The 57,671-nt window shown below is 41.5% G+C and carries 51 protein-coding genes and 2 tRNA genes (2 of these 53 only partly in view); 14 read left to right on the forward strand and 39 right to left on the reverse strand.

What is annotated here, in order from left to right; all coding sequences use genetic code 11:
• From ACEZ3G_RS02370 to ACEZ3G_RS02385, 4 genes are all read right to left on the reverse strand, one after another.
• A protein-coding gene (locus tag ACEZ3G_RS02370; RefSeq protein WP_432423871.1) for an isoprenyl transferase crosses the window boundary here: on the reverse strand, positions 1–94 show its 5' portion. 647 nt of this gene lie to the left of the window's left edge; only the first 94 of its 741 coding nucleotides appear in the window; the start codon lies at positions 92–94; its stop codon lies beyond the left edge, outside the window.
• 8 nt (positions 95–102) lie between these two features.
• Positions 103–798: a type IX secretion system protein PorG gene (gene porG / locus ACEZ3G_RS02375; RefSeq protein WP_432423872.1), complete on the reverse strand. Its 696-nt coding sequence runs from the start codon at positions 796–798 to the stop codon at positions 103–105.
• 113 nt (positions 799–911) lie between these two features.
• On the reverse strand, positions 912–1,793 hold the full coding sequence (locus tag ACEZ3G_RS02380; RefSeq protein ID WP_432423873.1) for an NAD kinase: 882 nt from the start codon (positions 1,791–1,793) through the stop codon (positions 912–914).
• A gap of 5 nt (positions 1,794–1,798) precedes the next feature.
• A complete protein-coding gene (locus tag ACEZ3G_RS02385) occupies positions 1,799–2,455 on the reverse strand; it encodes a CBS domain-containing protein (RefSeq protein ID WP_432423874.1) in 657 nt (218 codons plus the stop codon).
• A 91-nt stretch (positions 2,456–2,546) separates the two neighbouring features.
• On the opposite strand from ACEZ3G_RS02385, the gene ACEZ3G_RS02390 reads away from it, so the two are divergent.
• The 6 genes from ACEZ3G_RS02390 (at position 2,547) to clpX (ending at position 7,987) form a co-directional block, all read left to right on the forward strand.
• The gene (locus tag ACEZ3G_RS02390) at positions 2,547–3,263 is read left to right on the forward strand and encodes a pyridoxine 5'-phosphate synthase (RefSeq protein WP_432423875.1); all 717 of its coding nucleotides are present in this window, start codon (positions 2,547–2,549) and stop codon (positions 3,261–3,263) included.
• On the forward strand, positions 3,260–4,033 hold the full coding sequence (locus ACEZ3G_RS02395; protein WP_432423876.1) for an alpha/beta fold hydrolase: 774 nt from the start codon (positions 3,260–3,262) through the stop codon (positions 4,031–4,033). The genes ACEZ3G_RS02390 and ACEZ3G_RS02395 overlap by 4 nt, the downstream gene beginning before the upstream one ends.
• 95 nt (positions 4,034–4,128) lie before the next feature.
• A complete protein-coding gene (locus ACEZ3G_RS02400) occupies positions 4,129–4,473 on the forward strand; it encodes a phage holin family protein (RefSeq protein ID WP_432423877.1) in 345 nt (114 codons plus the stop codon).
• A gap of 98 nt (positions 4,474–4,571) precedes the next feature.
• A complete protein-coding gene (tig, locus tag ACEZ3G_RS02405; RefSeq protein ID WP_432423878.1) occupies positions 4,572–5,894 on the forward strand; it encodes a trigger factor in 1,323 nt (440 codons plus the stop codon).
• An 85-nt stretch (positions 5,895–5,979) separates the two neighbouring features.
• On the forward strand, positions 5,980–6,660 hold the full coding sequence (clpP, locus tag ACEZ3G_RS02410; protein WP_432423879.1) for an ATP-dependent Clp endopeptidase proteolytic subunit ClpP: 681 nt from the start codon (positions 5,980–5,982) through the stop codon (positions 6,658–6,660).
• Positions 6,661–6,751: 91 nt separating this feature from the next.
• On the forward strand, positions 6,752–7,987 hold the full coding sequence (clpX, locus tag ACEZ3G_RS02415; protein ID WP_432423880.1) for an ATP-dependent Clp protease ATP-binding subunit ClpX: 1,236 nt from the start codon (positions 6,752–6,754) through the stop codon (positions 7,985–7,987).
• A 39-nt stretch (positions 7,988–8,026) separates the two neighbouring features.
• Here clpX and ACEZ3G_RS02420 read toward each other — a convergent pair whose 3' ends face one another.
• The 4 genes from ACEZ3G_RS02420 to ACEZ3G_RS02435 form a co-directional block, all read right to left on the reverse strand.
• A complete protein-coding gene (locus ACEZ3G_RS02420) occupies positions 8,027–8,581 on the reverse strand; it encodes a hypothetical protein (protein WP_432423881.1) in 555 nt (184 codons plus the stop codon).
• 231 nt (positions 8,582–8,812) lie between these two features.
• Entirely contained in the window at positions 8,813–9,346 is a 534-nt protein-coding gene (locus tag ACEZ3G_RS02425) for a DUF3575 domain-containing protein (protein WP_432423882.1), read from the reverse strand.
• A 93-nt stretch (positions 9,347–9,439) separates the two neighbouring features.
• A complete protein-coding gene (locus ACEZ3G_RS02430) occupies positions 9,440–10,561 on the reverse strand; it encodes a helix-turn-helix domain-containing protein (protein ID WP_432423883.1) in 1,122 nt (373 codons plus the stop codon).
• A gap of 24 nt (positions 10,562–10,585) precedes the next feature.
• Positions 10,586–12,106 (reverse strand): GH3 auxin-responsive promoter family protein, encoded by a 1,521-nt coding sequence (locus tag ACEZ3G_RS02435; RefSeq protein WP_432423884.1) that lies wholly within the window; start codon positions 12,104–12,106, stop codon positions 10,586–10,588.
• Positions 12,107–12,171: 65 nt separating this feature from the next.
• Here ACEZ3G_RS02435 and ACEZ3G_RS02440 point away from each other — a divergent pair, with 65 nt between their 5' ends.
• Both ACEZ3G_RS02440 and ACEZ3G_RS02445 read left to right on the forward strand, forming a co-directional pair.
• Positions 12,172–12,966 carry a DUF2797 domain-containing protein gene (locus ACEZ3G_RS02440; protein ID WP_432423885.1) on the forward strand — a complete coding sequence of 265 codons (795 nt, stop codon included), beginning with the start codon at positions 12,172–12,174 and terminating at the stop codon, positions 12,964–12,966.
• Between the two features lie 136 nt (positions 12,967–13,102).
• Positions 13,103–13,468, forward strand: coding sequence for a DUF2200 domain-containing protein (locus tag ACEZ3G_RS02445; RefSeq protein ID WP_432423886.1), 366 nt, complete (start codon positions 13,103–13,105; stop codon positions 13,466–13,468).
• Positions 13,469–13,562: 94 nt separating this feature from the next.
• On the opposite strand, the gene ACEZ3G_RS02450 is transcribed toward ACEZ3G_RS02445, so the two are convergent.
• From ACEZ3G_RS02450 to sppA, 3 genes are read right to left on the reverse strand one after another with little or no spacing between them, the layout of a single operon-like run.
• A complete protein-coding gene (locus tag ACEZ3G_RS02450; RefSeq protein WP_432423887.1) occupies positions 13,563–16,286 on the reverse strand; it encodes an AsmA-like C-terminal region-containing protein in 2,724 nt (907 codons plus the stop codon).
• 42 nt (positions 16,287–16,328) lie between these two features.
• Entirely contained in the window at positions 16,329–17,039 is a 711-nt protein-coding gene (locus ACEZ3G_RS02455) for a queuosine precursor transporter (protein ID WP_432423888.1), read from the reverse strand.
• A gap of 3 nt (positions 17,040–17,042) precedes the next feature.
• Complete coding sequence (gene sppA, locus ACEZ3G_RS02460; protein WP_432423889.1) at positions 17,043–18,803, reverse strand: signal peptide peptidase SppA; 1,761 nt, start codon at positions 18,801–18,803, stop codon at positions 17,043–17,045.
• A 123-nt stretch (positions 18,804–18,926) separates the two neighbouring features.
• Between sppA and folK the strand changes: the two genes are divergently transcribed.
• Positions 18,927–20,075 carry a 2-amino-4-hydroxy-6-hydroxymethyldihydropteridine diphosphokinase gene (folK, locus tag ACEZ3G_RS02465; protein WP_432423890.1) on the forward strand — a complete coding sequence of 383 codons (1,149 nt, stop codon included), beginning with the start codon at positions 18,927–18,929 and terminating at the stop codon, positions 20,073–20,075.
• A 113-nt stretch (positions 20,076–20,188) separates the two neighbouring features.
• On the opposite strand, the gene ACEZ3G_RS02470 is transcribed toward folK, so the two are convergent.
• Positions 20,189–20,719, reverse strand: a complete 531-nt coding sequence (locus ACEZ3G_RS02470; RefSeq protein WP_432423891.1) for an RNA methyltransferase — start codon at positions 20,717–20,719, stop codon at positions 20,189–20,191.
• A 143-nt stretch (positions 20,720–20,862) separates the two neighbouring features.
• Here ACEZ3G_RS02470 and mutS point away from each other — a divergent pair, with 143 nt between their 5' ends.
• The 3 genes from mutS to ACEZ3G_RS02485 all read left to right on the forward strand — a co-directional run bounded on the left by mutS (position 20,863) and on the right by ACEZ3G_RS02485 (position 23,802).
• Entirely contained in the window at positions 20,863–23,445 is a 2,583-nt protein-coding gene (gene mutS, locus ACEZ3G_RS02475; protein WP_432423892.1) for a DNA mismatch repair protein MutS, read from the forward strand.
• A gap of 131 nt (positions 23,446–23,576) precedes the next feature.
• Positions 23,577–23,649 (forward strand) — tRNA-Gly (locus tag ACEZ3G_RS02480).
• A 69-nt stretch (positions 23,650–23,718) separates the two neighbouring features.
• Positions 23,719–23,802, forward strand: a tRNA-Leu gene (locus ACEZ3G_RS02485).
• Positions 23,803–24,225: 423 nt separating this feature from the next.
• On the opposite strand, the gene ACEZ3G_RS02490 is transcribed toward ACEZ3G_RS02485, so the two are convergent.
• The 23 genes from ACEZ3G_RS02490 to ACEZ3G_RS02600 all read right to left on the reverse strand — a co-directional run bounded on the left by ACEZ3G_RS02490 (position 24,226) and on the right by ACEZ3G_RS02600 (position 48,043).
• Positions 24,226–24,846, reverse strand: coding sequence for a hypothetical protein (locus ACEZ3G_RS02490; RefSeq protein WP_432423893.1), 621 nt, complete (start codon positions 24,844–24,846; stop codon positions 24,226–24,228).
• Between the two features lie 10 nt (positions 24,847–24,856).
• Positions 24,857–25,219: a LemA family protein gene (locus ACEZ3G_RS02495; protein ID WP_432423894.1), complete on the reverse strand. Its 363-nt coding sequence runs from the start codon at positions 25,217–25,219 to the stop codon at positions 24,857–24,859.
• A 16-nt stretch (positions 25,220–25,235) separates the two neighbouring features.
• Positions 25,236–25,457 carry a hypothetical protein gene (locus ACEZ3G_RS02500; RefSeq protein ID WP_432423895.1) on the reverse strand — a complete coding sequence of 74 codons (222 nt, stop codon included), beginning with the start codon at positions 25,455–25,457 and terminating at the stop codon, positions 25,236–25,238.
• Complete coding sequence (locus tag ACEZ3G_RS02505) at positions 25,430–26,152, reverse strand: hypothetical protein (RefSeq protein WP_432423896.1); 723 nt, start codon at positions 26,150–26,152, stop codon at positions 25,430–25,432. The genes ACEZ3G_RS02500 and ACEZ3G_RS02505 overlap by 28 nt, the downstream gene beginning before the upstream one ends.
• On the reverse strand, positions 26,149–28,050 hold the full coding sequence (locus ACEZ3G_RS02510; RefSeq protein WP_432423897.1) for a PA3715 family protein: 1,902 nt from the start codon (positions 28,048–28,050) through the stop codon (positions 26,149–26,151). Before ACEZ3G_RS02510 ends, ACEZ3G_RS02505 begins: the two co-directional genes overlap by 4 nt.
• A 4-nt stretch (positions 28,051–28,054) precedes the next feature.
• Positions 28,055–28,399, reverse strand: coding sequence for a carboxypeptidase-like regulatory domain-containing protein (locus tag ACEZ3G_RS02515; protein ID WP_432423898.1), 345 nt, complete (start codon positions 28,397–28,399; stop codon positions 28,055–28,057).
• An 11-nt stretch (positions 28,400–28,410) separates the two neighbouring features.
• Positions 28,411–29,736, reverse strand: a complete 1,326-nt coding sequence (locus ACEZ3G_RS02520; RefSeq protein ID WP_432423899.1) for a hypothetical protein — start codon at positions 29,734–29,736, stop codon at positions 28,411–28,413.
• Positions 29,737–29,744: 8 nt separating this feature from the next.
• Positions 29,745–30,092, reverse strand: a complete 348-nt coding sequence (locus ACEZ3G_RS02525; RefSeq protein WP_432423900.1) for a hypothetical protein — start codon at positions 30,090–30,092, stop codon at positions 29,745–29,747.
• Between the two features lie 10 nt (positions 30,093–30,102).
• Entirely contained in the window at positions 30,103–31,293 is a 1,191-nt protein-coding gene (locus ACEZ3G_RS02530) for a hypothetical protein (RefSeq protein ID WP_432423901.1), read from the reverse strand.
• Positions 31,290–31,907, reverse strand: a complete 618-nt coding sequence (locus ACEZ3G_RS02535; RefSeq protein WP_432423902.1) for a hypothetical protein — start codon at positions 31,905–31,907, stop codon at positions 31,290–31,292. Before ACEZ3G_RS02535 ends, ACEZ3G_RS02530 begins: the two co-directional genes overlap by 4 nt.
• A 19-nt stretch (positions 31,908–31,926) precedes the next feature.
• Positions 31,927–32,979: a hypothetical protein gene (locus ACEZ3G_RS02540; protein ID WP_432423903.1), complete on the reverse strand. Its 1,053-nt coding sequence runs from the start codon at positions 32,977–32,979 to the stop codon at positions 31,927–31,929.
• A gap of 92 nt (positions 32,980–33,071) precedes the next feature.
• On the reverse strand, positions 33,072–34,085 hold the full coding sequence (locus ACEZ3G_RS02545) for a hypothetical protein (RefSeq protein WP_432423904.1): 1,014 nt from the start codon (positions 34,083–34,085) through the stop codon (positions 33,072–33,074).
• A gap of 54 nt (positions 34,086–34,139) precedes the next feature.
• The gene (locus ACEZ3G_RS02550) at positions 34,140–35,204 is read right to left on the reverse strand and encodes a trypsin-like peptidase domain-containing protein (protein ID WP_432423905.1); all 1,065 of its coding nucleotides are present in this window, start codon (positions 35,202–35,204) and stop codon (positions 34,140–34,142) included.
• 10 nt (positions 35,205–35,214) lie between these two features.
• On the reverse strand, positions 35,215–36,420 hold the full coding sequence (locus ACEZ3G_RS02555; protein ID WP_432423906.1) for a hypothetical protein: 1,206 nt from the start codon (positions 36,418–36,420) through the stop codon (positions 35,215–35,217).
• A gap of 64 nt (positions 36,421–36,484) precedes the next feature.
• On the reverse strand, positions 36,485–36,868 hold the full coding sequence (locus ACEZ3G_RS02560) for a hypothetical protein (RefSeq protein WP_432423907.1): 384 nt from the start codon (positions 36,866–36,868) through the stop codon (positions 36,485–36,487).
• A gap of 83 nt (positions 36,869–36,951) precedes the next feature.
• Positions 36,952–38,652, reverse strand: a complete 1,701-nt coding sequence (locus ACEZ3G_RS02565; protein ID WP_432423908.1) for a cadherin repeat domain-containing protein — start codon at positions 38,650–38,652, stop codon at positions 36,952–36,954.
• A 44-nt stretch (positions 38,653–38,696) separates the two neighbouring features.
• Positions 38,697–39,644, reverse strand: coding sequence for a cadherin repeat domain-containing protein (locus ACEZ3G_RS02570; protein ID WP_432423909.1), 948 nt, complete (start codon positions 39,642–39,644; stop codon positions 38,697–38,699).
• A 50-nt stretch (positions 39,645–39,694) separates the two neighbouring features.
• Entirely contained in the window at positions 39,695–40,261 is a 567-nt protein-coding gene (locus ACEZ3G_RS02575; RefSeq protein WP_432423910.1) for a hypothetical protein, read from the reverse strand.
• A gap of 19 nt (positions 40,262–40,280) precedes the next feature.
• The gene (locus ACEZ3G_RS02580) at positions 40,281–40,493 is read right to left on the reverse strand and encodes a hypothetical protein (protein ID WP_432423911.1); all 213 of its coding nucleotides are present in this window, start codon (positions 40,491–40,493) and stop codon (positions 40,281–40,283) included.
• 243 nt (positions 40,494–40,736) lie between these two features.
• Positions 40,737–41,474, reverse strand: a complete 738-nt coding sequence (locus ACEZ3G_RS02585; protein WP_432423912.1) for a LytR/AlgR family response regulator transcription factor — start codon at positions 41,472–41,474, stop codon at positions 40,737–40,739.
• Positions 41,471–43,663: a tetratricopeptide repeat-containing sensor histidine kinase gene (locus ACEZ3G_RS02590; protein ID WP_432423913.1), complete on the reverse strand. Its 2,193-nt coding sequence runs from the start codon at positions 43,661–43,663 to the stop codon at positions 41,471–41,473. Before ACEZ3G_RS02590 ends, ACEZ3G_RS02585 begins: the two co-directional genes overlap by 4 nt.
• Positions 43,664–43,669: 6 nt before the next feature.
• Positions 43,670–45,766, reverse strand: coding sequence for a tetratricopeptide repeat protein (locus tag ACEZ3G_RS02595; protein ID WP_432423914.1), 2,097 nt, complete (start codon positions 45,764–45,766; stop codon positions 43,670–43,672).
• 828 nt (positions 45,767–46,594) lie between these two features.
• Positions 46,595–48,043, reverse strand: a complete 1,449-nt coding sequence (locus ACEZ3G_RS02600) for an amidohydrolase family protein (RefSeq protein WP_432423915.1) — start codon at positions 48,041–48,043, stop codon at positions 46,595–46,597.
• A gap of 167 nt (positions 48,044–48,210) precedes the next feature.
• Between ACEZ3G_RS02600 and ACEZ3G_RS02605 the strand changes: the two genes are divergently transcribed.
• Positions 48,211–48,846 (forward strand): SanA/YdcF family protein, encoded by a 636-nt coding sequence (locus ACEZ3G_RS02605; protein ID WP_432423916.1) that lies wholly within the window; start codon positions 48,211–48,213, stop codon positions 48,844–48,846.
• 52 nt (positions 48,847–48,898) lie between these two features.
• A complete protein-coding gene (locus ACEZ3G_RS02610) occupies positions 48,899–50,152 on the forward strand; it encodes an NRAMP family divalent metal transporter (protein WP_432423917.1) in 1,254 nt (417 codons plus the stop codon).
• A gap of 357 nt (positions 50,153–50,509) precedes the next feature.
• On the opposite strand, the gene ACEZ3G_RS02615 is transcribed toward ACEZ3G_RS02610, so the two are convergent.
• The 4 genes from ACEZ3G_RS02615 to fabD form a co-directional block, all read right to left on the reverse strand.
• Complete coding sequence (locus ACEZ3G_RS02615; RefSeq protein WP_432423918.1) at positions 50,510–52,453, reverse strand: OmpA family protein; 1,944 nt, start codon at positions 52,451–52,453, stop codon at positions 50,510–50,512.
• A gap of 11 nt (positions 52,454–52,464) precedes the next feature.
• Positions 52,465–53,457: a PorP/SprF family type IX secretion system membrane protein gene (locus ACEZ3G_RS02620; RefSeq protein WP_432423919.1), complete on the reverse strand. Its 993-nt coding sequence runs from the start codon at positions 53,455–53,457 to the stop codon at positions 52,465–52,467.
• On the reverse strand, positions 53,457–57,176 hold the full coding sequence (locus ACEZ3G_RS02625) for a T9SS type B sorting domain-containing protein (RefSeq protein ID WP_432423920.1): 3,720 nt from the start codon (positions 57,174–57,176) through the stop codon (positions 53,457–53,459). Before ACEZ3G_RS02625 ends, ACEZ3G_RS02620 begins: the two co-directional genes overlap by 1 nt.
• Positions 57,177–57,404: 228 nt before the next feature.
• A protein-coding gene (gene fabD / locus ACEZ3G_RS02630; RefSeq protein WP_432423921.1) for an ACP S-malonyltransferase crosses the window boundary here: on the reverse strand, positions 57,405–57,671 show its 3' portion. It continues 618 nt past the right edge of the window; only the last 267 of its 885 coding nucleotides appear in the window; its start codon lies off the right edge, out of view; the stop codon is at positions 57,405–57,407.

Here is a 57,671-nt window from a genome sequence, read left to right on the forward strand (position 1 = left end):
TCCCTTTCTTTTTGGCCCATCGGCCGTTACCGTCCATGATAATTGCAATATGCCTCGGAAGATTGGTTCCTTTAATGTCTTCAATGGTATACATAACTCGAATTACTCAAAACAATCACCGCAAGGTACTCTACCAAAGGTATATGTAAAAGTAATTCCTGAAAAAACATACCAATCTTTACTGTTGGTATTACCAAAATCGACATCGATTTGCTGACTTATATTGGATTTTGAAGGATTACTGGCATCAAGATTATCTGTAAAGGTATAGCGCGCGCCGACTTCGGCCCCAATGATAAATTGCTGCCCTACCCTTAATTTCATACCAATGGTCATCGGTACTGCAAATGAACCATCTTGCTGGTTGGCGTTGACCAACTGTCCGGCGTTAATATAATTGTAGTCATATCTAAAATAGGTCACACCTGTATATAGATAAGGTGTAAATGCGGGGCCCAATTTGTGAAGGTTGTATTCCACAAAATTGAACTCCAAGCCGGCCGAGGCTTCAAAAACAGTATTGTCGACCACAAAGCCTCTTTGCTTTCGTGAAGAAAGGTTCGATTTCGAGTCGTCTGCCGTGAACTTTCCGCGAATCAAGCTTGCCCGCCAGGCGTATCTTTTGCTAGCGTTCCATTTAAAAAGGCCTCCATAGGCAAGATTCGAAGGTAGAATGTAATTTGTCCTTCCTACATCTCCGATCATATTTGCTCCTCCCGCAAACAAGCCGATTTCATACATTTGGGCACTGCCCTGGACTGCAAATACCAAAAAAATCAGGACAAAACATTTTTTCATGAATAGTAAAAGTTTGTAAGGGCAATTTTTCACATCGATAATTGAACACCCGGTTTACATACCGTTCTCACTTGATAAACAGGTTTTAGGCGTATTTATTGCTTTTTGGAAGTCTAATTGCGTCGGTCTTCACCCCATAAAAGTTTCTTACGAAGCGTTTTCAAAAAACTTTCAGAGGTATATTCTATCATTTTTATCGTGAATTCGGCCTTCTTGATCGTTATTTGTTGACCGTTGGCCACCGACGCTATTCGCGAATCAAGGGAGACCAAATGATTTTCTTCACGACCGGAAACTTTGAGTCGTATCTCGGTATCGTCAGAAATAACCAGCGGCCTGGCATTCAGGTTATGCGGGGCAATCGGTGTCAAAACCAATGATTTGGCCGTAGGTACGATAACCGGCCCGCCGCAGCTCAACGAATAGCCCGTAGAGCCGGTAGGCGTCGATATTATCAAACCGTCGGCCCAATAAGAGGTCAGGTATTCATCGTTCAGATAGGTCTCGACGGTAATCATCGAGGTAGTATCTTTTCTACTTACGGTAACCTCGTTCAAGGCAAAGTTCAAATCGTTGAACTCAGGTATATCACAATCTGAGCTAACGCTCACCAAGCTTCGTTCGACAATATGGTAATCGCCCTTTACAAATTCTTGAACCACTTTTCTCACATCTTCTTTGGAAAAAGTCGATAAGAAACCCAGCCTACCCGTATTTACACCGACAATCGGAATTCCGAGATCCCTAACATAAGTGGTCGCGCGCAAAATGGTGCCGTCACCTCCAAAACTTACGAACATGTCGAACGAGCCGTCCAATCCATCGTGCTCTGTAAAGGTTCGGTAGGTCTTTGCACTGCGGTTATCTTTCAATAACCTGTAAAAATCATTTTCTAGGTGAGCTTCCGCAGCTATCTTGTCAAGTTCATCAAGAAATTCTACAACGTAGTCAAGAGCCATATCTTGATACGTTTGACCGTAAATAGCTACTTTCATACTTGCTATACGTTGAGATATTTGTCCAAATAGTCGGAACGCTGTTTCAGATCTTCAAGAAATTGATCATCGGTATTGCCGAAAAGCACATTGTAATTATACCTTCTAAAAGTTTGTAGAATCTCGTTCAGGTTGGTCGAATTGATTTTTACGGTAACCTGAATGACGTCGTTTCTCATATCGGTAATAAAACCACCTATCAGCTTGGCATTATTGCTCTCAATAATCTGGGCAATTTCACTAAAGGAATAATCTTTGATACCTTTGGCCACAACGATAATACCACCAGGTTCGGTAAAAAATGGAGTGTCTATGAAAACACTTACGACGTCGGTCAAGTCATAATGCCCCAATACCGATTCCTGATCATCCAATACGGGTACCAAGTTCGCCTCGTTTCGCGCAAAGGTTTCAAGAACATCCAACCAATTGGTGTCCTTGTCCACAAAAAAAGATTCAAGGGTATAGCGATAATCGGCTATCTTTTCTTCCTTCCTGAAATTTTGCACATCGTTACCGCTCAAAACACCAAGAAACCTATCTTTTTCTACTACGGTTGCATGCGAAAAGGTACTGTCCTTAAAAAAACGGATTATATCATTCATGGAATCCTCCATGCTAAAAACCGGGATGTTGGGTACAATAAGATCCTGAATGTGCATAGTTCTAAATATAACGCAAAATACAAATATAAAATATCAAAAGGCATGCCTAATTTGTATTTTTGCCCTGAACAAAAAGGATATTGACCCCATGGCAAAACTTAGTGTAAACGTCAATAAAATAGCTACACTTCGAAATTCAAGAGGTGGAAACGTGCCCGACTTGATCAAGGTTGCATCTGATGTTGAGAGATTTGGAGCCCAAGGTATCACAATCCACCCGCGACCCGATGAACGACATATTCGCTATCAAGACGCTAGGGACCTTAAAAAGACCGTCAAGACAGAATTCAATATTGAGGGCAACCCAATCCAAAAGTTCGTAGACCTTGTTTTAGAAGTCGGTCCGACCCAGGTCACTTTGGTGCCCGACGCAGTCGATGCCATTACCTCGAATGCCGGTTGGGATACCGTCGAGCATCGTTCATTTCTCAAAGATGTCATTACCACTTTTAAGAAAAACGGCATCCGTACATCGATTTTTGTCGATGCCGATGTCAAGATGATCGAAGGGGCGGCCGCCACGGGTACGGATCGTATCGAATTATATACCGAAAGCTATGCACAAAAGTATGCGACAGGTGCACACGGCGAAGCGGTCTCCCCATTTACAGAAGTTGCTAAAATTGCCCATTCACTGGGACTCGGCGTAAATGCCGGACATGACCTAAGCCTCGACAATATCAAATTTTTTAAAGAGAACGTACCCTATTTGCTGGAAGTATCCATTGGTCATGCCCTGATTTGCGAGTCATTGTATCTCGGACTCGACAATGTGATAAACATGTATTTGAACAAGCTGAAATGAACGATCTGTTACATTCGAATATTTTAGGGAAAGGTAAACCTTTTTTGATCCTTCACGGGTTTTTGGGAATGTCGGACAACTGGAAGACCTTGGGTACCAGATATGCCGATGATGGCTTTCAGGTACACCTCATCGATCAGCGTAATCACGGACAAAGTTTTTGGTCCGAAGATTTCGATTACGATGTTCTTGCAAAAGATTTGTTGGTCTACATGGAACATCATGGCCTGGGAAAAGTGATTTTGTTGGGCCACTCGATGGGCGGAAAAACCGCCATGCAGTTCGCCTGTAATTACCCGGATCGCACCGAAAAACTCATAGTAGCCGATATTGCGCCGAAATATTATCCGCCCCATCACCACGATATCATAGACGCCTTACATTCTTTGGATTTTGATAGCATCGATTCAAGAAGTGGGGCCGATACCGCATTGGCAGAAAAAATCAAATCCTTGGGCATGCGCCAATTTTTGTTGAAAAATCTCTATTGGGTCGAGAAAGGGAAATTAGGGTTTCGATGTAATCTTGAGGTATTGGGCAAAAAAATGGGCGAAATCGGAGAAAATATCGGCAGTACGGATGTCTATGAGGGCCCGACCCTTTTTTTACGGGGAGATCGCTCTGAATATGTATCTGAAGGCGACCGAGACACTATCAAAAGACATTTCCCACATTCGATCGTTGATACCGTTCAAAATGCCGGGCACTGGCTGCATGCCGAAAACCCAAAGGAATTCTTCGAAAAGTCGATTTCTTTCTTAAATAGTTAGCATAGATTTTTGATGCCCGTTTATTTCTGATCGATTTAAATTTTAGTTCGTACTTTCATTAATCTCTTATCTCAATTAACTTTATTCAAAAAAACATGAAAATTATTTTAAGAATTCTTCTCAGTGCACTGGCGGTAGTGGTACTTTCAAAAGTACTCCCCAATGTTTCCGTCGACACCTATACCACGGCGATCATCGTTGCCATCGTACTAAGCCTGTTGAACTTTATAGTCAAACCCATTCTCGTGATCCTGACCCTTCCGGTGACCATTTTGACGCTTGGTCTCTTTTTGTTGGTCATAAACGCATTGATAATTCTGTTGGCCGATCATTTTGTCGATGGTTTCTCGGTCAACGGTCTCGGTTGGGCCCTGCTTTTCAGCTTATTGTTATCGTTTCTCCAATCTGTATTATTTTCCTTGCTGAAGGAAGATAAATAAGGTATCGCTTGTCCGCACCCTTGGATCCAAAAACTTGGTAGGCTTTTGAAAATGTAGTATTTTTGCATCCCTTTTACGCAAGCAAAACAATTAAGTAGATGAACATTACCAAAGAACAGATCGATGATTTGAACGCTATCGTCAAGGTAGCTATCGACAAGTCGGATTATCAAGATAAGGTCGACAAAATTTTAAAGGATTACCGCAAGCAGGCGAATATTCCTGGTTTTAGAAAAGGTCAGGTTCCTTTGGGGCTTATCAAAAAACAATACGGCAGGGCCGTTTTGGTCGATGAGGTCAACAAACTGCTTCAAGACAACCTTAACAAATATCTCACCGAAGAAAAATTGGATGTTCTTGGGAACCCGCTTCCAAAACAACAGGATAATTTTGATTGGGACACCGAAGAACTTGCCTTTGAATTCGAATTGGGACTGGCTCCTGAATTCGAGGTTCCTTTGAAAACGAAAAAAGCGATCACCCAATATAAGATCGTTGCCGACAAGAAAATGGTCGATGAACAGGTCGAACGCATTTTAAAGCAATATGGCAAATTGGTCAATAAGGAAATAGTCGGAAAAAAAGACGAGGTAACTGGCACTTTTGTGAACGAGGCGGAAGAAATCGAACATAGAACAACGCTCGAGCTTGACAAAATAAAAAGCAAAAAAGCACTTGACGCACTTGTCGGAAGCAAAGTCGGCGATACCGTAAAATTGAATACAAAAGGACTTTTCAAAGAAGACTACCTGCTTTCCAGTGCCCTTGACATCACTCAAGAGAAGGCCAAGGGGCTAAAAATCGATGTTGACTTTACGATTTCCGAGATCAATGAACGTGAACCGGCCGAAATGAACCAAGACCTGTTCGATAAGTTGTTCGGAAAAGATACCGTCAAATCAGAAAAAGAATTAAAAGAACGTATCAAGAAAGATTCCGAAAAGCAGTTCGAGCAACAATCAGATCAAAAACTTTTGAACGATGTAACGGAGTATTTCATTGAAAATACAAAATTCGACCTGCCCACGGGCTTTTTGACCAAATGGATCCAAATGACGGGGGAAGAACCGTTAACGGAAGAAAAGGCAAAAGAAGAATTCGAAAAGTCTGAAAAAGGGCTGCGCTATCAATTGATCGAAGGAAAAATAATCAAAGACAACGATCTTCAGGTACAATTCGACGAATTAAAAGAATTCGCCAAAGGCTTTATCAAATCGCAAATGGCCCAGTTCGGTCAGATGAACCCCCAAGAAGAAGAATTGGAAAACATCGCCGCAAGGGTTTTGGGCAACCAAGATGAGGTCAAACGATTGTCGGAACAATTGATGAGTCAAAAATTGTTGAACCTTTATAAAGAAAAGGCGAACCTAAAGACCAAGGAAGTGACCTATGAAAACTTTGTGAAAGAGGTTTACGGGTAAGATTCAAAAAAATAATAAGTATCTTTACGGTGCCGAAAACTTGCTTTCGGCACCTTTTTTTAGCACTAAAATCTATAAAAAACCGATGGATTACGGAAAAGAATTCAAAAATTACGCTATAAACCACCAAGGTATCAGTAGCGTTTATTACGATAAAATCATGAGTAGCATGTATCCCGTGAACATGACTCCGAACATTATCGAAGAAAGACAGATGAACGTAATCGCAATGGACGTTTATTCACGACTGATGATGGACCGTATCATATTTTTGGGCACGGGCATCAATGACCAGGTCGCGAATATCGTACAGGCACAATTGTTGTTTTTAGAGAGTGTAGATGCATCGAAAGATATACAGATATATATAAACTCTCCTGGAGGAAGTGTATATGCCGGTCTTGGCATTTATGACACCATGCAGTTCATCAAACCTGATGTTGCCACTATTTGTACCGGAATGGCCGCTTCGATGGGAGCCGTTCTATTGTGTGCGGGCGAAAACGGAAAACGCAGCGGTCTGACGCATTCAAGGGTAATGATACATCAGCCCATGGGCGGTGCCCAAGGCCAGGCCAGTGATATCGAGATTACGGCCCGTGAAATATTGAAGTTGAAAGAAGAACTTTATGAGATTATTGCCAAACATTCAGGGCAGACAATCGAAAAAGTACATGAAGATAGCGACCGTGATTATTGGATGAAAGCCAACGAAGCCAAAAAATACGGAATGATCGACGAAATTTTGGTAAGGGACAACAGTTGATTTCGACGAATTACCCAGTCTAATGGTTAGACATCGATTAAATAAACCAAAACCCCGATTCTTTCGTTAGGTTTGTGAAAGAGACATAATTATGGCAAAGGAAAACCTGGAATGTTCATTTTGCGGTAGAAAAAAACCGGAGACCAATCTTTTGATCGCCGGTCTTGACGCACATATATGTGACCGATGTATCGAGCAGGCCCATGGTATCGTTGCCGAAGAGTCAAAGCAGACCAAGACCAATGACCTTTCCTCCGAACTGGTCCTGAAAAAACCGCTTGAAATAAAGGAGTTTCTCGATACTTTCATCATTGGTCAAGAACGTACCAAGAAAGTGATGTCGGTTGCCGTTTACAATCATTATAAAAGGCTTTTGCAACCAAGCTCGAAAGAAGATGATATAGAGATTCAGAAGAGCAACATAATCATGGTCGGTCAGACCGGTACGGGAAAAACCTTAATGGCCAAGACCATTGCAAGAATGCTCAACGTTCCATTGGCCATCGTCGACGCCACCGTACTGACCGAAGCGGGCTATGTGGGTGAGGATGTAGAAAGCATTTTGACCCGATTGCTGCAAGCTGCAGATTATAATTTGGAAAAGACCGAACGTGGTATCGTCTTTATCGATGAAATCGATAAAATCGCGCGCAAGAGTGATAACCCTTCGATTACCAGAGATGTATCTGGCGAAGGTGTACAGCAAGGACTATTAAAACTTTTGGAAGGTACGGTCGTAAACGTACCGCCAAAGGGCGGAAGAAAACATCCTGACCAAAAATTCATCGAGGTAAACACCGAAAACATATTGTTCATTGCAGGAGGGGCATTTGATGGCATCGAACGTACGATCACCAAACGCCTGAACATGCAAGCTGTGGGATACAGCGCATCAAAGTCGGATGAAACATTGGACCAAAGCAATATTCTGCAGTACATTATACCAAAAGACCTCAAAGAATTTGGCCTTATACCCGAAATAATAGGAAGACTGCCCGTCTTGACCTATATGAATCCTTTGGACGAAAAAACCTTGAGGGCCATTCTTACCGAGCCCAAGAACGCCATTATCAAACAATATGAGAAATTGTTCCATATGGATGGTATCAAATTTTCAATAACTGAGCAAGCACTCGATTATATCGTACAGAAAGCCATTGAATACAAATTGGGGGCTAGAGGCCTTCGTTCACTATGCGAGGCAATCTTTACCGATGCGATGTTCGAGATGCCGAGTTCTGGCGAAAAAGAACTCAAGGTCACCAAACCATATGCAGAGAACAAACTTTCCCACGAAACCATAAAAAAATTAAAAGCCGTCTCATAGACGGCTTTTTATATATTTCAAGTAGTTTGGTTATATGCACTAAACTACTTTTTTCTTCTTTTCCTTTTGGGTCACGTTGGCCAGAAGTTCTAAACATACTTTTTGTATTATCTTTTCGTCCGAGTATAGGGTATGGCCAAAATTCTCAACGATATCCAAGTCCACACCTACTTTCTTGGCCCAGTTCTCAGTCGGTCTGTACTTGTCATTTGCACCGTAAACCAGCGTCACCAACGCATCTGGTTTTTCGTTCTCCTTTCGAATTCTTGTGGCCGAAATGCTGTATAACGATTTCATCGGAAGGCCCATCAGACCAGCTTTCCAAACAATGGTGCCACCCGTACTGAAAGCGAGATAGTGACATGGTTCAGACTCACGCTTCAAAAGATGTGATGCCGCAGTTTCAATTCCGCCATTCACGAATTCATGATGGATATTTTCGGCAGTATTTATTTTAAGGTCGATGTTAGCCAATTGTTGGCTATCGTAAAAAGTAATGTCGTAGTATTGTTGCAGATAACCAAGGTAGGAAGTAATCCACAGGCCCTTCTTAGTTCCCCACATATCGGATACGATTACTAATCTTTCCGCCATAGTACTTAAGTTTTAATTGGTAGTTGAGGCTATATTCAAGACCAATTTGGGCAAATAACGCCGCAAAACCTCATTTATTTGTTTATAGGACATATTTAATCGGTGTACCAACCTATTCGTCAAAAATATTGGGGCGTTTCCCACAAAAATTTCAAAATCGATACGATCATATACTTTGGCTTTCAGAGAAGCCCCAAAACCTACAAACCTTACGATAGCATATCGGTTCGCTCAAAATCTTTTTCCCAATGAAATACCCAACCTTGGAAACATATCGGGAAAACAATAATAGCTACCTTCACACGATTGCTGCCGAAAATTTAGACCACCGCCTACGACCACCTCCATCGTCCAGGAGTTAACTGCAAAGAATTTGGTGCCCAGCGCCAATCCAAGACCGCTCCCGAACTTGTTTTCATCGCTATGGTCATCCCTATAAAAGAGATTAACGTTATTCTCAACAAAAAATCCAGAATTGGTTCGCTTACCTAAATAGTATCGGTAAAAGGGAAATAATGAGAAATCGGAAGTCAATATATCCTTCGCATAATTCGGTTTCTTTGAGCCTATGAATCCGCCTATCGAAATGCCGATTGCCGATTTTCCACCCAAGACCCTTTCATAGGTAAGTTCAGGATAGCCAGCTGGCAGATAAAGGATGTTCAGCCTTATCTCGTTCTTATTGAAATGCATCTGCACTCGTTCTTGCGACAATACCGGAAACGCGGTTACAGTTATCAAAAGGATAAAAAACAAAGCCTTCATATCTTCTAGTTTTAATGTTTGTCCAAAACTAGATAGGGGCCACGTTTTTACTATCCGAGATTATGTAATTGGAAAGAATTCGGACATTTTTGCCTATTCAACTACTTTCTCCTTTCTGTAAGCTGCAGGGGTCTTGCCCGTAAACTTCTTGAATGCGGTATAAAAAGTGGATTTGGAATTGAAGCCACACTCAAGGCCTATCGCCACAATGGTATAGGCCGAAAAACGGTGGTCGGCCAACAATCGTTTCACCTGTTCTACCCTATACTTATTGATATAGTCTGAAAAATTGCCGCCCGTGTTGGTGTTTATCAACTTTGAAAGACTGCTGACACCCATACCCAATTCTGCCGAAAGCCCTTCAAGACTCAATAAGGGGTCGACGAATTTTTGGTTTTCAAAAATATACCTGTCCACTTCCATAAAGACCGTTTCCCGTTTATCAAAACTTTCATCCATTGCATCAACATTCCTAGATCCGTTATTTTTCCTAATCTCCTTGCGCAATAGAATTCTATCCTTCAACACAACGTATCTAAAAAAAGCCTGATAGCCCACCCAATAAATAAGAATCGAAGAGCCCAAGCGCAAGGGATAGTAGTTATAAGGTCTTTGTACCCATTCCGTAATATTGAGAATTATGGCGAGAACCCATAATATGAAAACCCCACCGCCCATATAAAGGAACAGTCTGATCCATTTTAGATCATCATAGTCCAAAATATGGGTATTCAGTTTTGCCGGGCCAAATACAATCTGAATCGACATGAAATACAAATAGATCGAGTAAAAAAAAGTTATGATATCTTCAATAATATTATAGTCTTCAAGGATCCCATACGACCAAATACCCGCATTCACCAAATAGACGACGATACTTCTTGCCAATAGTTGGGCTAGAAAAATAAAAATGGAAATTTTGACCAATGGCAGCCATTTTTTTTCTATTTCGAGGTAATAGATCAAAAATGCATAGAACATAGGTACAATAAGCACATACCATGGGATCGTAAATTCTTGCCAAGCAACTTCGGGCGAAAAGAACTTCTTTTCTAAAAACCAAGATTGTAGGTTGTTCAATGAAAGAAAGAATACAAAAAGGTTCAAAAACAACACCGGTCTTTCGATCCTTTTTCGGGCCAAAAAGGTAACAACATTGAAAATCAGCCCTTGAATGGCTCCGGCAATCATCAAGAAATTAAAAACCGCTGTCATAATACCTTTGGCGTACCGTTCAAATTAAGAGCCATTGTTCATTTTCAAAAGCTCATCAAGGTAGTCGCGCCTGTTTGACAATCGGGGGATCTTATGTTGCCCCCCCAATTTGTCCTTTGATTTCAACCAATCGTAGAAAAGGTTCTCACGGGCAATATGCACTTTGGGCATATTCAAAGTGGTGTTCTTATACCGTTTTGCCTCATAATCGGAATTTAGGGACTTTAAGGCATTGTCAAGAAACTCGGTAAAATAGTCGAGTTCATCGGGTGGTTTACGGAATTCGATGATCCATTCATGGGCGCCTTTTTCCTTGCCTGACATAAAAACAGGTCCGGCAGTATAATCCTTTATCTCGGCCCCGGTCTTTTTGCAGATATTCTTTAATGCCTCCTCTGCATTTTCAATGATCAGTTCTTCACCGAATACATTTATGTGGTGTTTTGTTCGACCTGTTACCTTTATGCGATATGGGCTCAATGAAGTGAACCGAACCGTATCACCGATCTTATAGCGCCAAAGTCCCGAATTGGTCGTAATGATAATCGCATAATTCCTGCCGACCTGGACTTCCCAAAGGGGAATGGCCTTTTGCTCGCCGCTACCATAGGTTTCCATAGGGATGAATTCGTAGAAAATACCGTAATCGAGCATTAACAAAAGGTCATCGGCATTGTTACGGTCTTGAATGGCAAAGAAACCCTCGGAAGCATTATAGATCTCATAATATTTGAAGCTTTTTCTGGGCAGAAGATTTTTGTATTGCTCTATGTAAGGGTTAAAACTGACCCCGCCATGAAAGTAGACTTCAAGGTTTTCCCAAACTTGAAAAATATGGTCCTTGCCCGTTTCTTCGAGAACCTTGTTCAACAATACCAGCATCCATGAGGGAACACCCGCAAGGCTGGTCACATTTTCCTGGGTACTTTCCTTGATTATGGCCTGCAGTTTGGTCTCCCATTCGCTCATCAAAGAAACTTTGCTGCTGGGCGTACTGCTGAATTCGGCCCAAAGCGGCATATTATCTATCAAAATGGCGGAAAGATCCCCAAAGAACGAACCATTGTCTTCATAGAGTTCTTTGCTTCCACCCAACCGAAGACTTTTTCCGGTAAACAATTGCGAATTCTCGTTATTGTTCAAATAAAGACAGAGAAGGTCTTTGCCCGATTTATAATGGCAGTCTTCAAGTGCCTCGGCACTGACCGGTATAAACTTGCTCTTGGCATTGGTAGTACCACTACTCTTGGCGAACCATTTGATCGAGGTCGGCCAGAAGATATTTTGCTCTCCCCGCCGGGTTCGTTCTATAAGAGGTTCGATTTCCTCATAGGATCGAATCGGAAGGCGCTCGCAAAAAGTTCGATAATTCTCTATCGATTCAAAATCGTATTGTTTCCCAATTTCAGTATCCTCGGCGATTTCCAATAATTGAAGTAATACCTCTTCTTGTACCTCACCAGGATATTTCAAAAAAAGTTCAATCTGGTGATATCGTTTCTTCAACAACCATGATGCGATCGAGTTGAACAGGGGTATTGGCATTTTGGGTATATTTATCCTCCTAAAATAGCTTAATAAAACATTATTTTCAAATCACGATCAACAACATGCAGTACGAAGGCGTTCTAAGAAAAATGCAATCTGAAATCGGCAGCCCGATCCAATATTATATGGTCTTTGAGAACGACTTTTTGAACGTCAATCAAATATTGGACAAGCATCTGAGCATCAATCTTATAAAATACCAATGTCTTAATTGCGGATCGGACCGTAAAATTTACCGACAGGGATTTTGCAAGACTTGTTTCTATGAAACCCCTGCCGCCGGCGACTGGATCATGCGCCCTGAACTGAGCACCGCACATTTAGGCAAAGAAGACCGCGATCTCGAATACGAAAAAAAAATACAGTTGCAACCCCATATCGTCTATCTTGCCAATTCGAGCAACATCAAGGTCGGGGTGACCCGAAAATCTCAGGTGCCGACACGTTGGATCGATCAAGGGGCACATGAGGCCATCGAAATCGTGGAAGTGCCCAACCGTTTTTTGGCGGGAATTACCGAAGTGGCCCTAAAAGACCATATCGGCGACAAGACCAATTGGCGTAAAATGCTGACCAACGAGGTCGATGATGAAAATTTGGTGGAGTGGCGCTCAAAGCTAAAACGGCATATCCCTCAGGAAGCCCAGGAATATTTTATTGAAAACAATGGGGAGACCAATCTCGAGTTTCCCGTACTACAATACCCGACCAAGGTAAAAAGCCTGAACCTTGAAAAGACTCCTGAATATTCTGGAGTACTAAAAGGTATAAAGGGCCAGTATTTTATTTTCGGGGACAATACCGTTTTTAATGTAAGAGGAAGCGAAGGTTATTATGTTGGTCTGAGAGTAAATTAGAACATTTCAGTAATCCGAAAAAATATGGATCAAGAAAAATCGCAAATGGCAAGAATGAACTAAATTGTACAAAACCAATGGTAGTAATCAAAGGGTATTTGTACTATAAATCAGACAAGGTTCAACACTAAAAAATATGAATACAACTCTAGCACATGATAAACGAATAGCAAATTTGACTTTTGCTTCGGTGTATCCTCATTACGTTTCAAAAGTTGAGGGTAAAGGAAGAACAAAAGAAGAGTTACATCAAGTTATAAGATGGTTGACAGGATTTGATGACAATTCATTACAAGAACTCGTTGATCAAAAAGCGACATTTAAAGAATTCTTTTCAAGGGCAGACCTGAACCCCAACGCCTATCTCATCAAAGGAACGATCTGTGGTTATCGAATCGAAGAAATCGAAACTCCTTTAACCCGAAAAGTGAGATATCTTGACAAATTGGTCGATGAATTGGCAAAGGGCAGAAAAATGGAAAAAATTTTGAGGGAGCCTTAGCCATACCAAACCTCAAAATTCGCCATATTCGTTAGAATTACAAACAACATAGCCGTCGGATGCCCATTTAATCACCCATATACGTTTTAAGGATTCATTCGACCGAATCCTTCTTTTTCTTTTTACCACCTAGCAGTCCGCCCAAAATATCTTTTGCTTTTTCCTTGACCACATCTTCTTCTTTGACAGGCACGGTGTCGGTAATGGTTTTGGTCGAATCTTCTTTCTTGTCGCCCCCTAAAATACCGCCCAAAACTTCCTTTACCCCCTCTTTTGTAGGGTCTTGTGTCACGGTCGAGTCTTTCTCATTTTGGCCTCCGTTAAGAATACCGCCAATGAGATCTTTGGCCTTATCCTTACCTGTACTGATAAGTTTTTGTTTTTGGACCTCGACGAGTTGGGCCGTCAGGTTTTTGATGCCAGATGTCAAATCGGTCGTAACAGTAGGGCTCAAATAGCCCCCCCCTATATTCGCCACCACCGGAATGGTCAAATCTTTAAGGGATTCATCATCGATCTTGGCGATCAAGTTGTTCACTTCACTTCCCAAATATTTGGCCGGCACTTGCAACGTGGCTTTGTAGTTCAGTTTTTTATCAAAGGTATGGTTACCATCCACATTTATGGCAATATCATCATATTTGATGGTGAAGGGTTTGACCGTTACGATACCATTCTCAAAGTTCAGCGCTGTTTTTAATCCCTTTAAATCGAGCTTGTCCATCTTGATAAAATCAAGTTTGGTGCTCAAGGCCTTCAACACGTTCGCTTTTTCGGTATCTATATCGGTAGCCAAGACCTCGGCCAGAACTTTCCCCGAAAGATGGGCCAGGTCGGGCGTAAAATCATCGGTAAGACTACCGGACAATGTGATATCGGAATTAAATTTTCCTTGCAGTACACTTGCTATCGGGGCCAAGACATCAAAAAGCTCCAAAGCCTTAAAAGTCTCTCCCAATTGCAACTGATTCATTCCCAATTTCATGGCGAAAGTCGGCGTTTCGGTCTTGGTAGAGACCTCTCCGTTGAAATCCACTTTTCCGTCGAACAAAGACGAGGTCATGTTGCTGAGCGTAGCTTTTTCGTCCTTTATGCGAAGGTTTCCCTTGACATCTTTTAAAGTCAGATTGTCATAAAGTACGGTATTGGCCGAAGCATTGATATTGGCATCCAAGAAAGAAGGTATCTTTATTTTTTCTTCGGTGGAAGTCGTTTTTGAATCGGTCGTAGCAGTCTCCCCAGATTCGACGGGTTCTTCCTCGACCATAAAATCGTTCAATGCGAAGGTGTTCGATTTCAGGTCAAAATTACCTTCTACCTGCTCATCGTTGAACAGGTAGCCAAGCAGGTTATTGATCGTACCCGTAGCGTTGAAATCGGTCTGGCCGGTTTTTCCGTTCAGTTCGTTCAAGGTCACCGTTTTCGGATTAAAGGTCATCGCCACGGAACTTAACATAACGGGATTCGCCATTTCGGCAGAATTGTATTCGAAATCACGAAGGCTCATTTTACCGTTAGTACTTGTGTTTTCGTATCGCTTTTGCTCAACGGATGCCATATCGAAAGTAGTGGTCACATCTGCATCGAGCAGTCCTTTCAGGTCAAGATCGGTAGGCACGGGATACGCCTTTGCGATATTGGCCAAGTTCATCTTGGCATCGATATGGGCATTTACTTTCGTATTTCCCATAAGTTCTTTGATGTTGGCCACCATATTGAACCTATCTTGATCGATCATAAAAGAAAGTTTATCGATATCGACATAAGTATCTTCGGAAATTCCTGTGGTATTGATGATTTTCGTATCAATAAAGACATTGCTCACCGCCTTGGGCAAATCGGGATATTTGAACGAAGCGTTTTCAGAATTGATCTTGATGTTGAATTTAGGAATGTGCTCTTCGTCAACTATGCCGTTGAACTGGCCCTCAACGATAAAATCTCCGGATGTTTCCACATTTTCGATATTCTTGGAATATGCTTCCGGAATCACGGCCAAAAAGTTTTTGAAGTCGGATGAAGGCGTTTTAAAACTGATATCGACCTCTTGATTGTCTTCGTTCACTTTTACGAACCCGTCGAAGATCAAAGGCAACTGATTGACCAAAGCCTCGTTCTTCAAAAAGGTGTATTTATCCTCTTTTAAATCGATACCGATCAGGGCATCCAATTTAATCGCATTTTTATTGAGGTAGTTGGTACTGTCCAATTCAAAAGTGACCAGGGCATCGGTCTTGGTATCCAATTCGGATGTTACGGCCGAGAGATCGCCCGTACCGCTATGTTGAATATCGGAAACCATCAAATATACTTTGGCGGCCCTATCGTCATAAATAACCTCTGAATTTGTTATTTCATACGATTGAAGGTCTAAGGTAAAACCTTCGGAAGACTCCAACTCTTCATTACCATCTTCATTGGCTATCTCATAATTGGCGGTCTCTTCTTCATTGACCTTCACATTGATCTTGGCCCCGTCGACCGATAGATTTTTCAGGACAATTGCTTCTCCCGCACTCTTGAAGAGTTCACCGATACCCATCGTCAAACTTATGTCTTTGGCCGCGAACAAAGTGTCGCCTTCAAACGGAGCCTTATTGACAAGTGACACACCATGCAGGCCCAATTCGGCATTGGGAAAGCTTTTGATAAGGCTTAGATCGGCATCCTTGAAATCAAAAGTCGCATTGACATTACTGTTAACATTGTTCTTGATAATATCACCGATCTTTGCCTCCAAAATGAAGGGTGCGGCTACCAAAACGGCAACGATCAGTAGTAGAACGATAGCGATAATTCGTAAGATTTTCTTTTTCATGTACTTGGGGTCTTTCTAAAGAACTTGAAAAAGCGATTAATATTATGCTTCCAAGTCGATTTCCTCACCAACGGCAAGATCAAATCGTTTTCTTAACAGATATACGAAGAAATAGAGAAAAGGGGTGTCTATAAATGCTATAAAAATCTTAAAAATAAACCCGCTTATGACCAGACCGACAAAAAGACTCCAAGGCAGTACCCCAAAAACGCATAACAACCCTACTACGGTGAACGTATCGATAAATTGGGAAAGGAAGGTTGAAAAATTATTGCGCAGCCAAAGATGTTTTCCATTGGTCACTTTTTTCCAGAAATGATAGATCGCAATATCGACGTATTGAGCGCATAGATAGGCGATCATCGAAGCCAGCACAGCTATCGGCGAAAGCGCAAAGACCTTATTGAAAAGTGCATCGTCGATAGGGGATGAAGGAATCGCCGGGGCCACATTGGCGACCAGAACGATGCCCATCGAAAAAAAAGAGGCAAAAATGCCCGCGGTGACGATCTGGTTGGCCTTTTTTTTTCCAAAAATCTCTGAAATCAAATCGGTTATCAAAAAAGTAATCGGATAGGGCAGAATACCCACCGAAACTTCAAAAAGCGACGCCCCGAAAACGGTAACATCACCGAAGGGTTTCCAATAGAAGAATTTTTGAAAAATAAGGTTCGAGACCACTAGTGAAGTAATGAACAAGGCACCTAAATAGAGATAAATCTTATGGGCCAGCCTTTTGTCTTTCTGGGTCATCACCTATTTGATATTGATCACAAATGGCATCCTAGCCTGAACACCTTTTTGTTCCATGGCCGATTTTAACTCTTTGAAAATGGAGTAGGCCTCTGGACCTATTTCATCTTGAATCAATTCTTGCTTGGCCCTTGCACCGGCACCCGCAAGATCCTCTAGCATGCGTTCGAAGCCCGATTTATACTTGGGCAGCTTTCGAATGCCATATTCTTCAAGTCCCGCCATTTTCGCTGCCGCGGAAATGGCATCTTCTAGAGTGCCCAATTCGTCGACCAACCCGATTCTTTTTGCATCGACCCCACTCCATACACGACCTTGGGCCAAACTATCGACCTCGGTTACCGAAATGCCCCTACCTTGTGCCACACGCTCCAAAAATGTACTGTATGTGGATTCAATTCCTTCTTGAACGACGTTTCTAAACTCGTCTGACATGGGTTCGAATAGGGAATAATCGACCGAATTTTTGTTCGTACCCACCTGTTCTGCATTGATTCCGATGTCGGAGGCAAGTTTATGAATATTGGGTACCGTACCGAAAACACCTATCGAACCGGTTATGGTAGTAGGTTCGGCAAAAATCTTATCGGCACCCGCAGCGATATAGTATCCGCCCGAAGCGGCCACATTTCCCATTGAAACCACTACCGGTTTCTTTTCTTTGACCAACTCGATCTCGCGCCAAATAATATCAGAGGTCAAAGCACTGCCCCCTGGCGAATTGACCCGTAGAACTACCGCCTTAACCGAATCGTCATCACGTGCCTTTACCAGGGCCTTGGTAATGATACCCTGGCCGATAAGGTCGGGGCCACCCTCGCCATACAGTATCTCTCCTTGGGCAAAGACCACGGCAACTTTATCAGCCCCCTTTTTCGTGACCTTCTTATTCGAACGTCTTACATAATCTTCAAGGGCAACATAGTTCAAATCCTCCTCAGGTTGCAAGTCTAGCGCATTTTTCAATTTTGCCTCGTATTGGTCATAGAAGAGCACACCGTCGATCAACCCTGTTTGTTTGGCATATTCCGGATTTCGTCCTCCCAAGGTATCCGCTATACTGTTGAGCTCCGATTCGCTAAGATTTCGCCCTTCCGAAATCTCGGAAAGCATCGAACTCCATAAAGACCCTATCAATTCCCGGATCTGTGTGCGGTTCGCCTCGCTCATCTCATTCTCCAGATAGGGTTCAACGGCACTTTTGTACTTACCATGACGAATGACTTCCATTTTCACACCGGTCTTTTCCTGTAAATCTTTGAAGAACAACACTTCGGAGGCCAGTCCTTTGAAGTCCAATACTCCGACAGAATTCAAATAAATTGAATCGGCAATACTGGCCAAATAATAATCTTTCTGTGTATAAAAATCGCCGTAGGCATAAACGAACTTGCCTTTTTTCTTGAAAGTCTCCAAAGCCTTTCGAATTGACTGGGTCTGTGCAAGGCCCGCCATTACAAAGTTATTGTTCAAACTTATTCCTTTGATATCATCATCGTCTTTGGCAACTTCAATGGCATGTAAAATTTCATCAAGCCCTTGATTCTGTTCGAATAGGCCGATGAACGGGTCTTCATCCTTACTGCCTACATAATCGTTTATTGGGCGTTGCAATTGTAGTTCAAGTACCGAATTGTTCTTGATGTTGATTCCTTCATCGGCGCTCCCCAACAAGCTTACAAAAATCAAAAACATGACAAACAGCATTCCAAATGCGATAAGGCATCCTAAAATTGCGGCCAAAAGGTTTCTTAGAAAATTCATCAATGCGTATTAAAAGATTGTCAAAGATAACCATTGTTACACTTGCCCGATACGATTCGGATTACGAATCTCAAAAACCTGTGAATTCATGTCAACTAGTTTTGCTTACTTTGCCAAAATATCATGGGCGACGCAAATACAGTTTATCTTTCTTTGGGCAGCAACCTTGACAAAAGGCTCGAGCATTTGCAACAGGCAGTTTTTTTGTTATCAAAAAATGTTGGGCAGGTCACCATGATTTCAAAAATTTACCAAAGTCCCGCCTTGGGGTTTGACGGCGGTGACTTTTTGAACATATGCGTGGGCCTTCAAACAACCTTACCGGCACACCAAATTTTGAACGAGGTACTCGATATCGAGAAGAACATGGGAAGAACCCGTCACAGCCAAACCCAGGGTTACGAGTCAAGAAACATAGATATCGACATCTTATTTTTCAATGCTGAAATCGTCAATACACTGACGCTTACGGTACCGCACCCAAAAATGCACGAACGGCGTTTTGTACTCAGGCCACTTGCCGATATCGCCCCCCAATTCTATCATCCGATCTTAAAAAAAGACACCCGTAACCTGTTACAGGAATGTATTGACAAAAGTGTTTTGACCAAGACGGAAAATATACTTTTCAAAAACAGGGAAGCACTTTTCTCTAAAATCGAGTTCATCGCCATTGAGGGAAACATCGGGGCGGGAAAAACCTCGTTGGCGAATAAAATGGCCAAGGAGTTTAATGCAAAACTGGTTTTGGAACGCTTTGCCGACAACCCTTTTCTACCCAATTTTTATAACGATCCAAGCCGTTATGCCTTTCCTTTGGAAATGTCATTCTTGGCGGACCGTTATCAACAATTTTCCGATGATACGTCACAATATGACCTTTTTAAAAGTTTCATGATCAGCGATTACGACATTTTCAAATCGCTCATTTTTGCCAAGGTTACCCTACAAAAAGAAGAGTTCACCCTCTATCGAAAAATTTTCGACTTCATGTACAAAGAAGTCAAAAAACCCAGGATCTACGTCTTTTTGTACCAGACTACTCAACGCCTTTTGGAAAATATCAAGAAGCGGGGAAGGGATTACGAACAAGAGATAAAACCCGACTATCTGGAAAAAATAAACCGTGCCTATTTTGATTATATCAAGGGTTATCAGCAGCCGAACAGTTTGATCATCGATATCAGCGAAATGGATTTTTTAGAACGTCAAGAAGATTACGAGGCCATTGTCACCTCGATTCAAAACCATGCCCTGCGACAATTGAATTAACATAATTTTGGCAAATTTCTTGCGTATGAGAAATGTATTTACGTAATTGCGCATCTCTAATTCGAGAACTAACTAACTCAAACTATACCAAAGGCCCGACATTGTCGGGCTTTTCATTTTTTGGTCTTCGACCAAAAATTCCATAGCGTTACGCCCACACTTACCGATATGTTCAATGAATGCTTGGTGCCGAACTGTGGAATTTCGATAACGCCATCACACAAGTCGACCACTTCTTGTTGTACTCCTTTGACCTCATTACCGAAAATCAATACATAGCTGCGCCCTTTTTCTATCTTGAAGTCATTCAGCATAGTGGCACCTTCGGCCTGTTCGATCGCCAAGGTGGTTTTTCCTTCCAATTTCAATCGTTGAACAAGTTGTAAAGTATCTTCGGCATAAGCCCATACAACACTTTCAGTCGCTCCCAGGGCCGTTTTACGAATATCCTTATTCGGCGGTGTGGCCGTAATTCCACATAAATAGATCTTTTCTATCAAAAAGGCATCGGCCGTTCTGAATACCGAACCGATATTGTTGAGACTTCGAACATTGTCAAGCACAATGGTCAATGGGATTTTTTCAACGTTCTTGAATTGATCGATGCTCAGTCGATCCAGCTCCTCATTTTTTAACTTTCGCATTGCAATACTTTTCAACTATCGGCTTTGAAATATCAACAATAATTCAAATCGCATAGAGAATACCATATATTTATCGTTCGACAAAAATAGAGAGATAATCAGAAGTGGCGCAAAAGGCTAAGACAAAAAAGGTAACCCCTTTAATGAGGCAATACAACACCATCAAGACCAAACATCCTGATGCGCTCTTGCTATTCCGCGTCGGGGATTTTTATGAAACTTTCGGTGAAGATGCCGTGAAGGCCTCCAAAATATTGGGTATTATACTTACCCACAGAAACAATGGCGGTGACAGAACCGAATTGGCCGGATTTCCGCACCATTCCCTGAACACCTATTTGCCAAAACTGGTAAAGGCCGGCCAAAGGGTCGCCATCTGTGATCAGCTGGAAGATCCCAAGCAGACCAAGACCATCGTTAAACGTGGGGTTACCGAATTGGTAACGCCCGGTGTTGCCCTCAACGACGATATTCTAAGCGCTAGAACCAATAACTTTTTGTGTGCCGTCCATTTTGGACGAAAACTGCTGGGCGTTTCTTTTTTGGACATTTCGACCGGAGAGTTTTTCACCTCGGAAGGTACCGAAGAGCAAATCGATAAATTGCTGCAAAATTTTGTCCCCAACGAAATCTTGGTGTCCAAAGCGCATAAAAAGGAATTTTTAGAGCTGTTTGGCAACCAATTCCATACCTTTTATTTGGAAGATTGGGTCTTTCAAGAGGATTATGCCGGCGAAACCCTAACCGGTCATTTTAAGACCGCCACATTAAAGGGTTTTGGGGTCGACCATTTGACACAGGGCATAATCGCCTCGGGGGTGGTGTTGCATTACCTATCGGAAACCCAACACCGGCAATTACAGCATATCAACAAACTGCAACGGATCGCCGAAGAAGAATACATCTGGATGGATAGGTTCACCATTAAAAACCTGGAACTCTACCATTCGACCCACGTCAATGCCGTTACCCTTTTAGATGTTATCGACAAGACCATTTCGCCCATGGGCGGTCGTTTGGTCAAAAGATGGTTGGCACTGCCGTTGAAAAATATCGAAAAAATACGCAGAAGGCACCAAGTGGTCTCGTATTTATCAAAAAACGACACTTCTTTGCAAAAACTGCAACAATGGCTCAAACAAATCGGTGATTTGGAGCGGTTGATCTCAAAGACGGCCACGGGAAAAATCAATCCGAAAGAAGTGGTACAACTCAAGAATTCGTTAGAAGTGATCGTACCTGTCAAGCAGCATGTCTCACAAAGTGACAATGAGGCCCTCAAACTTATCGGGGACCAATTGCATGCCTGCGAAATGCTTCGCGGGAAAATCAAGGAAGTAATCCATGAAGAGGCCCCCGTTCTTATCTCCAAAGGAAAAACCATTGCCGACGGGTATTCCGAAGAACTTGATGAGTTGAGAAACCTCGCCTTTTCAGGCAAAGACTATTTAAACCAAATGCTCGAGCGGGAAACCGAGCGTACCGGAATTTCTTCCCTGAAAATAGCCTCCAACAACGTATTCGGTTATTACATCGAAGTGCGCAACACCCATAAGGACAAGGTACCCGAGGAGTGGGTCCGAAAACAAACCTTGGTCAGTGCAGAGCGCTATATTACGGAAGAACTCAAGGAGTACGAAGCCAAAATTCTGGGCGCCGAGGAACGCATTTTAAGTTTGGAGCAACAATTGTTTTCACAGCTCATCGTCTGGATGCAAGAGTATATAGACCATGTTCAGAACAATGCCCAACTGATCGCCCAATTGGATTGTCTCTGTGGTTTCGCCCAATTAGCCATTGAAAATAAGTATGTCGAACCCGTTTTGAACGATTCCACAGCCATTGAAATTACGAATGGCCGCCATCCTGTCATAGAAAAACAATTGCCCTTGGGCGAAGCCTATATTGCCAATGATGTCAATTTGAACCGTGATACACAGCAGATCATTATGATCACAGGACCCAACATGAGCGGCAAATCGGCCATACTGCGGCAAACGGCCCTGATCGTACTATTGGCCCAAATGGGCAGTTTTGTTCCCGCAGAAGCCGCCACCATTGGCTATGTCGACAAAATATTCACGCGTGTCGGGGCAAGCGACAACATTTCAATGGGCGAATCTACTTTTATGGTCGAGATGAACGAAACGGCATCCATACTCAACAACCTGTCAGAACGGAGCCTGGTGCTTTTGGATGAAATCGGCCGTGGCACCAGTACCTATGACGGTATCAGTATCGCATGGGCCATTTCAGAATACCTGCATGAACATCCCGCCCGGGCAAAAACATTGTTCGCAACGCATTATCATGAGCTCAACGAAATGAGCGCCACCTTTGAGCGCATCAAAAATTTCAATGTATCAGTCAAAGAGCTTAAAGACAACGTGCTTTTCTTACGGAAGCTGACCCCAGGCGGTAGCGAACACAGCTTCGGCATCCATGTGGCCAAAATGGCCGGTATGCCGCAACAGGTCATACATAAGGCCAACAAAATATTGAAGAAGCTCGAAAAGTCGCATTCCAGTGAAGAACTTACAGACAAGCTACAATCCGTTCAAAATGAAATGCAGCTTAGTTTTTTCAATCTTGATGATCCGTTGCTGGAAGAAATCAAGGAAGAAATAACCCATCTCGACATCAATACACTTACCCCTGTCGAGGCCCTTATGAAGCTCAATGAGATCAAACGGCTTTTGACCAAAAACAAAAAGGCGACTTCTTAATTTTTAAACCCTTCAAGTCTAAAACCCGATAGAAGATTCAGCTTGTTTTTCGGATAAAATTTCTTTGTCTTTTACAGAATTGTATTAAATTTGCCCTCGCTATCGCAATGCGGTAGCACGTTCTTTTAAACGCGAAAATAGCTCAGTTGGTAGAGCGCCACCTTGCCAAGGTGGAGGTCGCGGGTTCGAATCCCGTTTTTCGCTCAACAATGGAAACGCTGCTTGTCGGCGTTTTTTTGTTTAAGTCCAGCCCTCCTTTGCCATGGAGGACACGCTCGAGTGGTGGAATTGGTAGACACGCCGGACTTAAAATCCTGTGGGCATTTGCCCGTGCGGGTTCAAGTCCCGCCTCGAGTACTTATAAGTAGAAAAGTCGTGAAATTTATCACGACTTTTTTGTTATGAAAGGTTGAGCGAATCACATTTGCGAAAAGCTTGAAGAACAAAAAAACAATCATAATAGGATTGGCTTTTTTATTTTCAACAAGTTTGAAGGGGACTCGCCGAAGGCAATTCCCGCCTCGAGTACAAAAGGAAAGCCAAGGATTCACATTCTTGGCTTTTTTGCTTCAGGTACAACTTAGGTACAACAAATTGCGCTTTAACGTTTTGACTTTCTATACTAAATTTCTGATTTCTATTTTTCAATCTTCTACCTATCTACAAACAAGGGTAAGTTAGGGCCCAAAATGCCCAATTCAAAAATCCCTCTTTGTACCACTATCGTAAACCAATGCTTTTTTTAGATGGGACAGCACCTGTACATCAAAAAGTATTAATCTATAATAAGCTTATCGTAGTTCTCGGGGTATTTGACACCCCATATTGTTCCAGGGAAAGTGCCTGGCCGGCCAATACCGCCGCATCGTAACCTGCAACACCAAGCTGTAATTCGGAATCAAACGTGATAAAGCCTTTTTGCTTTAAAGTGTTTATGGCTTCACCCGAACTTAAAGCCTTTAAATAACGATGGGCCCGTTCATTGTTGCCGAATTTTTTGTCCATTAGTTCATCCCATTTTTCTTGTGGCTCTTTTTCAATCATGCATTGGATAAAATCAAAGTACCACCGGCGACCATCTTTCATAAAATACTCGGTCAAATCCCAGTAGCCTTCGATTGTATCTATGCCCCAACCTTCCAGATAGGGCTTAATCTCTTTTGCGGTCAGAAATGATAGGGTATCGGTTTGGGCTTTCCACCATTCGGCAATGGGCGTATACAACGCTATGGCAAACTGTTGTTCATCATTGAGTTTATTGTTTGGCGATTTTCTGAATTTTGCCTTTATTTTATCAGGCGCATCGTATTCTTTCTTTGCAATCTTAAAATAGCGAATGGCATAAGAAGCAATGGCGACTGCCAAAATCACATACCCGTACCAGGGTAAATTTTCGAACATTTGCATGTTTCTATTGGTTTAAAAGTTGATTGATATCGATTTCTTTTTGGTCGGATTTTGGAATATCCAATAAGGTTTTGATCTTGTCTTTTCGGATGCTGGCGATAATGCTTGCGGGAAACATCTGTATACTGTTGTTGTAACTTGTCACAGCGGCATTGTACGCCCTTCTCGAAGCGGATATCTGGTCTTCAATATCGGACAGTTCAAATTCGATGTTTGCGAATTGTTTATCCGCCTTTAAATCGGGATAGTTTTCTACATTGATGTTCAAACTGCTCATAATTTGAGATAGCTCGTTTGAGGCCCTTATTTTTTCATTGGCCCCAGAGGCTTTTTCAATGGTACTGCGCAGTTCGGTGATTTTAATCAAGGTTTCCTTTCATGCGTCACAATTTGTTCAGCAAGGCGATAAGGTTCGGAATCAAATCAAACCTTTTTTTGAGATAGATTTCAATGCTGCCAAAGGCCTGTGCGACTTGGTTCTTTCTGGCGATAATTTTGTTGTTGATGATTATGCCGGTGATGCTTATCAGAGCCAAAAATCCCATAATGATGATACTGATTTTCAAAGGTTGGATATTCAGATTCGTAGTTGTTGGAATTCCCATTCAAAGGGTTTAACCAAGGTTTTTATCGATTTTAACTGTTGTAACTCAAATTTCACTTCTTCCTCAAGATATTCTCGTTCGTCATCCTCAGTCCTGGTTTCGGTGATGGTTTTCATGCTTCCGTTTAGAAAATCGACACTGTAATGGATATCTTCTCCAGAGACTCTTTGGGTTACGTTTTCTTCATACTTGATGAGTTCAAACGCCCTATTTTGATACCTAAAAAGGTATTCATGGGAAGTCCATGAGGTACATTCCCTGCATGGCCATATATAGAAATCTAGTTGAAGGTCACCGTTTGGTAGAATATACACCCCCTTAAAAGGCTCATCCATTGCCGGTGTTTTTCGATTGATGATTAAGGTGTTGGATTGCAATACTTTTTTAAACTTTCCATTGCGTTTACCAAAGTAGATGCCCAATGTTCTGGGACTTGTAACTATTGTATCGTTTTCAATATCATCGGTGTATTGAATCGTCTTTTTTACGGGGCTTTGTATAGCAAAGGCCAGGTCTACATATCCATCTCTGTTAAGGTCCCCTGAGGCCTGCGAGAGTACCTGCCAGCCATCGGGAATCAAATCGTGCATTTCCTTTCCTGATTTGGGTAATTCAGGATACATGGAATCCACTTGGGCAGAAAGCACATGAATCCCTAAAACCATCCGTAAAAAAAAAGCACTTTTAAGCCTCATTCGTTGTTTAGGAGTAATGTTAGTTCATTGTTCTTGTACGCATACCGTACATTATGGTTGGCAATTACCTGCTCTTGTTCTCCACCTGGATTTCGTATTAATTTGTTCGCTTTAAAGGAAAATTCAATACCCGCTTTACCTTCCTTAATTTCAATGATTTCAGTCAAATAATTAGTGCCGTTTTGCTCGGGGTCGTATCCTTCAATATCCAGCGTTCCCACATGCTCTATCTTTTCATCCTGATAGATGAAAACTTCGCCGCCAAATGGATATTCAAAGCCCATTTGACAAATTATGATGGTTTTATCAGAAGCTTCGCTTTTATAAAAATGGGGTTCAAAATGGTACAAATCCCCGAAACCTTTTGATATATAGTGTATTTCGTTGTCTTCGTTCAATAGGAACAATCGATAACCGTTATCGGTTTCAGTATCAGGAAATACTATTTTTCCGTCTTTGGGCATATACAGTCCAGACAAAAGGATAAAAGGTTCCATTTGAAATGCGTGACCCACGTGGACATTTTCCAACCGAACATTCTCTCTTTTGTTCGGAGCGTATTCAGAATAGGCAATAGTTTCGGTATCATATTCCGAGTATCGCCAGCCATTAAATTTTAAAATTGTGGTTTTGGGATCAAGCTTCATCTCTGAAAGGCAATCCCCGTTTTTATCTTTAAAACTATGGGTATACGATTTTTCATTATCGACCCAGATATCAAAATAGCCGTTGGTTTTTTCCTGGCCCATCCTAAGACTTTTTTTCGTCTCATTAAATTCACCATCACAATCGCCGTCCCATTCCCCACCATAATCTGCTATGGCGTAATCGGATAGTACTTTAAGCAGACTATCACCTGATTTTATGAATAGTGACAACATTTTATTTGAATACGGATTTACCCTAGAAGATCCAAAATGGGAAACGGTAACCCCAAAGGCCATTTTATCTTCGGCAATCTTGTAGGGTTTCGGGTCTATTTGAAGACCATCCAATTCAATGGCATCTGAAACCCATTGGTTTGTTTCATGGCTTTCAAAATACTTGTGTGTTATTTTTCCAGAGTGGTTATCAACCACTACAATGTGGCTGTTCAGGTCAAAATAATGATCGCCCTCATCTACGATCTCAGGGATGACAATGATGGTTTCTTTTGGATTATCGGGGTGCGGTGCCGAGGAAATGAGATTGGTTTTTGTTTGCACCCAATCTAGTTTTAAGTTGGTAAGAACACCATCGATCAATGCAAAATTTTCAAAGGCATCGTTCAATTTTTTTGTGTCTATATGTTCAATGTTACCATCACCGGTTATTTCTAATTCGATTTCTTGAACTTCTTTGTCATTGTCCCAAAAAATCCCGTGTATGGTCAGTTTGTTTTCGCTGATCCTTGAGACGGTCCTTGACATAGATTCGGCGATTTCATCAAAAGCAACGGGTTTATGGTCGATGATGTTTCCATCGGTATCGTAGTTGATCAGTATGGTTTCCATCTCATGTTCTCCATGTTGTACGGTTACGACAAGGGTGTGAAAATTAGTGTTCAGAGGAAGCTTATACAGGGAAATCGCCTTGTAGTAATGCTGCTTATCATCAAAATTTTCATAAATGTTGTTCAATTTCAACGCTTTAACATCTATTCCATCGGGATTATCTTCTGTAAAACTGTCAAAATGGGTAGTTTCTATATGGGGTAGTTTTTTAGATGGGGCAAGGGCAACAATTTCGTCAAAAGTGAGCGTTACGGTATTGTTTACAATCGATGCCATCCGGTTGGCCGTACTGTCTTTTACCGTATTTAACTCATCTTGTGGCATTTGATTTTTGCTGTCTTTGGTAGTTTGGCCGCATGAAATCATTAAAAGTGCAAGCGCTGCATAAAGATTTTTGTATCCCATAACTTCAGTTTGAATTTTCCTTTTTTAATCGGACTTGGGTTGTGTCGTTCTTTATAAATTGATAGTTGACCTGTTCGCCATGTGCCCAAACAGTAGGAATGGTATCGGTCTTATAACCCTCTTTTACGAATACCAAACTTAAAATCCAATTGGGCGTTCGATTTAATTTGAAGTATCCTTTATTGTCCGTTTTGGTGCTATTTTCTTCGACATATTCTTCAAAAACGGTTACATTCTCTAGGGGTATATTGTTTTCATCCAATACTACACCCTGATAAAAATCGTTTGTCTTTTGTCCACAGGACAAAAGCACAAAAATTAGCACGTAGAAGCTATATTTCACGCTCATTTTTAGTCCACTTATTTGGTTTCTACGTGCCTAATGTCAAATTCCTCTGCATCTAAAACGGTCAAACTGTAGGTCTCTTCCAGCACTACATTACCGCCCCCGCCGCCACCTTCATTGCCAATGGTTAGGTATATTACTTGTGGGTCTTCTGTACCATTGATGACCATCTCGTTAAAATCGTAATTGCTTAAGGTAAAGCCATCCTCGCCTTTAATGTTTAAAATATTGCTGCTGAAAGTGATTGTAAGGTTATTGTAATCGGCTTTTTTCTTCCATTCGTTCAGTATGTATTCCATGAGCGCCATAGCGAAGTTTTGCGGGTCGATGTTTTCAGGGGAATCCGGGTTCATGCTTATTTCATCTTCTGATACATCCGATTTTTTGGAATCGAGCAAAATGATATGTTCCGAATCATATTTAAAAACATCGGTCTGGGAGCGGTGCCATGAACTTGACTCACGCATATTGATTCCAGTTACTTTATAATCGACCGTAATCGTTTTTTTAGATGCATCGGTTTGAATGAGAATCTCATCAAAAGTGGTCTGTACGGTTGCCGTATTGGGAATCGTAGGGCAACGTTTCGGCTTATCCATCGCGGCGGCATCTTTGAAAAACCACTTTCGTAAAAAGTTCAATTGCTTGTCAGAGCATTGATGGTCCAAATCCAAGGCCGAAACAATTCGGCACCAGAGCACACGTTCGTTACCTTCTGAATCATAGCCTTGTTCACATTCGTTACCAATGTCATAGGCCACAAAGGCCAAGGCCGCTTTTTCGGGGGGTGTGATATTGTGTAAATAACTATGGTTGATGACTATGGTACTGATAGTGTCTTTTACTGCTTCATCATAAGCATTCTTTCTTTTTAAAAATTGAAAGGGCCCTTTGGACGATACTATTTTCTTGGCATCCAAGGCTATTTCAGCAATAGCTACGGATTCTCGGTCGCCCGGCATCGAGATGCTGTCCATTTTCCATTGCACTTCAATTACATCGCCCTGTAAAAAATTGTAATCATTATTATCGAACCAATCCCAATTATAGACCAAGGAAACCTCGGCACCATTTTTTTTCCCAATAAGATATCGATAATCGTAGTCGTCGTTATAGTCGTTGAATTCTAGGGTGTCGATATACGTTTTGTTCAAAATAAGGGTTTCATTTGGCCGTAATGGACTTTCTACCTGTATTGGAATTTGATTCGTGTCAAGCGTATCAATTTGCTTTTCAATTGCTTCTAGCTGCTCCACCCCTGTTTCAGGAGTTTTTATATTCTTGGCACCTTGCTGGCAGGAAAAGAGCAATAGTATCAGTAAAATGGGCAGATATTTCATTTTCTCATTTAAATAACATCGATCACAACTTCTAAAACATAGTGGACTATGGCTACGAAAACCGTTATAGCCAACAGCAAAGCAATGCGTATAAGGGTTCTATTGGCCCTTGGTCTGCGTTTTTTACTAAGAAAAAACCAATCAATAGCAATGAATAAAAGGGCTATAATGGCTCCAAAGGGCAAACCGATAAAAAACAAGCCATGTAGATAGAAAACTTTTAATAGGTAGCCAAAACCTCCTATACTTTCATCCTCGGCGATATCGCCCAATAATAGACGCATATAAACAATGCCCATGAACAAGGACAACATCGTCCAGAACAGGTAGGTGAAAAGATGTTTTGCAATGCGCATTGTGTTGCTTTTAATTCATTTTTTCTTTGGTGCAAAGCCTTTCCCTGTCGGTTTCGTACGGCATGCCTTTTAGTCTCTCAAAAAAATCGGCATCTTCGAGATTCAATTCCTGTACCACATTGCAGACATAGATAAAGGCATCTTCTTGATTGCTGCTTTGGGTTCTGTAAACGGTATGGGCAAGTACCCAAGCGTTGTTTTTAAAGGTAATGTGGTAATCGGCCTCTAGAAGTCCCCCATCCAAAAATGCCGTTTTAATGAAAAAACCACCCTTTTTTGCAACCACATCTACAATCTGGTTGCCTCCATCCTCTGAAAAATTAGTTGTTTTCAATCTATGTTGGTATTCATCACCAACATTTTCAAAAAGAAATAGTTCATCACCTTGGTACCGCGCTGCACTTACAATTTTGTCCAACTTGCCATCATTATTTATATCAATATCCCTGATAAAATAGTGCTCACTTCCTTCAAAATCGGAAACGGCATAATGGATCGATCCTTCATCATCCATCAAATCGGGTTTTTCGGGATCTGGTAAAATAGGATCCGGATTTTCATTATGGTCGTAAAAACTTGTTTCGAACAATTCTTCCAGTATTTCTTTTTTGGACGGACTCAAGTGGGAGGCAAAATCGGCATCGAATTTTGGATGTGGCCCATCAAAAAGGAAGAAAAGGACGGATTTTGCTTTGTCGTTACTTAGCTCGTTCATTAAATAATACGTATCATTTTCTTTGATATAGTTTACTACATGGTTCTGAAAGTAATTGACCCCATCGGCTTCCCAATGGCCATCCTCACAAATAGCTATAATTTTCTTTTCGTAGCTGGGGTATTTATTGGTGCGCAACAGATAAAACAAATATTCAATGTAATGCACACTGTGTTCGTACAATTCGTGGGGTGCGTCTTCTTGCGCGTTCCACCCAAAATAACTTTGAAACTGTTGGTAGTCTTCAGGAAATTGCCTCAGAAATTCTACCTCATCCTTATCCTCCATAGCCTTATATAGATTTTGGATGTTGATTTCCCTTACCCCCTTTTCGTTTGATAGGGTTTGGGTTTCCCGAGCGTCTTCTTTTACGCGTTGACTCTCAGTTTCCCTTTTACCCTTTGTCCGTTCTATGGGATTGGTCTCTTTGTTTCCTTGTCCGCAAGACAACAATAACAGAATTAAAATAGCAGATGGTAATTTCACTGTTGAATCTTGGTTTTAGGTTGAACTTGAATCGAAACCATATTGATAAGGCTATCCGCCTTGAAATACTCCCCTTCTTTGTACCAACCGATTTCACCACAGACCAAGGTCGAATCTTGTGCACAAGGGTCATAATAAAATTCGGCCAAACGGTAGTTCGTGTACATGCCCAATTCTTCGGATACAAAGCCCCCTAAGTCCTCTTCATGGTCAATAAAATAACCAGTACCCGCTTCTCCCAAAAAACCAAAGGTGAAGCCTCCGTATTCATAAAAGTAAATGCCGTTTTCATCGGTATAGGCCAGTGGTTTTCCCTTTTTATGCTCGGTCTGCAGGTGCTCCTTAATTTTTTCTTGGATGGCCCTTTCTACTACAGAATAGTCCTTATCCGGATATTTGACCAAGTACAGATTTGGATATACTTCAGATTGAATAAACCGCATATTTTTAAAAAAGAAATGGTTGATAACGAGTGACATGCCGCCAATAACAAACACGATTAGGGCTACCTGAACCCGCTTTTTACTTTTTAGGGTCCATTTGAACAACCGAAAGCAAAGCAGTAGAAGCAGAATCGCGATGATGAGCAGTAATATGAGCAATACTATGAACACAAGCTTGGTCTTTGAATAATTAAAATGGTTGCATCGGCTTAAGCAAATCCAGGGCATTTTTGGCTATATAAACGGTGTACAAAGGCATTTCTGCAAAATTCGCATTCTCATGTAGCACCCGAATCAAGTAGCTTCCTTTGTCCAGTAACGCTTTATATGACCCAAATAGTTCACCCTTTTTGCTCAGGTATTCTTTCAACGTATAGAATCTTTCATTTTTCAATATTGAAAACTTGTATTGACCCTCTTCCGTTTCTGATTCGATATGGACGGATACCTGGGCATCTTCTCTTAAATCAAACAGGAAAAATGTCGCGTTGGCATAAAAGGCATCGGTAACCGAGGAATAGGTCTGGGGCCCATCAATGGCTGCGGCATTGCCGTAAAACATGGGTTCTACAAAGTTGATGATCTGATACGCTTCTTCATTATTGGTCTCTTGAAAGGAGTACAGCCCGCCCTTGAAACTAAAGCGAACATCTGAACTCTTTTTAAGGTCTATGGTATAGCCAAGTTTTGTTGGAAACGAGGGCTTATACCACTGGTTGTCAAAATCCGTAGTATTGCTATATTCGGCATACTCCAGATATACATTCCCTGAATTGATAGCCGTAGGATACACCCCTTCCACAACACGATCCAAGTTTTTTAGGTCTTTCAATTGTTCCTCAATTTGTTCCGGAGCATCTCCTTGAAACATATAAAATCGGGTCACAAACCTTCCGTTTTTCTTAAAGACCCAATTCTCTACACCCATTTCGCTTTGAAGTCCGAAATGCAAAAACTTTCCTTTTTCAACTTTATAGAGGGGTTTTAGGTTGGTTGTCTTGTTGGAACAGCCTGGGCATTCCGCTTTAAAAAAATTCGCCAACATTGAAGTTGACCTTTTAAAATCTTCTAGAAGCTGTATTTCTTTAACTTCAAGCAATTCTGAAAAGGATTTGGAAACATCCTCATTCGTAATTTCTTGAAATGGATATATCGTGGAATCCAATGTCTTAAAAGCTCCTTTTTCTAAAGGGGAAGGTAACAATGCTTTACATGAACCAAATACTAGAGCAATGAAAAGCATAGCACAAACTTTAATGAAGATTGCGACATGCTGCGAAATTTTATAACGTAGAATCATTGGTCCTCTCAATTCTAGCGGTTCCCTTTTTATTGTTAAGGCAAGCCATTTATCAAGGCTTCCAATTCACTTTCGGTGGCAATATTCAAATCGGCATCCGTAATTTCTATGGTCTGGCCATCTGCAATGGTGACCGATTTTATGGCATAGAGCCATTGCCCATTTTCTTCAGTTGTGAAAACCACGTGACATTCCAAACCGATAGGGATTTGCCCATAATGCTCACTAAAAAGTCCGGTTGTGGCATCATAGGTGTCCAAATACGCCAAAGCATTGGGCTCACCTACGTATGCTAGGTACACCCTACTGTTTTCATCATTGAAACCTTCAGGCACCTCTACTAAAATGGTTGTCTTTGGTCTTGGGTCGCTAAAAAAGCGGTCTACATTGGTCCATCCAAAATCACCGAAAGGAGCGACATAGAAGCGTTCGCCCTGATCGCCGTTCTGAATCTCAGCCTCAATAGGGTCGCCATTGGGATCAACATTCTGGTCCCATACAAAACCATCGCAATCATCATCAATGCCGTCGCAGTCTTGATCGCCACCGTTTCCTTTCCATAGGGTCATTCCAGTGTCGGCCCCTCCCGTAATATCAGAAGGGATGGTGGCCACGATATCACAGTCCTCATCAACGTTTTCACCGTCTTGGGTGATATTGAGGAAAAATTCCCCTCCAGAAATCAATAGGGCCTTGTCGCCATTGGGCAGGGTTCCCATGGTAGGTTTATCGGTGGTCAGCATGGTTCCTCTTTCGAAAAGTTCGACCACTTGAACGTCGACCATGCCCGTTACGGGATTACCGTTTCTTGAAAGGCAATTGCCGTTGATAACGAACATTACCCCGCTTTCGGTCGTAAAAAAATTGGTCTGTTCCGCATTAATTTGAAAGTTCTGTACCTTATGTTCAAGTGCCGCACTTCTCAATTGGGCTAAAGCTTCTTGAGTTGCCCTTACAGGGGTTTCCCTCTCTGTGTTTTCATCATCGGAGCAACTCGCAGTAATGACCAGTGCCGCAATGAACAGGCTTTTAAAAAGGGTTGCTTTCATAATTAAAGTTTTGGGGTTTAACTTTTTTAGGGATGGTGGCCTCTTAGACCGATTCTATTTACTATAATGCGTCATTTCAGCCCCGAAATCGTTTACGAAAATATTGTCCAGCGCATCGGCCTTTAAGGCCAACTGGGCCAGGTTCTCCAATATTTGATCCTTTTGGTTAGAATATAGGTCACTGATATGAATGCGATATGAGAGGTAGATCTGATTGTCAGAAATGGACAAACGGTGTGGTTCCGTATCGGCAGTTAAAATGTACTCGTATACCTCCGCCAGATTTTTACGCGGCAAATCGTTTAAAGGCGAGGTTGCGAATAGGTAATTGTTGTCATAAACGAACATGCGAATCTCTGCACTGCCCTGATGAAAATACCAACGTTCCCAGCCTGACCTTGCCAATACGGGGTCGATACCTAATTTCGAGATGGCCTCCTCAACTTTAAGGCTAAAATCTGAAAGGGCGATTTCCTCAAACAGTTTTTCGTCGATGTTGGTGCCGCAATTGGGGCAATAATCGGTCTTTTCTTCAATTAGTCCCCCACAGTTGGAACAGCCAAGGGTAAACGTATTTGATAATTCACCCGCAACCTTCAATTCTTCTTTTAGCGTTTCCAAAGGAATTGCAAACCCCATATTATCGGCATCGGAGAATTTTGAGGTTACGATGCCGATCAATTCCCCTTTTTCATTGATGACGGGGCCGCCGCTATTTCCGGGATTGATGGCGGCATCGGTTTGAATATAATAGCTGCCGCCCATACTTTGACGGGGATTGGAAACAATGCCTTCGGTTACCGTAAACGGCATGCCGTAGGGGTAGCCAAGTACGATTACCTTATCGCGTGTACGTGAAATTGTACTATGATTCAGCACTACTGTATCTACAGGTTTGGGAAGGTTGTCCGCCCTGAGAAAAGCAATGTCCTTTCCCGGATTTACATACAAGACTTTGGTCAGGTACCTATTTTTATCTTTTCCTTCGATACTAACGGTATGGCAACCGGCCACCACATGGTAATTGGTAATGATAACGTCATTTTCTTTATGGTAAAATCCTGTACCTGTGCCGTTTGCGGTATTTATCTTGAATACCGAACTTTCTATGTTTTCCATAATCCCTTGCTTAATTTGTTTTAAAGTTTGCCATCATTTGTTGCATCATCGCCATGGATTGTTGCATTTGTTCGCCCATCAATTTTGAGAGGTCCATGCCAAAATCCATTCCTGTAATTTCATCCTCCATAATGGCTTGCATGCCCTCTAAAAGCATTGGGGCGGACTGACTAAATTCAAAACCATAGGCCTGTGAAAGGGCGTCGGTTATGGGTTTACCGATCTCCTCATTGACCAAATTGTAGTAGAACAAACTGTAAAAGCAGGAGAGCAAGAGATTCGTGGCATCTTCAAATCTTGAATTGGCAATCATATCTTGGGCCTCTTCATAACTTTCTTGCCAGTTTTCCCTGATATTCTCCTTTTTACCACTGTATTTATAGGGAATGAAGGTTTCAATTTGATACAGGTCCGCCATGAACTTATCTACCGTGAGCGCCCTTAATTTTTCCAATGCCGTTCTGCCGTTGAGTAAGCGGTCATGAAAGGGCGTTCGTACATCATACAACCCGTCTACCGCCTTTTCCAATAGTGTGCGCACATACCCTTGGGGCTCGGCATGAAACTCAATTTTTTTCAAGGTGATGTTCAACGTGTACCAGGCATTGTTGCCATGACGTTTTTCCATGTATTGGTCAAAACGATTCAGACCATACTCCATTATTTGTTGACAATTGGAATAGGCTTGCTGTTTTAAATCCGTTGGAATTGAAATGGTCTTTGGCTCCTGTAGATGCTCAGCACCAAATTTTTCGATAAACTCATCGTCAAGGCTATCCGCGTAATAGCAAATCTCCCTGAGGATGCCATATATTTTGTACGGTTCGCAAAGGGTTATGGGGCATGAAAATTTGAAATAGACCAAATCATCTTCCAGGACTACGTTGGTGAGGTTCAGCGGATTCATGCGCAACTCTGCCAATCGTCGCATCAAGGGTACTTTTTTGGCATTTGCGATGTTCAAAAAGGGACATTTGACCCATAATTCATCCGCGGTTTGGGTGATCGAAATCACTACCGAACCATGCGGGATCTCATAGGTATCTCCGTTTTTCTTGTTTTTAAGGTTGGGGTCGATATAATCCAATAGGGTAGGGACTACCTTTTCAAATTGTTGGCTATTGAACAACCCTACCGCTTCGTCCCATTTTTCATCTTGTCTGGTCGAAGCTTTTTTAGGATGTATGGGTGGATAATACGTATTGCTTTTGCTCATTGATATCTGTTCTATGCTTGGTTCGTGTTATGTAAGTGATTTTGGCATTGGCCCAATTGGTTGGCTAGGCTGCTTTGGCTAACAACTTTTCCAATTCGTCGAAGGCCTTTTGTTGCGAACCTTTCAATAAGGAGTTTTTAATGGCTTCCCCTGCAATTTCTAAAACACTCCTATAGGCTTTTACACTTTTACCGAAATAAGCGTTCAATACCTTGTTGGGTATAAAATGACTGACTTTTAAAGTATTGTCATTTACAAAAAGGGCCTTTACGGCGTGCATGCCGCTTTTTTTGATTACCAGGCATTGGGCCATTTGCCCATTGACATCGATGGTGCCTTCCCAAATATCGTATTCGATGGAGCACTCGTAGTCCGTTTGTGTCTTGATAAAAGCCTTAAGGCTATCGAATGAATTGTATTGGTTTTGAATTTTAAGTAATGATTCCATTTTGGTTTGTTTTAAGGGATATGGAACCACGCTACGTATGATTGCAGCGTGGTTTTTGTTTTAGCTTTGAAAAAAATAGGGTTTTAAAAATCTGTAAAGGACCTGATAGGCAAAACGGGGAAATTAGAAGTGTTTTTAGGAATGGGTATAGGGGCAGTAGTACTTCCCAAAAAAGCTATATAAGCTTGATTAGCATCAACTTCTGTAGAAGTCCAAACTGTACCTAAAAGGGCACTTCCTCCATTGGCCTGTATCGTGGGCCAAATGTAGTCGTAGTAATTAATGGCTATTTCATTGAATTCATCCACACTTGGCAAAAACCAATCATTATATCCATTCCAATCCAAAAGCGAAATAGATTCTGCGGCAGAATAAATACAACCTGCCGAAATTATTGCCGTTGAATTGGTTTCTCCCGTTCCTATACCCGTTCCAGAAGCGCCTGTTAATATCCCTGAACAACCCCAAGCGTTAACATTTAAGTTGGTGGTTGCACACACCAACCCTTCACTATTGTTACTAGCTGGGTCAATCCAAAAGATAACACCTCCAAATTTATACTCTCCGATTTCGTTCAAGTCATTAAGTTCTACGAACGCATTGGCGGAAACGGTTTGGGTACCGTTGCTTACCGAGATAGTGGCCAACATATTGGGGTTGGTCTCAAAATCGAAAAGTATTTCGTCCGCTACGGAAAGTTCCCCAGTACTTTGGTTGATTGCAAATGCACCCGCAGGGTTCTGGAACGTAATAGTATATGTTAAATTGGAACCACTTGCCTGTAAGGCTCCTACAACATCGCCATTGGATGGGTTTTCATCAATGGTCAAGTCAGTATTTGTGGCAGAAACTTCATCTACATCGATTAGATTAATTGTGGCGGTTACAGCTGTGGTTTCTACACCATCCGTTACTGAAATATCTGCAGTAATGACTGGATTGACCTCAAAATCAAATAGGTTGGGGTCAATGACGGTCAATTCTCCCGTCGCGGCGTCAATAGCCATGGCACCCATAGGTGTTTGCGAAATAACGGAATAACTGAGCGTACCATTTCCAGTGGCTTGTACAGTACCTAAAACCTGACCGTCAATTGGATTCTCATCAACCGCTGCGGTAAAATCCTGAACGGTTATTTCAAGGACATCATTAAGGTTTACCGTGACCGATACAGGGTTTGCGGCATCCGCTATGGAAACGGTCGCCGTCAAGGTCGGGTTGGTTTCAAAGTCGAAAAGCGAAGCATCTGCAACGGTAAGTTCGCCCGAATTGGAATCAATGTCCATGGCACCTACCGGAGATTGCGTGGTTATAGTAAAACCGGAAGCGTTGCCCATAGTTTGAAGACTACCGATAACCTCACCATTGGTCGGGTTTTCATCGATGGTCACTTCCAAATTCTGTGCGGTAACCTCATTGGTATTGTTTAGGGTAATGGTTACGGTAACTGAATTTTCGGCATTGTCCGAAGTAATTGTCGCGGTAATCGTAGGATTCGTTTCAAAATCGAATACGGTCGCATTGGCAACAGTAAGTTCACCTGTATCACTATCTATGCTCAAAGCACCGGATGGAGATTGTGAAGTGATACTAAAGTTGGTACCGGAACCTCCAACGGTTTGAATTGTTCCTACAACGGCACCGTTACTAGGGTTTTCATCCAGTGATACCTCCAAATTCTGGAGACTTACGGTGCTTGGTTGGTCATCGTCCTTATTACAGCCAATTGTCATCAGCAATACCAAGGCTAGAAATATCTTTACGTTTAGAATTTGTTTTATCATGGTTTTGGGTTTAATTATTGGAATAAATTTTTGAATTTTAATTCTTAAAATGCGGTAAGTATTTCGTAGCTACCCACAAATACGCCGGAAACGGTAACGCCATTATTATCTACATAGGAATAGCTACAGTCGATAGTACCCGTCATGGTATTGAGGTCGAAGGTGCGAGCGTTGATCGTGAGCAGATTCGATGTGCCGCTACCTTGAGGTAAAGCAGTGTGGTTGTGCAAGGTGCCATCTGCTGGTTGTCCAAAGGTTTGGCTGCCCACCGACATTGTATTCGTAAAATTGCTAACCCCATATCTTGAATAGTTATTACCGCTCATGACGATGGAAACAAACCCATTGGGATTCGTCTGTGGGTCCCAAATAAAGAAAGGTGTTTCCGCCAAAGTGGGTTTGGTCGCGATTAGGTTACAGGTAACCTTCGTAAAAACGGTCGTCGTCGTTTCAAAAGCAATTTCGTTAGAGGCATCCTCTACAATATCACCATCGGTAAAAACAAAAGTGAATTCCCGATCGTATTCCATGTCAATGGAAGCATCATCCACCAATAAATAGGCCTTTGGTGTAACATAGGCATCGGAACCAATCACAAATTCGGTATTGGAATTTCCGGGCGTGGTCGATTCGAACAAATCGTTCAGGTCGATAGTGACTATGGCCGGATTGGCCGCATTATCGGCAGTAACGCTAGCCGTTATCATGGGATTTGCTTCAAAATCGAATATGGAGGCATCCGCTATGGTCAATTCACCTGTTGTAGCATCAATGCCCAAAGCTCCGGCTGGTGATTGTGAGCTGATGCTGAAATTTGTCGTGGGCAAGTCGGATTGCACCGTTCCCACAGAATCCCCATTGGCGGGATTTTCATCCAAGGATACCGTTAAATCTTGAAGGTTTACTACCTGGGCACCATCGTCACTACTACAAGAAATATGAAGTGCAAATGTCAAAAGGATAACATAGAATGATTTAAAAAAATGTCGCATAATAGTATTGGTTTGATAGGTTTAATGAATTGGAGAAATTAAAGGGGTTTTTAGTAGTCCATCTCAATGAATGAGCCCTCCAATCCGTATGAAAAAGTGAAGGAGGTTCCCCCGTTTTCGGGCTGTAGTTTTACAATGTACTCCGCCGCTTCAATATCTCCGTTTTTTGGATATTTTATAAAGGCCATTTCAAGTCGTGGGTTGTCTATATCTTTCTCTTCTTCTAGTTGTTCCCTAGATTTCTCAACGAGCTCACCCAATTTTTCCAGGCTGATTTTCTCGTTCAATTGGAACATAAAATCCGCCGCTTTGGTGCCCTCTGGCACTTCTAGGGTTATATCAGAAGTTTGGTTCCAATTACCCATGGCGTAGGTCCATTGACCCATTTCCATAGATTCTGGATCATTCGTTACCGTGGTAGAAATGCTGTTACCTATCGATTCGTTATAGATAATGGTCAATTCGGTATAATAGGCATCATTACCAAATTCTTTCTTCAATTCTTTCTCAATGCCAGAAAAGCCATCTGCCGTGGCAGGTTGTTTTGATGCACCTCCACCGCAGGAAATCGCCATTGTCGCTATGATGCCCATGAGGGCCATTTTCAGTTTTTTCATTTGTTTTATGATTTAAAAATTATTCTTCGCTATCCCTTCCAAAAAGAAAGAACAATGCACCTCCGCCGAGGATCAAAAGGATTCTAACGACCCATCCCATGCCAGTGCCCCACATATCTACCCATGCGAGCAATCTGATATTGTAGTTGAAAATGGATAGCAACATGGATATGATGCCCATGGCCGCAAGTACAAGGCCGGCCTGACCTAATTTTGGTTTGATGTTTTCCATACGATTTGTTTTTATTGGTTTACGCCATTCCAGACATGGAACCACCCGAGGAAAAGGGAAATTTTAGTAGGTAATTCCAAGTAAGAAATGGTTCTCGCAGTATAAAGGTGCGCTAATGATATGGAAAGGAAAACAGCAAATACTTATCCGTTGACCATCAACACATATATGCGACATTTGACCAAAAATGCGTTTTGATCAACCTGATGCCAATTGCTGTATTCTCGCTTTGGAAAGAGGAATTTAAAGGCTGTTGTACTTAAGAAAAGTAGCTATAAAAGCTTCTTTTTTACGCGAGGAAACAGGTATTTTTTTTCCGTTTTTCAGATAGATGGTTCCTGATTTATCGTACTTGTCGATGTACTTTAGGTTAACCATAAAAGATTGGTGCGGCCGTGTGAAATTTACTTTTTCAAGTTGTTCTTCATATTCCTTTATAGGTTTTGAGGCCACATATTTTTTATTATTGGACAAGTAGAACGTAGTATAGCCCTTGTCAGATTCACAGTATAGCAATTCTTTGAGGTCAATGACTTGAAAACTGTCGCTCAATGAAAGTACCAAAGTGGCATCATCTTGGTGCCAGACTTTTTTGGCGGTGTTCAATTGCTTTTTCTGTTCCGAAATAGGCAAGGACTTGATTTTCTTGAGGGCCGCTTCCAATTCGTCAAAGTCAACAGGTTTTAACAAGTAATCGACCGCGCCAGCCTTTAATGCTTTTAAGGCATATTCTTCATAGGCAGTAATGAAAATGGTCTTAAAATCAAGATTTTCGGTTTGGTCAAGAAAATCGAACCCGGTACCATCGGTAAGGTTAATGTCTAAAAATACCAGTTCTGGTTTGCAGGCATTGGCGACCACCACAGCCTCTTTTACCGAAGTACATTCGCCGATAATCGCTACCTCGGTTTCAACCTTTTCCAAGAGATTTATCAATCCTTTTCTAATGTAGACTTTGTCCTCAACGATAAGTGCCTTCATGAATTCTCGATAATTTTATAGGGAACAATCAAAACGACCTTAGTTCCCTGTTCATCGTCCTTTTTTCTATCCTCAATGGTGATGCCGCCGGGTACTTTAAAATCTTTGCCCAAAATTTCTAACCGCTCCTTGGTGATGGTCGTTGCAAGGGACTTCTTCTTAGTATTCGGTTTGCTTGATGTAGTATCGATTCCTAAGCCGTTGTCCGTTATGGTACAGCTTAATTTGTTATGCTCAAAAGTGAGGTGGATTTCTATTTCACGATGTTCTTGATCGGCCATAAAAGCATGTTCAATGGCATTTTCGATAAAGGGCTGGATGAGCATTGGTGGAATCAAAAAGAGGTTGATGTCTATGTTTTCATCAACCAACAGGTTATACTCGTAGGGAGGGTCGGCATCCAAATTTTGCAGGATCATATAGTTGTCAATGGCATCCAGTTCTTGTATAAGGGGCACGACCTTGTCACGTGAATTTTCCAATACAATGCGCAACAGTTTGGAGAATTTTGTAAGGTAGGTAATTGATTTTTTTTCTTCCCCATTGAGGATCATACCTTGTAAAACCGAAAGTGAATTAAAGATAAAGTGCGGGGTCATTTGAGAGCGCAACAGTTTTTGTTCGGTAACGATATGCTCGTTCTTAACCTTTATGGTGTTGAATTTCTGAAGGAAGATCATTGAGCCCGATACAATGGATAAGACCAGTATACCAATAATGGCCCAGAGGTAATTTTGCCGCGATTTTGCAAGGTCTTGTGATGTGTCCAAGACCGTTTTGGTAAGCTTCAGTTCACGTATACTTGCAGAATCCAAGGCCTGTTTGTACTTGTACTCATATTCCAGTTGGGCTATTTTTTCAATATTCTTTTTGTTGAAAATGCTGTCGTTCAATATTTTAAATTGTTGGTGGCTTTCAAGGGCTTTTTTGTAGTTTCCCAGGTTTTGGTATATGATTGAAAGCAAACTGTATGCATCCCTTTGATAATCAATAACCCCGATACTGTTCGAAAGTTCTTTGCTTTTCAATACATTCAATAGGGCTTCATCATATTTTTCTTGGTTAGTGTATACTTTTGCCAATCCTAAATAGGAATAACACAATCCCAATTGACTTCCAATATCAAGATTGATTTCCTTGGCCTCCAAAAATTTTTGAAGTGCAACTGAATTATCATTGATTCCCAAATAAACATCGCCCATATTGATCAAACATCGCGCAATATTGTCTTTGTCATTGATTGATTTACTTAATTTCAAGGCGTCTTCAAGATAAACAAGCGCATTTTTATAGTCTTGTTTCTGTTTGTAGACAACGCCTATGTTGTTTAGTGTTAATGCTTTGTTCTTTTTATGAACATTTTTCTCACGAATCTTTAATGATTCCTTATAGTTTGCAATTGCCTTGTCATATTCTTTATTGTTTTTATAGAGTATGCCAATGTTATTCAAAACAGAAGATATACCTGCCGTGTCCTTAGTTGTTTTATAAATAGATAAGGATTTGTTGTAGTATTCCAGGGCAAGAGGGTAATTCCCTTTGTGCAGATGGGTGGACCCCATATTATTAAAGCAGCTTGATAATTCCAATTTGTTATCGAATTCCATATTTAAATCAATGGCGTAATTCAAATATTCCTGAGCTTTTTCGTAATTGCCCATATCCAAATAACAGAATCCTATATACTTTAAATTTATCGCTGCGGTTTTTGATTGACCAATCCGTTTGGCAATGTTTACGGACTTCTTGTAATTTTCAATGGATTTAGTGTAGTCAAAATCATTATAATAAGCTAGTCCAATCTCTGCATAGCAATCGGAAACGGCTCTTTCATCCCCACCTTCTTCATATAGTGAAAGTGACTTCTTGAATAGTTCTATTGCTTTTTGATTATTTGATTCAGAAGACTGGATAAGGCCATTTATGTATAAATTTCTCGCCTTGCCCTTTTTGAAATCGATCATATGCAACAGGTCATCCGATTCATCTAAATACTCAAGTGATTTTACTAAATCACTGCTGAAATAAGAAAAGGCCAAGTCATTTAAGAGATTCACTCTTACAGTATCCATTTCAGAATGAAGCTTCAATTCGTTTTTTATACTATCTATTTTCTTGGTCTGCCCCCTAACGCTCCCTATAATTAAGAGAACAATAAAAAGTAAAGTATTTTTAACTAGTGTAGCCATTCTCTATTATGCAGATGCAGGGTTAAGTTTATATGGAATAACCAGTGCGACTTTTGTTCCCCGTACATTGTCTTTTATTCTGTCCTCTATTTTTACGTCACCTGGCATTTGAAAATCCTTTGCCAGTAATTGAAGTCGTTCCCTTGTTATGGTCGTGGCCAAAGATTTCTTATTTCCATTGGTTTTTGTGGAAATTGCATCTATACCGATCCCGTTATCCACTATGGTACAGCTCAATTCGTTATGAGTAAAAGAAATATGGACGTTTATTTCACGATTTTCTTGGTCTGGCAAATAAGCATGTTCGATCGCATTTTCTATAAAAGGTTGAATGAGCATGGGCGGGACCAAAAACAGGTTAATATCTATGTTTTCGTCAACTACCAGACTATAATCATAGGGAGGGTAGGCATCCAAATTCTGTAAAATCATATAGTTGTCGATGGCATCAAGCTCTTGAATTAAAGGAACGACCTTGTCTCGGGAGTTTTCCAGAACGATGCGCAGCAGTTTTGAGAATTTGGAAAGGTAGGTGATGGATTTTTTCACCTCTTTGTTCAAGACCATCCCCTGTAATACCGAAAGCGAGTTAAAGATAAAATGGGGGGTCATTTGCGAGCGCAACAGTTTTTGCTCGGTCACGATGTGCTGGTTCTTGATTTTAACGGACCTGTATTTTTGATAGAACACAAAGGAACCTGACATTATAGAGGTGACCAGGAAACCGATAACGGCCCACAGGTAGTTTTGTTTGGTCTTTGCCAAGTCTTGCGAGGTACTCAAAATGGTCTTGTTCAATTTGAGTTCCCGGATACTGGCCGAGTCCAAGGCCTGTTTGTATTTATACTCATATTCGAGTTGGGCGATTTTTTCAATATTTTCCTTATTGAAAAGACTGTCGTTCAATATTTTGAATTGTTTGTGGCTCTCAAATGCTTTTTTGTATTGCCCCATGTTTCTGTATACTTCTGAAAGTAATTCTTCCGCTTTTTTCTGAGTTTCAAAAAGATTAAGCGCTTGAGCAACTTTTCTTCCTTTTAAAATATATGAAAGGGCATTATCATATTGTTGTTCAAGTATATATGACTCAGAAATTCCTAAATAATCATAAGCTATTCCACTCTTGTTGTCAATTTTCCGGTTGATGTTGTTTGCCAAGACAAAATTTTCGCGTGCAATTGATGGTCTTTTAATCAATAAATTAACTGCACCGATATTTTGAAAGCATATGGCAACCTGTTTTAAATTGTTAATTTCCTGACTTGTTGCAAGAGATATGCGGTAATATTCAAGCGCTTCTTCATAATCCTTTTCATTCTTATAAATATTACCAATGTTGATATTGTTTAAGGCGATAATGCTCTTAAAATCATTTTGTTCTGAAATACTCAAGGATTCTTCCAAATAGTCCAAAGCTTTATTTTCTTGCCCAATTAGGGTATAGATTTCCCCTAAATTGTTTAATGTGGTTGCAATACTCCAAGAATCGCTTGTTCTTTTATTGTATTCCAGACTTTTATTATAATATTCTATGGCCTTTGGATAGTTGCCCCGTGTTTTATAAACACCCCCCAAATTACTGTGCACATAGGATATGCCATCGTCGTCTTTGATTGCCACACTTTGACCCAATGCCTTTTTATATTGTATAATTGCTTCGTTATATTTTCCTATTTCAGTATAGGCATTGGCCATGTTTATTAAAATGGTTATTAGCTCTCTTTGGTTCCCGAGTTTTTTGTAGACTTCAAATGCTTTATTATAAGATTTTAATGCTTCATCATATTGGGATTGATCATATTGCGTGATACCAAATGCCGTGTAATTCCCTGCAATTCCCTCTAGATTATTTATGGATTGATTAAGTTCCAGCGAACGTTCAAAAAGATTCAAACTGGCCGTATAGTTCGATTTTCTATTTTCCAGAATTCCTTGCAAGTACAGAATCTTTGCCTTTCCTTTTGTATAGTTTAGGCTATCACTTAAAACTTCAGCTTTCTCTATATAAAATTTGGTAGCTTCCAAATCACTCTGAAAATTCGCAAAGGCTAACTCGTACAAGAGAAGTACTCTAATGGAATCATTGCCTACATGATTTTCCAACACTGTTTTTAAGCTGTCAACTTGACTTTGTTGTGACTTAACCGAAACCGTTTTAAGAAAAATAATGACAAGGAAAATTATATAGTAGAAACTAGAAACTGGGTAAGTCAATTTAATTGATATGCTTCTTTTTCGTGTGGATTTGGCAAATAAATGCATAGTTAAAATCGCAAAAACCCTAATACTGAAGGAACATTCATTTTCTATCTCTTCAAATCCTTTTTAATAGACAAAATACGGATTTAACTATATGTAATTGGGTAAGAAAAAGGTTTTATTTGAAAAAAGGGATATGTAATGTTTATTGGGTGCTTTTGAATCAATATCCGTAATGACCTGACAAATAAATGTAGGTGGAATAGGTTGGCCAAAAACATATGGTCTAACATCACTAACCTAAAAGAAAAGTTCACTCTTGGAGTATTTAAGCCACCTTTTTATTACCGGAATCACAATTTGTTGAGGCAAACAAACAGGGGGTGTAACCAAAATTTGATATCCCACAACCAACAAAAATCAAATTAGTAAAATCCATGTTGTACATACAAATAGGTTTTGCTACTTTCCATTTAATGCAAATAGAAATATTGCGACATTTCAAATCACGCCGAACGATCCCCGAAATGCGTAAAATTTCTCGACAATAACTAGAAATCTATAACCTTATCATGGGTATCATCGATATCTTGGCGCATAAAATTCGCTTGATAATTTATGGTCGTTGTATGGGAGTTAGGGCAATACCGCTTTTGCAAAATTTGAAGCGGAATGGTATTCCCAACTATAAAGCCTAAACCTTATTTTATTTAAAGACAAAAAATGAAAACTTCATCGATTTACCGACCTTTCGACCATGGCCAGCTCTTTTTGCAAGCGCTCATAATCAAAAACCTCTCCTTTAAGCACGACCGCATTGATCCGTTTTGTGTTTTCGATATCTTCCAATGGATTGGCATCCAACAGTACCAAATCAGCTAATTTCCCTTCATCGACACTTCCCTGAACATTTTCTTTTTCAAAGTACAAGGCGGGATTCAGCGTGGCCGTTCTTAGGGCTTCTGCGGGAGTCAACCCCGATTCGACCAGCATCTGCAATTCGTAGTGCAGGCTCAAACCCGGAAAACAAAGGGGGTTGGCCCCAACGTCGGTACCTGCCAAAAGGCCCACTCCTGCAGTATTCATTTCGCCGATGCGCTCTTTGTACGCTTCGACCAATTTCTTCTTTACCATTATGATTTTAGGCAGTCTGTTCTGTAAATGATCATTATTTTCAGGTTTCCAATAATTTCTCATATACATGGGCAAGTACTTAAAATGGATGCTGTCTTTTAATATTTCCTGTTCAAAATAAGCATTCTTGTACCACATTGAGATGGTAGGTGTGTGCCACGTTTCATTTTTCACGAACGTTTCATATAATGTTCGCGCTTTTTCCTCGTCATAAGTATCCAGCATCAGTTCGTTTCTATAGACATATTTATCAACGGGATTAGTAATATCTCCATAATCTACCTCTTTTGCATAGAGCTGATCCGCCCGGGCCGAACAGTCCATCAACAGGTTCAATAGATGTTCCTGGCTTTTCATTCCCGCTATGGAAGCCTCGGCCGTGGTGACCGTGAGCGGCACATGACCCACATGCGGAAAATCCAATTGCCTGGCATATTTGCTCAATTCGAAATAGATGCTGTCGGGCAGCAAGGAATAAATCTTTAAAAAATCGGCACCCGAATTTTTAAGGGAGTCGACCATTGGTTTTACCTTGCTGAGATCGGAAATGCCCACAGACCCGTCCCACATGGGATTAGGCCCATCGATCAGGGGGCCACAAGCAACAATTTCAGGTCCGACCAATTCCTTGGATCTGATCTTGGTTCTCCACTTTTCGATTACTTCCATACTGCCCGCCATATCGCGAATGCCGGTCACACCATAGCGTACAAAGAGTGGCATTAATTGGTCTCGACTGTATTCGTCCGGATCCATGCGCCACATCTCGGGATCATCAGGATGGGCATGCATATCCCATAATCCGGGAATGATGTATTTGCCCGATCCATCGATTATTTCATTATTGCTTTTAGTTTGTTCTTTATGGTCTCTAATTTGAACAATTCGATCTCCATTGATCCAGATATCCTTCTTGGCCGCAAGCAGATTACCCTTCTTTACATCGACTACCCAAACATTCTTGATCAGTAACGTTGCATCGATCTTCTGTTCAGTACATCCGACCGACATACACAAAATGAGAAATAAAATCGCTATTTTTTGCATGAGTGCTACAAATATGAACGAACAATTTACTCAATATTTTTTTATGACTTTATGGTAATAAATTATGCTGGCCACGATGCTACTCGGGTAGATTTACCATATGGTTGTCTCAAATAATAGGAGGTAATCGACTTGCTTTCGCTATCTTTAAAACCTACTAGACGGCTATGAAAAAGAAATATCTGAGATTTATAGGACTGGCTGTATCGATTCCCTTTTTGCTTGTTTTTTTTTCCAACTTCGTAATTGATTACGCGGCAGATGGCAAGACTTATAACGAAGTTAATGCTATTCCAAAAAATAGGGTAGGATTGATTTTGGGGACTTCAAAAAAAATCAAGGGAGGAGCGCCAAACCCATATTACACGTATAGGATCGATGCGACCGTAAGACTTTACAAATCAGGGAAAATAGATTTTGTACTCGTGAGCGGTGACAATGGCACCATTTACTATAACGAGCCGACGACAATTCAAAAAGACTTGGTAAAAAGGGGGATTCCCAAAAACAAGATTTTTCTAGACTATGCGGGTTTTAGAACCCTTGATTCGGTCATTCGTGCAAAAGAGGTTTTCGGACTTGAAAGTGTCACCATTATATCGCAAGAATTCCATAATAAAAGAGCCGTTTATCTTGCAGAGAAAAAAGGAATGAAGGCCATCGGTTACAATGCCAAGGATGTTTCAGGCCGACAAGGATTCAAGGTACGTTTTAGGGAACATCTCGCAAGGGTTAAAGTATTCATCGATTTAACTTTCAATACCGGACCCAAATTCTACGGTGAAAAAATCAAGATCGAATAAGGGTCGTTTCTTGTTCTAAAATTGCTATTTTAGGGGAAACAACCGACCATATATGCCCAGCTTCAAAACCCTGATCAAAAACCTTGGCCCGGGACTATTATTCGCCAGCATGGCCATCGGCACCTCTCATTTGGTTTTATCGACAAAGGCAGGTGCCCAATACGGTTGGGTAATGGCCATACCCATAATTCTTGCAAATATTTTCAAATATCCCTTTTTTGAATTCGGGGTGCGTTATACGAATGTCACCGATAAAACGTTGATCGAAGGCTATCTAGATCGAGGAAAAGGTTATCTGTGGTTCTATGCAGGCATTACGCTTGTAACCACCTTTACGATACTAGCCGCTTTGTACACCGTTACGGCGGGCCTTTTCATCAACCTGTTCAAGGTTTCGAACGCATCGATAAGCCTCGTAGCGCTAGGGCTCTTCGTTCTTATCAGTACCCTGTTGATTATCGGGAAATACCGATTTCTCGAAACTTCGTTAAAATTTGTAGTTACCGTATTGTTCATAGCTCTTGTGGTAACAACCGCCCTCGTTGTTTTTAAAGGACAGGTCGAACCGGTAGAAAATTTTGAACCGACCCCTATTTTCAACGAGATGGGTATATTGTTTCTGATCGGTTTAATGGGGTGGATGCCGACTACCGTAGAGGCCTCGAGTTGGGTCAGCCTTTGGAGCATTGAAAAATGGAAGGGTGAAAATCAAAAACCTGCTCTCAACGAATCGCTTCAAGAGTTCAACGTCGGCTACATTATAACAGGTGTCTTGGCGCTTTTCTTTTTGGCCATTGGTTGCTTGACATTGTACGGCACGAATACCGAATTAAGTGGAAATGCCGTTACATTTGCCGATCAGGTCGTCAACCTTTTCACCACGCACATTGGGTCATGGGCTTATATTTTTATCGCCATCTCGGCTTTTGCCACAATGTTCAGCACTTGCATGACCGCGCATGACGCCGTCGCAAGGGTAAGCGTCGATATTATCGACCTATTGACCCCAAAAAAAGTTCTGAGTGGCAAAAAGGGTATTTTTGCCCTAGCGGTAATTGTCTTGGCTTCGGTTAATTTTGTGGTGATATCCGCTTTTTCTGCCAATATGGGCCAATTGGTGGCCTTGGCCACTTTCGTCTCTTTTGTGGTTGCCCCAATAATAGGGTATATGAATTTGAAAAATGTTATGAGCGATGATCTGCCCAAAGCGCAACGACCTAAAAAATGGTTGCAATATTTGACCTATGCCGGTATCGTTTTCCTATCATTTTTTTCGCTGCTTTACTTTTGGATGGTCGTTTTTTAACTCAAGTTTTTTCCTTCATTTTAAAGGCAAACCTAAATTTTCGGCAATTTATTTAACATTCCAAAACGAAGGTTTAGCAATTGATCAACGCCTCTTTCTTGTATTTCGCCGTTTCGTTATTAACCTTTGCCATCACAAATGATAAATGAAGAGGAATGAAATTAGTGGATATCAGCAGAAAAACAAAAAACGAGAAAAGATACACCCGCAAAATGGGAATGTTCTACACCAAGGTTACTTGTATCAAAAAACGGTTTTTTGACATATCAGTCAAAACCTTACACAAATATCGAAATACATACTACGGAGAGGTTAAGGACTGTAGCGATTGTATTCTTGCCTCTTAAATGGTTCTGATCAAAGTTCATCAAGGTTTTCCACAACGAACAAGGTTCTTGCGTTTTGATCATGCAAGAAATCAAGACAATAGACCCCGTCTTTGCAATCATTGACCAATTGCGACTCACCATAGCCCATAGCACCTGTTATGACAGAAGAAGGCACGCCTTTGGCCAAGATAAAGTTTTTAATGGCATCTGCGCGCTGTTGCGAAAGTCTTTGGTTCGTATTACGATTTCCGCGGCTATCGGTATGCGATTCGATTCGCAATTTCATTTCGGGAAAACTCTTGATCGCTGCAACCACTTTATCCAATTCGGTGGAAATTTCAGGGGTTATATCGCTTTTCCCTTTTTCGAAAGAGAACTCATCTAATTTAATTACCTGTTTAGCTTCTTTTTCCACCACCAAATCAACAAGTTCGACCATATCGATCTGAAACGATTGTCCTGAAATTTTATTCAATTCTTCTTTACCGATAGTTCTGCTATAATGGGAATGGTTCTCTTTATTGGCTTCGATCATTATATTATCCCGCCACGGGATTTCGATTCGGTACTGCCCATTTAAGTCGGAAATGACCTGCTTGATAAGCTGTCCATCACTATCCATGATCTTGACCGTTGCCTCCGGGATGCCCAGGTCTGATTTTGGTTTTGCGACCTTTCCACTCAAAACCAAGGTCTTAAGTCCCGGAAGTTCACTTACCATGAATCCGTAGATGTCATCTTTACCCTTTCCGCCTGGTCTGTTCGAGGCGAAATATCCTAAATAGCCTTTATCACCTTCATTTTTGATAATAAACCCAAAGTCATCATAGGGCGAATTTATTCCTGCGCCCAGATTCACCGGTATACTGAAACTATCATCAGCCTGAAACGAAGTCTTGTAAATATCCATTCCGCCCAAACCATAAAAAATATCGGAGGAAAAATATAGGTTATTTTCATAAATAAAGGGCGCTATCTCATTGCCGGCAGAATTTATTCGAGGGCCTACATTAATGGGTTCGGACATGATCTGCGTATTGTTCGTATGTACATAGTAGATATCGGTACCGCCATAACTATCTTCAAAGTTGGCCGCAAAATACAGCCTCCCCGTAGCTTCATCATAAAAAGGATAATAGAAGGATGTACTCAGGTCTTTGAGCAAATAATAGAAAGAACGATCTGGGCCGGAGGAACTTCTTGCCAATGCGATGGCCAAAGAGTTCTTTCCATTATCATCAAACAACAATTGATCATCTTCTTCATTTGAGATCACGTAGAAGATTTTACCCAGCGAACTTTCATAATAGGGTGTCGATTTATGGAATTTGGAAGCAGGAATACCTTCAAATAAATTCGGATTTACCACATCGCCATCGCCTCCTATACGACCTAAATAGATATCCAAATAGGCTTCGCCCGACGGACCGTAGATTTTTTTGTGTTTGTGCCCCCTACTACTACTGAACAAAAGTTTGTCGTTCATAAACGACGGTGAAAAATCGGTTTGGGCACTATTGCCATTGATACCAAAGACTTGAAAAGCTGTTTCGTTTTCAGAATTGGAACCCAAAAGCTCAAGGTTGAAGTCGGCATTCTCCATCAACTCATCAGACAATAATCCGTTCTTCTTTGCCAAAAGCGATTCAATGCTATCTCTTTGGGCGGTCTTCGCCAAACTCTGCAACATTTTGTTGAACCTATGGCTTTTTATAATGGTATCTTTTCTATAAATGTCGGTGTAAATTTTAACGGCATTCCTATAATTTCCTAAATGAAAATAGGCATCCGCCAAATTCAAACGTTGGGCATTGGTCAAAGGTTCTTTCCGCATTTCATCATGATACTCTGCAATCGCATCGGCATATGCATATGCATAGAAATAGTTGTCGGCTTTCGAGTTCTTTTTCTGGGCGAACAAAGAACACGCACTCATAAAAATCAATAAAACACAGAATCTTACTTTAATCATAATACACGCTATTAGAAAAACCTTGGCGTATCGATTTGTTTTGGTTTGCCTTTATTTTTAGATCTATTACCACCATTATCTTCCCCACCGCCTTTGCCCAAATAGAATTTCAATATCAACTCGTGCGAACCGCTATTGAATTTACCAATTTGGTTCGTATTGTAATCATAGGAGTATCCGGCAAACACCGAACTCGAAATTTGGAACCCCGCCAGAGCGCTCACAGCATTATTTATTCTATAGGATACACCGGCAGTGAACGCATTGTTAATTAAAAAATTCGCTGAAATATTACTGTTCAAAGGGGCACCTTGTATATAGTTGACCAAAAATGCCGGTTTGAACTTGAGTCCGTCCGACAAATCAAAAACATAACCACCTATGAAATTAAATTGCATCTTTCCTTCAACAATAGCGGCAACTTCGTCATCATATATGCCATCCGTCAAAAAATTCGGAACAGAAGCACCCAAATACCACACATCATTTTCATACATGAACAAACCGGCACCGATAGTGGGATAAAATTTGTTCACTATTCCTTGACCTCTCGGTTCGGGCCCTTCGAAAGTACCCTTAGCGTAATCTAAATTTAACAAAGCCCCTCCCAGATCTAGTCCAAAAGACAAGTTGACGTTGTCCGACATTTTTACCTGGTACGAATAGGCCAAATCGATGTAGGTCTGCGAGATCGGACCCAATTGATCGCTGATCGCATTGAATCCCAAACCGTGCTTTCTATTACCAAATGGTAAATTTACCCCTGCCCTAATCGTTCTGGGCGAACCCTCGATATCCAACCATTGTGCCCTGTACGATAAGGCTATCTCAGGATTTTGGACCGACCCCACATAAGCAGGGTTGAAACTGCCGATATTATACATATATTGGGTGTACTGAGGTTCATTTTGCGACCAAACCTGATTTATCGAAAATGCAAGAACAAGCAAACAAACGAGCCACTTTCTATATACTTCAAACCTTTTACAAGCCATTTCTGTCATTATCGTATTAACTGTATCCAGCCTTTTGCAATTTTGGCACTCTCATTTTCGATAGCTATGTTCAAAATATAAAAATAAGTACCCTCGGGAACTTCCTTACCTTTCCAAGTACCATCCCAGACCTTTTCATCGGTCATATTTCTTGCTTCGTAAACCGAGTTTCCATAGCGATTAAAGATATCAATATCGTATGTAATGTCAACCAGTTCATCCATACCGCCGGCATTCTTTCTGAGGCGGTTAATTTTCAGATCATCGTTTATGCCGTCATCATTCGGTGAAAATTGGTTGAATATGATGCCAATATCCACGACATTACGTGTAGTGATCTCTACTTCAACCTCCGATATACTATCTTCATCCCCGGCAATGCTCTCTGCGGGCGATGAGCGCATTATTTGTGCTTTGTTGACAACCGTACCGACACTTCTGAACATAACCTTGTAAGACAGTTCAATTTCTTCACCGACCGACAGGTTGTCGATAAGCCAAACCCCGGTATTCATATCAAAGGTACTTCCAACAGGCGCATTGGCCTCCAAAAACTCATAAACCACCCCATTTTCGTTCGAAAAAGTATCCTGCACCCTGATATTCGATACATTGTCGTTCAAAGATTTGTTGATAACCTTTATAAAATATTCCACCTCGACTTCATCATCAATGTCATTTATAAGGCCAAATACTTTTTTCACGCGGTTTTTGTCCGGCCCCAGTCTCGCCGTTTTCTCGACTATCAAGTTTACACCTACCGGACGGACAAAAATTATCTCTACCGAAGCCGAATTATTGGCCAAATTGCCATCTTCTGGAAGTGAGGATAACAGCTCAGCTGTATTCGTATGCACATCGCCCTCGATCACGACCGCTCTGATTTCCAAACTCAGCGACCCAAGAGGCGCTATCTCAAAAATTTGCCATTCGCCCGTATCGGGATTATAATTGCTGCCCGGAGGAGCTGTGTGCGAATCGTATTCAAAGCCTGATTCCAATAAATCACCAACGATGATGCTCCGTGCCTTTCGATCTTCAAGGTTATTCAATGTAATCGTAAAAAGCACCGTATCACCAATGGCCGCATTTTCGTTATCGACCGTCTTTAATACCTCAAGATCGATAGGTTGACAATTGGCATGATCCGGATTCGGATCACAGGGATCCAGCGGGTCACTTTCCCCTTCATCCACTGTTCCATTTCCGTTCAGGTCTTCTTCACTGTCGGGTATATCGTCACCGTCGCTATCGCAAACCCCGTTCAAAGTGTTTGGCACACAAGGGTTTAGATTTGCGGGATCCAACTGATCTACCACGCCATCATTATCTTCATCGGCCACATTGGAATCCAAAGCATCGATGATACCATCATTGTCTCCATCCAATGGGTTTTCAATATCGCCACCGACCTCAACACCATCTTGTATGCCATCATTGTCAGAATCCGCGTCTTGGGGATCGGTTCCAAGCGCTTGTTCTTGCCCCCCAAATAGCCCATCACCATCATCATCGGTGTCACAATTACTTACCGAGACCGTCACCGAAGCCGAATCGTTCTCACAGGGCGCCTGTGCATCAGAGGTTGTATAGGTAAATACATAAATACCATCGGGTGCGCCAATGAAGTCTACTGCAGTTCCATCACCCGGATCAATTGTTGCCGGACCGGAAGTAAATGTCCAAACACCTATATCGGCTCCCGTCAATTGCCCATTTAAATCAAGTACGGTATTACCATACTGCGGATTGCTACAAGAAGAGGTATCTGTCGGCGTGCCAGCAGAAGGTTGATGGGCAACAATGACCTCGACCGGTTCGCGCGTCGAAACACAACTGTTTTCTGTAGCCTCGACATAAAAAGTATACGTTACTATCCCAATACTTGCCGAAGGCGCATTGACCGTTGTTTCAAAACTTGGCCCTGAACCGATAGGTGTATCACCGTCAATAGTATCATACCAATTAAAGGTGGGATTTCCTGTAGAAGAAGCCGTTAAGGTTACTGTACCCGAACCGCATCGTTCATCGCCATTAGCTTCTGTAATGGTAGGGGTCGGTGTACTTGCAAGATTTACTACCAACGCCGGACTTGCACAAGTATTCGCCGCGTCCCAAAAAAATGCGTAGTAGGTTCCGGGCAAGGGGCTGTTTATCTGGCCGACGGTCAAATGGGCACTAGTATTTTCAAGATTGGAATCGCTACTCCATCTCAAGGTCGTGTTTGGTGGTGCCGTGCTATTCGTAAACTGGCTCAAACTAACATCGATAGTATCGCAAAAGTCGGTCTCAGGTGCGTCAGGCGCCAAGCTGGGTGCGGTATTACCCGCGATACAAGGGTCGCAGTCGGATACCGAAATACTGATGTCTGCAGTTTGGTTCACGCAGGGCGCGCCAGCAGTCAAGGTATACCTGAATACATAGGTACCCGATGGATCATTATTAAAATTGACAACGTTACTTCCATTAATACTCCCAGGATTGCCCGGGCCTGAGATGTAGGTCCAAGTTCCCCCAGGGTCTTCGCCGGTCAAACCATTATCTAGGTCAAAAGTAGTAGTGCCGAAATTATTATCATTGCAACTGGTCAAATTTGCAACAGGCGTACCCGCATCCGGTGTCTGATTAATGGTAATCGTCAATGCCGTTGAAGGACTTGCACAAGTACCAGTTGTTGACCAAAATACGGCATGATAGGTGCCAGCTGTTACAGCATTTGAGGCTGCTACCGACATCAACTGGCCCACAGTTGTAGGGTTGGCAACGGTACTCCATCTCAAAGCCGATTGAGGTGGCAGACCTCCACTGAAGAAAGTGTTCAAATTCACCGATGCGACATCACAAAACGAGGTCGGTTCATTGTCTAAAACAGGAGCTGTATCACCTGCCGGGCAATCGTTATCGACTATAGTAACCGTTCTATCGGCCGCGGGAGATGCGGCCACAGTAAATAGAGGGTCACTTGGGGTGCCCAATGTCAATATTACGGTTTCATCAGATTCGAACGTCGTATCATCAATAGGTTGGATACGTAACGTCCTTGCAAGTGTCCCCTCAGGAAAAGTCAATGTGCCCTGTTGGCCTATCACATCATAGTCAGAATTTACTCCTCCATTTGTGGCAGTTCCGGTCAAAGTATAAGGCACTGTTACCGCAGTACCGGTACCATTATCGAAATCTAAATCAATTCTAAACCGCCCTTCACCCGGGGGATCTTCCTCACCGGCATCAGGATCTAAGGTAGTAATAGTAAATTGCCCCGTGTCGTTATCCTTGACAATAATAGTTTTCGTTCTGTTGGCAATTATCGGATCTAGGCTATAGCCGAAACCCGGAAGCAAAGTGAGAATAACCGTTTCATCACCTTCGACCAAGTTGTCATCTACAATGCCTTCCACAGGAATGATTCCCTGCGACTGACCTGCAGGTATAAACAAGGTCGCAGGTATAGGGTCTCTATCTAAATTGGCCTGAGCCGTGCTTGCCGCTTCAACGGTGACATTTATGGTTCTATCAATAGCAAGACCTACTCCGGTCAAGGTGACCTGAAAAGCACCAGGATTAGCTATACCTCCAGTTTCACCCGCATCTCCATCAAGAACAGTAAGATTTGCCTGTTGAGCACTAGCCATTGACCCAATCAGTAAAAATACCATAAAAACAAACCGTGTAGCAAACGATCCGACCCCATGGCCTAGGGTAACAATAAACTCTCCTTTCAATTTCATCTGCGCAATTTTATTTCGAAGATGGCCTATTATTGAAATTAGCAATTGGCTGAACGCCTTAGCTCTGATCAATAAAGAGACTACTTCGAGCATAAAAAAAACTCACAACAATTGCGTAGGTAGGTCTGAAATGGGATTCAATATTACTAAAAAAAACGTCCTATACCTTAAATACTGGGTTAAATAAGGCTTTATCGGACAAAATACATGTTGGACCGTTTTAACTATTTACGATAATAAGACGGCCATGGTCTTCACATCACGATCTATTTTACCGACCAGGCCTTGAAGTACCTTACCCGGACCTACTTCGATAAATGTATCGGCCCCGTCAATGATCATGTTTTTTACACTTTGTGTCCATTTTACAGGTGCGGTCAATTGGGCGATCAGATTCTTTTTGATTTCCTCTGGATCAGTGACCGCAGTGGTCGTTACGTTCTGATAAATCGGACATTTCGGAGTACCGAACGTCGTGTTCTCGATGGCCGCCGC

The organism is Meishania litoralis (genome assembly GCF_042611095.1).
GTDB lineage: Bacteria > Bacteroidota > Bacteroidia > Flavobacteriales > Flavobacteriaceae > Meishania > Meishania litoralis.

What these genes read in the sequence shown, in the direction of transcription:
- ACEZ3G_RS02615 (WP_432423918.1), bottom strand. Translation starts at nt 52,453, where the DNA reads ATGATTAAAGTAAGATTCTGTGTTTTATTGATTTTTATGAGTGCGTGT.
- ACEZ3G_RS02590 (WP_432423913.1), bottom strand. Translation starts at nt 43,663, where the DNA reads ATGGCTACACTAGTTAAAAATACTTTACTTTTTATTGTTCTCTTAATT.
- ACEZ3G_RS02540 (WP_432423903.1), bottom strand. Translation starts at nt 32,979, where the DNA reads ATGCTTTTCATTGCTCTAGTATTTGGTTCATGTAAAGCATTGTTACCT.
- ACEZ3G_RS02430 (WP_432423883.1), bottom strand. Translation starts at nt 10,561, where the DNA reads ATGACAGCGGTTTTTAATTTCTTGATGATTGCCGGAGCCATTCAAGGG.
- ACEZ3G_RS02545 (WP_432423904.1), bottom strand. Translation starts at nt 34,085, where the DNA reads ATGAAAGCAACCCTTTTTAAAAGCCTGTTCATTGCGGCACTGGTCATT.
- ACEZ3G_RS02455 (WP_432423888.1), bottom strand. Translation starts at nt 17,039, where the DNA reads ATGACCCAGAAAGACAAAAGGCTGGCCCATAAGATTTATCTCTATTTA.
- ACEZ3G_RS02520 (WP_432423899.1), bottom strand. Translation starts at nt 29,736, where the DNA reads ATGAAATATCTGCCCATTTTACTGATACTATTGCTCTTTTCCTGCCAG.
- ACEZ3G_RS02390 (WP_432423875.1), top strand. Translation starts at nt 2,547, where the DNA reads ATGGCAAAACTTAGTGTAAACGTCAATAAAATAGCTACACTTCGAAAT.
- ACEZ3G_RS02435 (WP_432423884.1), bottom strand. Translation starts at nt 12,106, where the DNA reads ATGCCAATACCCCTGTTCAACTCGATCGCATCATGGTTGTTGAAGAAA.
- mutS (WP_432423892.1), top strand. Translation starts at nt 20,863, where the DNA reads ATGAGGCAATACAACACCATCAAGACCAAACATCCTGATGCGCTCTTG.
- ACEZ3G_RS02445 (WP_432423886.1), top strand. Translation starts at nt 13,103, where the DNA reads ATGAATACAACTCTAGCACATGATAAACGAATAGCAAATTTGACTTTT.
- ACEZ3G_RS02440 (WP_432423885.1), top strand. Translation starts at nt 12,172, where the DNA reads ATGCAGTACGAAGGCGTTCTAAGAAAAATGCAATCTGAAATCGGCAGC.
- ACEZ3G_RS02400 (WP_432423877.1), top strand. Translation starts at nt 4,129, where the DNA reads ATGAAAATTATTTTAAGAATTCTTCTCAGTGCACTGGCGGTAGTGGTA.
- ACEZ3G_RS02490 (WP_432423893.1), bottom strand. Translation starts at nt 24,846, where the DNA reads ATGTTCGAAAATTTACCCTGGTACGGGTATGTGATTTTGGCAGTCGCC.
- porG (WP_432423872.1), bottom strand. Translation starts at nt 798, where the DNA reads ATGAAAAAATGTTTTGTCCTGATTTTTTTGGTATTTGCAGTCCAGGGC.
- tig (WP_432423878.1), top strand. Translation starts at nt 4,572, where the DNA reads ATGAACATTACCAAAGAACAGATCGATGATTTGAACGCTATCGTCAAG.
- ACEZ3G_RS02600 (WP_432423915.1), bottom strand. Translation starts at nt 48,043, where the DNA reads ATGCAAAAAATAGCGATTTTATTTCTCATTTTGTGTATGTCGGTCGGA.
- clpX (WP_432423880.1), top strand. Translation starts at nt 6,752, where the DNA reads ATGGCAAAGGAAAACCTGGAATGTTCATTTTGCGGTAGAAAAAAACCG.
- sppA (WP_432423889.1), bottom strand. Translation starts at nt 18,803, where the DNA reads ATGAATTTTCTAAGAAACCTTTTGGCCGCAATTTTAGGATGCCTTATC.
- ACEZ3G_RS02575 (WP_432423910.1), bottom strand. Translation starts at nt 40,261, where the DNA reads ATGAAAAAACTGAAAATGGCCCTCATGGGCATCATAGCGACAATGGCG.
- ACEZ3G_RS02585 (WP_432423912.1), bottom strand. Translation starts at nt 41,474, where the DNA reads ATGAAGGCACTTATCGTTGAGGACAAAGTCTACATTAGAAAAGGATTG.
- ACEZ3G_RS02385 (WP_432423874.1), bottom strand. Translation starts at nt 2,455, where the DNA reads ATGCACATTCAGGATCTTATTGTACCCAACATCCCGGTTTTTAGCATG.
- ACEZ3G_RS02515 (WP_432423898.1), bottom strand. Translation starts at nt 28,399, where the DNA reads ATGAGCGTGAAATATAGCTTCTACGTGCTAATTTTTGTGCTTTTGTCC.
- ACEZ3G_RS02525 (WP_432423900.1), bottom strand. Translation starts at nt 30,092, where the DNA reads ATGCGCATTGCAAAACATCTTTTCACCTACCTGTTCTGGACGATGTTG.
- ACEZ3G_RS02470 (WP_432423891.1), bottom strand. Translation starts at nt 20,719, where the DNA reads ATGCGAAAGTTAAAAAATGAGGAGCTGGATCGACTGAGCATCGATCAA.
- ACEZ3G_RS02610 (WP_432423917.1), top strand. Translation starts at nt 48,899, where the DNA reads ATGCCCAGCTTCAAAACCCTGATCAAAAACCTTGGCCCGGGACTATTA.
- ACEZ3G_RS02395 (WP_432423876.1), top strand. Translation starts at nt 3,260, where the DNA reads ATGAACGATCTGTTACATTCGAATATTTTAGGGAAAGGTAAACCTTTT.
- ACEZ3G_RS02500 (WP_432423895.1), bottom strand. Translation starts at nt 25,457, where the DNA reads ATGGGAATTCCAACAACTACGAATCTGAATATCCAACCTTTGAAAATC.
- ACEZ3G_RS02570 (WP_432423909.1), bottom strand. Translation starts at nt 39,644, where the DNA reads ATGCGACATTTTTTTAAATCATTCTATGTTATCCTTTTGACATTTGCA.
- folK (WP_432423890.1), top strand. Translation starts at nt 18,927, where the DNA reads ATGGGCGACGCAAATACAGTTTATCTTTCTTTGGGCAGCAACCTTGAC.
- ACEZ3G_RS02605 (WP_432423916.1), top strand. Translation starts at nt 48,211, where the DNA reads ATGAAAAAGAAATATCTGAGATTTATAGGACTGGCTGTATCGATTCCC.
- ACEZ3G_RS02505 (WP_432423896.1), bottom strand. Translation starts at nt 26,152, where the DNA reads ATGAGGCTTAAAAGTGCTTTTTTTTTACGGATGGTTTTAGGGATTCAT.
- ACEZ3G_RS02450 (WP_432423887.1), bottom strand. Translation starts at nt 16,286, where the DNA reads ATGAAAAAGAAAATCTTACGAATTATCGCTATCGTTCTACTACTGATC.
- ACEZ3G_RS02555 (WP_432423906.1), bottom strand. Translation starts at nt 36,420, where the DNA reads ATGAGCAAAAGCAATACGTATTATCCACCCATACATCCTAAAAAAGCT.
- ACEZ3G_RS02425 (WP_432423882.1), bottom strand. Translation starts at nt 9,346, where the DNA reads ATGAAGGCTTTGTTTTTTATCCTTTTGATAACTGTAACCGCGTTTCCG.
- ACEZ3G_RS02620 (WP_432423919.1), bottom strand. Translation starts at nt 53,457, where the DNA reads ATGACAGAAATGGCTTGTAAAAGGTTTGAAGTATATAGAAAGTGGCTC.
- ACEZ3G_RS02550 (WP_432423905.1), bottom strand. Translation starts at nt 35,204, where the DNA reads ATGGAAAACATAGAAAGTTCGGTATTCAAGATAAATACCGCAAACGGC.
- ACEZ3G_RS02510 (WP_432423897.1), bottom strand. Translation starts at nt 28,050, where the DNA reads ATGGGATACAAAAATCTTTATGCAGCGCTTGCACTTTTAATGATTTCA.
- ACEZ3G_RS02580 (WP_432423911.1), bottom strand. Translation starts at nt 40,493, where the DNA reads ATGGAAAACATCAAACCAAAATTAGGTCAGGCCGGCCTTGTACTTGCG.
- ACEZ3G_RS02625 (WP_432423920.1), bottom strand. Translation starts at nt 57,176, where the DNA reads ATGAAATTGAAAGGAGAGTTTATTGTTACCCTAGGCCATGGGGTCGGA.
- ACEZ3G_RS02420 (WP_432423881.1), bottom strand. Translation starts at nt 8,581, where the DNA reads ATGGCGGAAAGATTAGTAATCGTATCCGATATGTGGGGAACTAAGAAG.
- ACEZ3G_RS02565 (WP_432423908.1), bottom strand. Translation starts at nt 38,652, where the DNA reads ATGATAAAACAAATTCTAAACGTAAAGATATTTCTAGCCTTGGTATTG.
- ACEZ3G_RS02560 (WP_432423907.1), bottom strand. Translation starts at nt 36,868, where the DNA reads ATGGAATCATTACTTAAAATTCAAAACCAATACAATTCATTCGATAGC.
- ACEZ3G_RS02380 (WP_432423873.1), bottom strand. Translation starts at nt 1,793, where the DNA reads ATGAAAGTAGCTATTTACGGTCAAACGTATCAAGATATGGCTCTTGAC.
- clpP (WP_432423879.1), top strand. Translation starts at nt 5,980, where the DNA reads ATGGATTACGGAAAAGAATTCAAAAATTACGCTATAAACCACCAAGGT.